At 68.8% G+C, this 55,247-nt stretch carries 55 protein-coding genes and 1 tRNA gene (2 of these 56 cut by a window edge); 30 read left to right on the top strand and 26 right to left on the bottom strand.

Annotated features, from left to right (window positions below):
- Together RIC31_RS10140 and RIC31_RS10135 are read left to right on the top strand one after the other, a co-directional pair.
- Positions 1-571: the 3' end of a S49 family peptidase gene (locus RIC31_RS10140; RefSeq protein ID WP_350106088.1), read on the top strand. Its footprint begins 1,184 nt before the window's first position; the window shows 571 of its 1,755 coding nt (coding positions 1,185-1,755); the start codon falls outside the window, past its left edge; its stop codon occupies positions 569-571.
- Positions 572-587: 16 nt separating this feature from the next.
- On the top strand, positions 588-1,076 hold the full coding sequence (locus RIC31_RS10135) for a hypothetical protein (RefSeq protein ID WP_350106085.1): 489 nt from the start codon (positions 588-590) through the stop codon (positions 1,074-1,076).
- Here the strand turns inward: RIC31_RS10135 and RIC31_RS10130 are convergent.
- From RIC31_RS10130 to RIC31_RS10115, 4 genes are all read right to left on the bottom strand, one after another.
- Positions 1,073-1,627: a cytochrome b gene (locus tag RIC31_RS10130; protein ID WP_350106082.1), complete on the bottom strand. Its 555-nt coding sequence runs from the start codon at positions 1,625-1,627 to the stop codon at positions 1,073-1,075. The two genes, RIC31_RS10135 and RIC31_RS10130, sit on opposite strands and share 4 nt — an antisense overlap.
- Positions 1,624-2,376, bottom strand: coding sequence for an RNA polymerase sigma factor (locus tag RIC31_RS10125; protein ID WP_350106078.1), 753 nt, complete (start codon positions 2,374-2,376; stop codon positions 1,624-1,626). Before RIC31_RS10125 ends, RIC31_RS10130 begins: the two co-directional genes overlap by 4 nt.
- Positions 2,377-2,434: 58 nt before the next feature.
- The gene (gene folE, locus RIC31_RS10120; protein ID WP_350106487.1) at positions 2,435-3,049 is read right to left on the bottom strand and encodes a GTP cyclohydrolase I FolE; all 615 of its coding nucleotides are present in this window, start codon (positions 3,047-3,049) and stop codon (positions 2,435-2,437) included.
- A 363-nt stretch (positions 3,050-3,412) separates the two neighbouring features.
- Positions 3,413-4,018 (bottom strand): TetR/AcrR family transcriptional regulator, encoded by a 606-nt coding sequence (locus RIC31_RS10115; RefSeq protein WP_350106075.1) that lies wholly within the window; start codon positions 4,016-4,018, stop codon positions 3,413-3,415.
- Positions 4,019-4,068: 50 nt separating this feature from the next.
- Here RIC31_RS10115 and RIC31_RS10110 point away from each other — a divergent pair, with 50 nt between their 5' ends.
- A complete protein-coding gene (locus RIC31_RS10110; RefSeq protein WP_350106072.1) occupies positions 4,069-4,533 on the top strand; it encodes a DUF1330 domain-containing protein in 465 nt (154 codons plus the stop codon).
- A 43-nt stretch (positions 4,534-4,576) separates the two neighbouring features.
- Here RIC31_RS10110 and RIC31_RS10105 read toward each other — a convergent pair whose 3' ends face one another.
- Positions 4,577-5,533, bottom strand: a complete 957-nt coding sequence (locus RIC31_RS10105; RefSeq protein WP_350106069.1) for a DUF2806 domain-containing protein — start codon at positions 5,531-5,533, stop codon at positions 4,577-4,579.
- A gap of 30 nt (positions 5,534-5,563) precedes the next feature.
- A complete protein-coding gene (locus RIC31_RS10100; protein WP_350106066.1) occupies positions 5,564-6,301 on the bottom strand; it encodes a TlyA family RNA methyltransferase in 738 nt (245 codons plus the stop codon).
- A 71-nt stretch (positions 6,302-6,372) separates the two neighbouring features.
- Between RIC31_RS10100 and RIC31_RS10095 the strand changes: the two genes are divergently transcribed.
- Both RIC31_RS10095 and RIC31_RS10090 read left to right on the top strand, forming a co-directional pair.
- A complete protein-coding gene (locus tag RIC31_RS10095; protein ID WP_350106063.1) occupies positions 6,373-7,137 on the top strand; it encodes an extensin-like domain-containing protein in 765 nt (254 codons plus the stop codon).
- 81 nt (positions 7,138-7,218) lie between these two features.
- The gene (locus RIC31_RS10090; protein ID WP_350106060.1) at positions 7,219-8,493 is read left to right on the top strand and encodes a tetratricopeptide repeat protein; all 1,275 of its coding nucleotides are present in this window, start codon (positions 7,219-7,221) and stop codon (positions 8,491-8,493) included.
- 635 nt (positions 8,494-9,128) lie between these two features.
- Here RIC31_RS10090 and RIC31_RS10085 read toward each other — a convergent pair.
- A complete protein-coding gene (locus RIC31_RS10085) occupies positions 9,129-10,175 on the bottom strand; it encodes a hypothetical protein (RefSeq protein WP_350106057.1) in 1,047 nt (348 codons plus the stop codon).
- Positions 10,112-10,345: a DUF6471 domain-containing protein gene (locus tag RIC31_RS10080; protein ID WP_350106054.1), complete on the bottom strand. Its 234-nt coding sequence runs from the start codon at positions 10,343-10,345 to the stop codon at positions 10,112-10,114. The genes RIC31_RS10085 and RIC31_RS10080 overlap by 64 nt, the downstream gene beginning before the upstream one ends.
- A gap of 109 nt (positions 10,346-10,454) precedes the next feature.
- Between RIC31_RS10080 and RIC31_RS10075 the strand changes: the two genes are divergently transcribed.
- Genes RIC31_RS10075 through RIC31_RS10065 form a run of 3 tightly spaced genes read left to right on the top strand, consistent with a single transcriptional unit; the run spans position 10,455 to position 12,305 of the window.
- Positions 10,455-11,411, top strand: a complete 957-nt coding sequence (locus tag RIC31_RS10075; protein ID WP_350106052.1) for an IS1595 family transposase — start codon at positions 10,455-10,457, stop codon at positions 11,409-11,411.
- 22 nt (positions 11,412-11,433) lie between these two features.
- Entirely contained in the window at positions 11,434-11,802 is a 369-nt protein-coding gene (locus RIC31_RS10070; protein WP_350106482.1) for a DUF4258 domain-containing protein, read from the top strand.
- The gene (locus tag RIC31_RS10065; protein WP_350106049.1) at positions 11,799-12,305 is read left to right on the top strand and encodes a helix-turn-helix domain-containing protein; all 507 of its coding nucleotides are present in this window, start codon (positions 11,799-11,801) and stop codon (positions 12,303-12,305) included. The genes RIC31_RS10070 and RIC31_RS10065 overlap by 4 nt, the downstream gene beginning before the upstream one ends.
- A gap of 8 nt (positions 12,306-12,313) precedes the next feature.
- Here RIC31_RS10065 and RIC31_RS10060 read toward each other — a convergent pair whose 3' ends face one another.
- Both RIC31_RS10060 and RIC31_RS10055 read right to left on the bottom strand, forming a co-directional pair.
- On the bottom strand, positions 12,314-12,724 hold the full coding sequence (locus RIC31_RS10060; protein WP_350106046.1) for a hypothetical protein: 411 nt from the start codon (positions 12,722-12,724) through the stop codon (positions 12,314-12,316).
- A 105-nt stretch (positions 12,725-12,829) separates the two neighbouring features.
- Complete coding sequence (locus RIC31_RS10055; RefSeq protein WP_350106044.1) at positions 12,830-13,762, bottom strand: N-carbamoyl-D-amino-acid hydrolase; 933 nt, start codon at positions 13,760-13,762, stop codon at positions 12,830-12,832.
- A gap of 106 nt (positions 13,763-13,868) precedes the next feature.
- Between RIC31_RS10055 and RIC31_RS10050 the strand changes: the two genes are divergently transcribed.
- Positions 13,869-14,891 (top strand): FkbM family methyltransferase, encoded by a 1,023-nt coding sequence (locus RIC31_RS10050; RefSeq protein ID WP_350106041.1) that lies wholly within the window; start codon positions 13,869-13,871, stop codon positions 14,889-14,891.
- Here RIC31_RS10050 and RIC31_RS10045 read toward each other — a convergent pair.
- Positions 14,888-16,405: a TIGR04372 family glycosyltransferase gene (locus RIC31_RS10045; protein WP_350106038.1), complete on the bottom strand. Its 1,518-nt coding sequence runs from the start codon at positions 16,403-16,405 to the stop codon at positions 14,888-14,890. The two genes, RIC31_RS10050 and RIC31_RS10045, sit on opposite strands and share 4 nt — an antisense overlap.
- Positions 16,406-16,701: 296 nt before the next feature.
- On the opposite strand from RIC31_RS10045, the gene RIC31_RS10040 reads away from it, so the two are divergent.
- Complete coding sequence (locus RIC31_RS10040; protein ID WP_350106035.1) at positions 16,702-17,733, top strand: FkbM family methyltransferase; 1,032 nt, start codon at positions 16,702-16,704, stop codon at positions 17,731-17,733.
- 113 nt (positions 17,734-17,846) lie between these two features.
- Entirely contained in the window at positions 17,847-19,022 is a 1,176-nt protein-coding gene (locus RIC31_RS10035) for a class I SAM-dependent methyltransferase (protein ID WP_350106033.1), read from the top strand.
- 59 nt (positions 19,023-19,081) lie between these two features.
- On the opposite strand, the gene RIC31_RS10030 is transcribed toward RIC31_RS10035, so the two are convergent.
- Entirely contained in the window at positions 19,082-20,581 is a 1,500-nt protein-coding gene (locus RIC31_RS10030) for a TIGR04372 family glycosyltransferase (protein WP_350106030.1), read from the bottom strand.
- A gap of 40 nt (positions 20,582-20,621) precedes the next feature.
- On the bottom strand, positions 20,622-22,082 hold the full coding sequence (gene hydA, locus RIC31_RS10025; protein ID WP_350106027.1) for a dihydropyrimidinase: 1,461 nt from the start codon (positions 22,080-22,082) through the stop codon (positions 20,622-20,624).
- Between the two features lie 135 nt (positions 22,083-22,217).
- Here hydA and RIC31_RS10020 point away from each other — a divergent pair, with 135 nt between their 5' ends.
- Positions 22,218-23,261 (top strand): FkbM family methyltransferase, encoded by a 1,044-nt coding sequence (locus RIC31_RS10020; protein ID WP_350106024.1) that lies wholly within the window; start codon positions 22,218-22,220, stop codon positions 23,259-23,261.
- A 6-nt stretch (positions 23,262-23,267) separates the two neighbouring features.
- Here the strand turns inward: RIC31_RS10020 and RIC31_RS10015 are convergent, their stop codons facing one another.
- Positions 23,268-24,722, bottom strand: a complete 1,455-nt coding sequence (locus RIC31_RS10015; RefSeq protein WP_350106021.1) for an amidohydrolase family protein — start codon at positions 24,720-24,722, stop codon at positions 23,268-23,270.
- Positions 24,723-24,985: 263 nt separating this feature from the next.
- On the opposite strand from RIC31_RS10015, the gene RIC31_RS10010 reads away from it, so the two are divergent.
- The gene (locus tag RIC31_RS10010) at positions 24,986-26,053 is read left to right on the top strand and encodes a TRAP transporter substrate-binding protein (RefSeq protein ID WP_350106018.1); all 1,068 of its coding nucleotides are present in this window, start codon (positions 24,986-24,988) and stop codon (positions 26,051-26,053) included.
- A 300-nt stretch (positions 26,054-26,353) separates the two neighbouring features.
- Positions 26,354-27,406, top strand: coding sequence for a TRAP transporter substrate-binding protein (locus RIC31_RS10005; RefSeq protein WP_350106015.1), 1,053 nt, complete (start codon positions 26,354-26,356; stop codon positions 27,404-27,406).
- Positions 27,407-27,652: 246 nt separating this feature from the next.
- Here the strand turns inward: RIC31_RS10005 and RIC31_RS10000 are convergent, their stop codons facing one another.
- The gene (locus RIC31_RS10000) at positions 27,653-29,278 is read right to left on the bottom strand and encodes an amidohydrolase (protein WP_350106012.1); all 1,626 of its coding nucleotides are present in this window, start codon (positions 29,276-29,278) and stop codon (positions 27,653-27,655) included.
- Positions 29,279-29,324: 46 nt separating this feature from the next.
- Positions 29,325-30,107, bottom strand: a complete 783-nt coding sequence (locus RIC31_RS09995) for a class II aldolase/adducin family protein (RefSeq protein ID WP_350106010.1) — start codon at positions 30,105-30,107, stop codon at positions 29,325-29,327.
- A 199-nt stretch (positions 30,108-30,306) separates the two neighbouring features.
- Here RIC31_RS09995 and RIC31_RS09990 point away from each other — a divergent pair, with 199 nt between their 5' ends.
- On the top strand, positions 30,307-31,464 hold the full coding sequence (locus RIC31_RS09990) for an SPOR domain-containing protein (RefSeq protein WP_350106007.1): 1,158 nt from the start codon (positions 30,307-30,309) through the stop codon (positions 31,462-31,464).
- A 7-nt stretch (positions 31,465-31,471) separates the two neighbouring features.
- Here the strand turns inward: RIC31_RS09990 and RIC31_RS09985 are convergent, their stop codons facing one another.
- Positions 31,472-32,641: an MFS transporter gene (locus RIC31_RS09985; protein ID WP_350106004.1), complete on the bottom strand. Its 1,170-nt coding sequence runs from the start codon at positions 32,639-32,641 to the stop codon at positions 31,472-31,474.
- Between the two features lie 7 nt (positions 32,642-32,648).
- Positions 32,649-33,368, bottom strand: coding sequence for a hypothetical protein (locus RIC31_RS09980; RefSeq protein ID WP_350106000.1), 720 nt, complete (start codon positions 33,366-33,368; stop codon positions 32,649-32,651).
- Positions 33,369-33,494: 126 nt separating this feature from the next.
- Between RIC31_RS09980 and RIC31_RS09975 the strand changes: the two genes are divergently transcribed.
- Positions 33,495-34,460 carry a DMT family transporter gene (locus RIC31_RS09975; protein ID WP_350105997.1) on the top strand — a complete coding sequence of 322 codons (966 nt, stop codon included), beginning with the start codon at positions 33,495-33,497 and terminating at the stop codon, positions 34,458-34,460.
- A gap of 3 nt (positions 34,461-34,463) precedes the next feature.
- Here RIC31_RS09975 and RIC31_RS09970 read toward each other — a convergent pair whose 3' ends face one another.
- Complete coding sequence (locus tag RIC31_RS09970) at positions 34,464-35,714, bottom strand: MFS transporter (RefSeq protein ID WP_350105995.1); 1,251 nt, start codon at positions 35,712-35,714, stop codon at positions 34,464-34,466.
- A 111-nt stretch (positions 35,715-35,825) separates the two neighbouring features.
- Positions 35,826-36,959, bottom strand: coding sequence for a 4-hydroxybutyrate dehydrogenase (gene gbd, locus RIC31_RS09965; RefSeq protein ID WP_350105992.1), 1,134 nt, complete (start codon positions 36,957-36,959; stop codon positions 35,826-35,828).
- Between the two features lie 123 nt (positions 36,960-37,082).
- On the opposite strand from gbd, the gene RIC31_RS09960 reads away from it, so the two are divergent.
- From RIC31_RS09960 to RIC31_RS09910, 11 genes are all read left to right on the top strand, one after another.
- Positions 37,083-37,409, top strand: a complete 327-nt coding sequence (locus tag RIC31_RS09960; protein ID WP_350105989.1) for a hypothetical protein — start codon at positions 37,083-37,085, stop codon at positions 37,407-37,409.
- On the top strand, positions 37,406-38,008 hold the full coding sequence (locus RIC31_RS09955) for an HD domain-containing protein (RefSeq protein WP_350105986.1): 603 nt from the start codon (positions 37,406-37,408) through the stop codon (positions 38,006-38,008). Before RIC31_RS09960 ends, RIC31_RS09955 begins: the two co-directional genes overlap by 4 nt.
- 87 nt (positions 38,009-38,095) lie before the next feature.
- Complete coding sequence (locus tag RIC31_RS09950; protein ID WP_350105983.1) at positions 38,096-39,238, top strand: hypothetical protein; 1,143 nt, start codon at positions 38,096-38,098, stop codon at positions 39,236-39,238.
- 10 nt (positions 39,239-39,248) lie between these two features.
- Positions 39,249-40,622 (top strand): hypothetical protein, encoded by a 1,374-nt coding sequence (locus tag RIC31_RS09945; protein WP_350105980.1) that lies wholly within the window; start codon positions 39,249-39,251, stop codon positions 40,620-40,622.
- 124 nt (positions 40,623-40,746) lie between these two features.
- Positions 40,747-42,243 (top strand): sensor histidine kinase, encoded by a 1,497-nt coding sequence (locus tag RIC31_RS09940; RefSeq protein WP_350105978.1) that lies wholly within the window; start codon positions 40,747-40,749, stop codon positions 42,241-42,243.
- Positions 42,244-42,257: 14 nt separating this feature from the next.
- Positions 42,258-43,199, top strand: coding sequence for a branched-chain amino acid transaminase (locus tag RIC31_RS09935; RefSeq protein ID WP_350105975.1), 942 nt, complete (start codon positions 42,258-42,260; stop codon positions 43,197-43,199).
- Positions 43,199-43,996 carry an alpha/beta hydrolase gene (locus tag RIC31_RS09930; protein WP_350105973.1) on the top strand — a complete coding sequence of 266 codons (798 nt, stop codon included), beginning with the start codon at positions 43,199-43,201 and terminating at the stop codon, positions 43,994-43,996. Before RIC31_RS09935 ends, RIC31_RS09930 begins: the two co-directional genes overlap by 1 nt.
- Positions 43,997-44,001: 5 nt before the next feature.
- Positions 44,002-45,009, top strand: a complete 1,008-nt coding sequence (locus RIC31_RS09925; RefSeq protein ID WP_350105971.1) for a pyridoxal-phosphate dependent enzyme — start codon at positions 44,002-44,004, stop codon at positions 45,007-45,009.
- A gap of 3 nt (positions 45,010-45,012) precedes the next feature.
- Positions 45,013-45,168 carry a hypothetical protein gene (locus RIC31_RS09920; protein WP_350105968.1) on the top strand — a complete coding sequence of 52 codons (156 nt, stop codon included), beginning with the start codon at positions 45,013-45,015 and terminating at the stop codon, positions 45,166-45,168.
- 32 nt (positions 45,169-45,200) lie between these two features.
- Positions 45,201-46,352: an amidohydrolase gene (locus RIC31_RS09915; RefSeq protein ID WP_350105965.1), complete on the top strand. Its 1,152-nt coding sequence runs from the start codon at positions 45,201-45,203 to the stop codon at positions 46,350-46,352.
- Positions 46,353-46,567: 215 nt separating this feature from the next.
- Positions 46,568-47,779 carry a TauD/TfdA family dioxygenase gene (locus RIC31_RS09910; RefSeq protein WP_350105962.1) on the top strand — a complete coding sequence of 404 codons (1,212 nt, stop codon included), beginning with the start codon at positions 46,568-46,570 and terminating at the stop codon, positions 47,777-47,779.
- 21 nt (positions 47,780-47,800) lie between these two features.
- Here the strand turns inward: RIC31_RS09910 and RIC31_RS09905 are convergent, their stop codons facing one another.
- The gene (locus RIC31_RS09905; RefSeq protein WP_350105958.1) at positions 47,801-48,586 is read right to left on the bottom strand and encodes an FRG domain-containing protein; all 786 of its coding nucleotides are present in this window, start codon (positions 48,584-48,586) and stop codon (positions 47,801-47,803) included.
- Between the two features lie 208 nt (positions 48,587-48,794).
- On the opposite strand from RIC31_RS09905, the gene RIC31_RS09900 reads away from it, so the two are divergent.
- Positions 48,795-48,879: transfer RNA gene (locus tag RIC31_RS09900), tRNA-Leu, on the top strand.
- Between the two features lie 3 nt (positions 48,880-48,882).
- Here RIC31_RS09900 and RIC31_RS09895 read toward each other — a convergent pair.
- Positions 48,883-49,533, bottom strand: coding sequence for a TetR/AcrR family transcriptional regulator (locus RIC31_RS09895; RefSeq protein WP_350105955.1), 651 nt, complete (start codon positions 49,531-49,533; stop codon positions 48,883-48,885).
- Positions 49,534-49,657: 124 nt separating this feature from the next.
- Here RIC31_RS09895 and RIC31_RS09890 point away from each other — a divergent pair, with 124 nt between their 5' ends.
- Positions 49,658-50,314 (top strand): DUF2306 domain-containing protein, encoded by a 657-nt coding sequence (locus tag RIC31_RS09890; protein ID WP_350105952.1) that lies wholly within the window; start codon positions 49,658-49,660, stop codon positions 50,312-50,314.
- Between the two features lie 42 nt (positions 50,315-50,356).
- Here the strand turns inward: RIC31_RS09890 and amt are convergent, their stop codons facing one another.
- From amt to RIC31_RS09870, 4 genes are all read right to left on the bottom strand, one after another.
- Positions 50,357-52,459 (bottom strand): ammonium transporter, encoded by a 2,103-nt coding sequence (gene amt, locus RIC31_RS09885; RefSeq protein ID WP_350105949.1) that lies wholly within the window; start codon positions 52,457-52,459, stop codon positions 50,357-50,359.
- A 75-nt stretch (positions 52,460-52,534) separates the two neighbouring features.
- Positions 52,535-52,933 carry a hypothetical protein gene (locus RIC31_RS09880; RefSeq protein WP_350105946.1) on the bottom strand — a complete coding sequence of 133 codons (399 nt, stop codon included), beginning with the start codon at positions 52,931-52,933 and terminating at the stop codon, positions 52,535-52,537.
- On the bottom strand, positions 52,930-53,682 hold the full coding sequence (locus tag RIC31_RS09875) for an enoyl-CoA hydratase-related protein (protein WP_350105943.1): 753 nt from the start codon (positions 53,680-53,682) through the stop codon (positions 52,930-52,932). Before RIC31_RS09875 ends, RIC31_RS09880 begins: the two co-directional genes overlap by 4 nt.
- Positions 53,679-54,473, bottom strand: coding sequence for a competence/damage-inducible protein A (locus RIC31_RS09870; RefSeq protein ID WP_350105940.1), 795 nt, complete (start codon positions 54,471-54,473; stop codon positions 53,679-53,681). Before RIC31_RS09870 ends, RIC31_RS09875 begins: the two co-directional genes overlap by 4 nt.
- Before the next feature lie 257 nt (positions 54,474-54,730).
- On the opposite strand from RIC31_RS09870, the gene RIC31_RS09865 reads away from it, so the two are divergent.
- Positions 54,731-55,247, top strand: partial view of a methyl-accepting chemotaxis protein gene (locus RIC31_RS09865; RefSeq protein WP_350105937.1) — the beginning only. Its footprint extends 1,622 nt past the window's final position; the window shows 517 of its 2,139 coding nt (coding positions 1-517); it begins with the start codon at positions 54,731-54,733; its stop codon lies off the right edge, out of view.

Genomic DNA, 55,247 nt, shown 5'->3' with positions numbered 1-55,247 from the left:
TCCGGCGACCCTGACCGGGTCGATCGGGGCGGTCGGCGGCAAGGTCAGCGGCGCCGGGCTGCTGCAGGACATCGCGGTCAACGTCGACCGGATCGAGATCGGCCAGAACGCCGGAATGTTCAGCGTCACCCGGCCGTTCACCCCGGCCCAGCGCCAGCATCTGCGCCGCATCATGGATGCGATCTACGCCGATTTCGCCGGCAAGGTCGGCGAGGCCCGCGGGCTGTCGACCAGCGAGATCGACGCGGTCGCGCGCGGCCGGGTCTGGACCGGCGAGGACGCCCAGCGGGTCGGGCTGGTCGACGGCCTCGGCGGCTATGCCGAGGCGATGCAGCTGACCCGGCAGACCATCGGCCTGGCGCCGGACGCCGCGGTCGAGCGGGTCCGGTTCCCGCGCGGGCTGGGTTCGCTGGAGACGCTGCTGGACGCCTTCGCCGCCGGCGATATTCGCGGCACCTTAACGAAAATGCAGGGCATCGCTATATATGCTGAGGCGTTGATGCGCCTGGTGCCGGGACGCGGCAGTGGCCTCGTCCGGGCCGAGGGACCGGTCGTCGGACCGGTTCGATGACGGGGAGAGACCTGCGATGTCCAAGCGACCGAACACGGTCCGTACCGCCCTGCTGGCGGCGATCCTGATTCTGGCCGCGGATGCGGCGCTCGCGCCGGCCGCGCTCGCCCAGTCGGAGGCGAGCTCGACCACCGAGCGCAAGCAGGCCGAGAAGCAGCAGAAGAAGAAGGACAAGGAGTTCAACCGGGAGATCCTGTACCGGCATTCGGTCGGCCCGAAGGTGCTGGCGCTCGGCCCGTACTCGATCTCGCTGTTCGTCCGCGGCCAACCGCTTGAGGCCCGCCTGCGGGTCGCCGTCCAGATGACCTCGGAGCAGGCGCGGATCGCGCTCGAGGACCAGAAGATGGTGGTCAACGGGATCGTCTACCCGCTGGCGGTCCGCCTGTTCGAGCAGGGCCGTCCGAGCACCGAGCAGATCCGGGCCTTCAAGGAGGACACCCGCAGCCAGCTGATCGCCCGCTACCCGGACATGATCGACGACGTGTTCATCGAATCGATGATCTAGGGCCGGTCCGGCCGGCCCGGCAGCATGCGCCGCAGGGTATCGTCGCGGCGGACCAGGTGGTGGTGCAGCGCCGCCGCCACGTGAACGGCGACCAGCCCGGCGAGCGCGAACGCCATCCCGAAATGCAGCAGGAAGATCTGCTTCGCCAGGGCGTTGTCCGCCGGGACCGGCAGGGTCGCCGGAACGGTCCACAGGAAGTTGACCGGCCGGCAGCACGCCGAGGTCGCGGCCCAGCCGGCGATCGGCACCAGGATCAGCAGGACGTAGAGCAGGCCGTGCGAAGCCGCCGCCGCCCGTCGCTGCCAGGCCGGCAGGCCCGGGTCGAGCGGTGGCGCCCCCAGCCGCCAGCGCAGCGCCAGCCGGACCAGGGCGAGCGCCAGCACCAGCATGCCCGTCGACTTGTGCACCTCGTACAGGGTGTTGGTCAGCGGTCCCGGGCCCATCCGGGGAAGCGACAGACCGACGACAATCATCACGATCACCAGGGCCGCCATCAGCCAGTGCAGCAGCTTCTGCACGCCGGCATAGCCGGTGGAACCGTCAGAGTTCATTGCTTCGCCTCCGTTGTTGCGCCGCCGTTCGGACGAGCGTCCGCATGCCAGCCGTATCTCGGCGCGAGCCGTTCCAGCACGGCGCCGGTGGTCCGCAGACAGCGGCTGCCGAGAAACGGAAACGCCCCTTGGAGCGCCGACGCCACCGTGCCGTCGAGGGCCGCGCGCAGTTGCCCCCGGGCCCGGTGCAACCGGGTCCTGACCGTCGCCGGTTGCAGGTCGAGAGCCGCCGCCGTCTCCTGGACGCTGCAGCCATGGACGTCGCGCAGGATGAAGACCAGCCGGAACGCCTCCGGCAGGGTATCGACGGCATGCTCGATCAGCCGGTGGATCTGTGCCCGGGCGAGATCGGCCTCGGGGTTGTCCATGGCCGCCCCCGACGGGAACGCCACGACCCGGCCGAACCTGCCTTCGGTCCGCTCGACCGCTTCCAGCGATTCCGTCTCCCGCCGGCGACGCAGCCGGCCGCGCGCCTCGTTCAGGGTGATCCGGGTCAGCCAGGTCTGTAGAGCCGCTTCGCCGCGATATCCGTCGAGACCGGTGAGCGCCTTCGCGTAGACCTCCTGCAGCACGTCCTCGGCGATGCCGTCGTCGCGCACGATGCCACGGGCGACGCGGAACAGCCGCTGGTTCGAGCGTTGGACGATCACCCGGAACGCCTCGCGGTCGCCCCGGCGGGCGCGCGCGACAAGTTCGGCCTCGTCGAGGTCGTCATAGGCGGCTTCAGCGGGGCGTCCGGCAGGCGACATGCTGTCCTCCATGCTACACGGTTTCACGGTGCGCTGTCCGCCGACACGGCGGCATCGCTCATGGCGACAGCGCCGCCAGAATCTCAACCCGCGACTGGCCGTCCCGGTAATCGCCGAGCAGCCGCCGGGTGACGAGGACCGCCCCGTGCGCCCGGACACCGCGCGACGCCATGCACTCGTGGGTCGCGCGGACCACGACCGCCACGCCGCGCGGCTGCAGGGCCCGATCCAGTGCATCGGCGATCTGCGCGGTCAGCCGCTCCTGGATCTGCAGGCGCCGCCCGTAGGCGTCCACCAGCCGTACCAGCTTGGAGATCCCGACGACGCGATCGCGCGGCAGGTAGGCGACATGCGCCACGCCGCGGACCGCCGCCATGTGGTGCTCGCACCAGGACTGCACGGGGATGTCGCGCAGCAGCACCGCCTCGTCGTAGCCGCCCGCCTCTCCGAAAGTGCGCTGCAGATACGCCTCCGGGTCGCTTCCGTAGCCGGCGAACCATTCCTCGTAGGCGCGCACCACCCGTGCCGGGGTCGCCGCAAGCCCCTCGCGCCGCGGGTCGTCGCCGATCCAGCGGATCAGGGTTCGTACCGCAGCCTCCGCCTCGGCGCGGCTCGGCCGGGCGGCGATCTCGCCCGGGCCGTCGTCCAGTTCCGCCCTGTCCGTCCGCAGCATCGGTATCCCCGTCATCGATTGGCTCCGGGGTATTGGATGCGGCGGCGGCGGAAAAGTTCCCGTCCGACGGGCCGCGCCGGCCGGCGCTCCCGCACGGCTACGAGTTCGGCGACCACGCCATCGGCCATGTCCGGGCGCCGCCGACGCAGCCGGGCACCGACGGCATACCGGTCTACGGCCCGATCCCAGACCACGGCGATGCTCCGGCCGGCCTGGTTCGCCGCCTCGAACCCGATCGCGGCCCCTGCACCGCGCCCTGAAGCCCGGCGATTCTTTCGAGCTCGCCCTCGACTTCAGGCCCTCGGCCGCACCGTCCTGGCTGTGGCGGTCCGCCCCCCCGGACACCGACCGGCGCACCCGGAATCATCCGGACCCGGGACGCCGCTGCAGGAGGGTCGCGGAGAGGGTCCGGCGCAGGATGTGCGCGGTACCGGCCGCCGGCCAGTTCCGCTCACCGGCGAGCAACGCCCACATCTGGACCGACGAGGCAGCCCACAGATAGTCGGTGGCCTGCTCGACCGTCCAGTCCGGGCGAAGCGCATCCTCCTTCGCGATGCCGGCCACCAGTTCGCGAAGCCAGCCGCGCAGGTCGGTCATCCGGTCCTCCCAGGCCGACGCCGCGTCCGGATCGGTCGGACGCAGCCGGATCAGGTCGCGTGCAACCGGCAGGATCGCGGGAACGAATTCGAACCAGGCGGCCAGCCAGCGGTCGAGGCGTTCCTCGGGCGTCGCGGCGCGCATCGCCTCGCCGAAGCTCTCGTGGATCCGAAGACGCTCGTCGGCACGCCGCACCAGCGCCATCAGCAGCCCGGCCCGAGACCCGAAATGGATGTAGACGGCCTGCCGGCTAATGCCGGCGGCCCGGGCGATCTCGACCATCGAGACGTCGGCCCCGCGCTCTGCGATCAGGTCCCAGGCTGCGTCCAGGATCTCCCGATGAGTCCGGCGCGAGCGAACATTTGTTGACACGCGTAAACTTTCTGTTTTCTTTACATGCGTCAAATTACGGAGACCGCATGATGACCGTCAATCCCGAGACCGAGACCCAGGTCGAGCAACTCCGCGGCTGGTACGGCGACGGCCGCGACGGCACCTGTCCGACCTCCGACCAGTGGCGCGGCGTCCTGGAGCGCTCGCCGGCCTCGCCGATCACGCTGATCAACTTCTTCAAGCTTCGCCCGGTGGCCGACTATCCGGACAACAGCGCCGAGGCCTCGAACGGTCTCAGCGGACAGGCGGCGTTCGACCGCTATGCCGAGGTGAGCGTCCCGGCCATGCAACGGGCGGGGGGGCGCTTCCTGCTCGTCGGGCCCTTCGAGGGCAGCTTCCTCGGCACGCCGGAGGACTGGGACCTGGTCGCAGTCGGCTCCTACCCGAACACCCGGGCGTTCCTTGCGCTGTACACCGATCCGGATTACCGCGCCGCGTTCCGGCACCGCACTGCCGCCTGCGCCCGGCAGAAGGTCATGGTCTGCTCGGGCTAGACCGCAGCCCCTCAACGCCGCAGCCCCTCAGCGCCGCAGCCCCTCAGCGCCGCAGCACCGCGATGTCGCAGAACGGCGAATGCTTCGACACGATCTGCTCGTCCGAGCGCTCCAGGATGTCGGCCTGGGCGGTCTGGAAGCCCTGGCGCTGCACGGTGCGGACGATCTCGACGATGTAGTCGGTGTCGGCGCGGATCTCGCCCTCGTCGAACAGCGCCCGCGCCAGGGTGGTGCCGGCCTCGGTCAGCCGGTAGCACGCGAGATTGAGCTGCTTGTTCGGATCCTCATGGGTGATCCGCAGCGCCTTGTCGGCATACAGCAGGTTGGTCGAGAACCGGTCGCTGCGCTGGCTCTGGAACACCCGGTTCAGGTCGCGGTTGGTCCGCACCAGCCCGTATTCCTCGAGCAGCAGGATCTGGTCGCCGGTCAGGTCCTTGCGATCGAAGAACTCCTGCCCGAGCCGGATCACGAAGTTGTTGATCGCGAAGGCCGCGAACCGGGCGAACAGCCGCAGCGCCTCCTTCGACAGGCCGGGCAGTCGCTGCAGGGTGTTCGGCGGTACGGCACCCGGGCGCCGCACCTCCATCACCAGCAGCCGCGCCCACAGCCGCGAGAACTCGGCGTCGGCGGTGTCGGACACGGCGTCGAAGAACCGCGCGGCCCAGTCCTGGTCCGGGGTGCCCTCCTCGATCGTGTCCGGCAGTATCCGCAGCGCCCGCTGCAGCACCGCCTCGACGTTGATCTGGCGGCGCAGCTCGATGTGGTCGGTGCGCTCGGCGGCGCGATCGACAAGGTCGCCGCTGCCGTCGCCGGTCGGCCGGGCATGGTACAGGCCACGCAGCCAGTCGCGCTGCACCAGGCCCAGGGTCGTCACCACCATCTCGTTCAGGCGGGCGAGCGAAGGCGAGGCGAGCGCCGTGGCCGACGGCTTCGGCAGGCCGAGCGCCGGGATCTCGGGGGTCTCAGTGTCGGCGGCAGAGCTGTCCGGAATATCGGTCATCGCCCCTCTCCTGCACCGTTCGCAGCGAGCCTAGCATAGACGGGTTGCGGCGATCAGGAATTCCACGTTGCCCTCGGGCCCGGTGATCGGCGAGCGCGTCAGCCCGTCGACCCGCCACTGCCCGGTGCCGTCCAGCCAGTCCCTGATCCCGGCGCACACCGCCTCGTGCACCGCCGGGTCGCGCACCACCCCGCCCTTGCCGACCTGCTCGCGTCCGGCCTCGAACTGCGGCTTGATCAGCGCCACCAGCCGGGCGCCGGGCCTTGCCAGCGCCATGGCCGCCGGCAGCACGGTCCTGAGCGAGATGAAGCTGGCGTCGCACACCACCAGGTCGACCGGCTCGGGGATCTGTTCGGCCGTCAGGTGGCGGGCGTTGGTCTTCTCCATCACCAGCACGCGCGGGTCGGACCGCAGCTTCCAGGCCAGCTGGCCGTGGCCGACGTCGACCGCGTAGACCCTGGCCGCACCATGGGTCAGCAGGACGTCGGTGAAGCCGCCGGTCGAGGCCCCGACGTCGACTGCCACCGCCCCCGTCGGATCGATCGCGAACTCCGCCAGCGCATGCGCCAGCTTCAGCCCACCGCGGGACACCCAGGGATGGTCCTGGCCGCGCACCTCCAGGGCGATGTCCTCGGCGACCTGCTGGCCGGCCTTGTCGAGCCGGCGCTCGCCGGAGAACACCAGCCCGGCCATCACCAGGGCCTGGGCGCGGGTGCGCGACTCCACGAGGCCGCGGTCGACGAGGAGCTGGTCGAGGCGTCGCTTCATCGGAATCCGTCCACAAGTCGGCACGATCCGGCCACCGCATGGCCGCGTTCCGACCATAGCATCCGGTCCCCATGGATCGGGAGAACGGCAACGACGCACCCGGCGCCGCACCGGATCGACGCAGGCCAGGCCATTTTCTGGCGATCTGCGTCCTGCCGCTGCTCGGCCTTGCGGTGCTGGTGGCGGTCGGCCTCACCCTGCTGCGGCTCCATCCGATCCCGCCGGAGCACCTGCCCTTCGGGCGCCTGGACCTGACCCGGCCGATCGGCCTCGCCACCGGCTTCCAGCTCGCCCGCCTGCGGGCCGACCCGTCGATGTGCCGGGGCGTGCTCGACATGTCGGCGCTCGAGATCCGCCCGATCCCGAGCCGCCGGAGCGGCCCGTTCTGCGGCCTGCTGAACGCCGTCGAGCTGCAGCGCTCGACCGTGCCCTACTCCGCCCCGGTGCGTGTCACCTGCCCGATGGCCGCCGCGCTGTACTTGTGGGAGCGCGAGGTCGTCGGGCCGGCCGCCGAGCGGCACCTGGGCAGCAAGCTCGCCGGCATCGACCATCTCGGCACCTATTCCTGCCGGCGCATCGGCGGCGGCCCCGCCGGGCGGCCGAGCGAGCACGCCACCGCCAACGCCATCGACGTCGCCGGCTTCCGGCTCGAGGACGGGCGCCGGATCACGCTGGCCGGCGACTGGAGCGACGGCGCCGAACCCGAGCGGGCGTTCCTGCGCGAGATCCGCGCCGGCGCCTGCGACCTGTTTCGCGTCGTGCTCGGCCCCGACTACAACGCCGCCCACCGCGACCACTTCCATCTCGACATGGGGGCGTTCCGGGCGTGCAGGTGAGTTGCGGCCGGGCACATGGCGTTTGAGTTTCGCCCGCCTGCCGCCGACAATGCGCAACCGCAACCAGGACGGCCGCCCCCCATGCCCCAGGACCGCTACGGCAACAGCCTCTCCACGTCGTCGGACGCGGCGCGCGACGCCTATGTCGCCGGCGTCGACCGCCTGCTCGCCGCCCAGCCCGGGGTGGAGCAGGCGTTCGAGGCCGCCATCGCCGCCGATCCGGACTTCGCGCTGGCCCACATGGCGCTGGCCCGCACCCGCCAGGCCATGGGCCGGGGCGACGACACCCGCACGCCGATGGTCGCCGCCCAGGCCCTGGCGGACCGGCTGCCGGCGCGCGAGGCCGCCCATGTGGACGCGCTGTCGCTGCTGGTCTCCGGCCAGGGGCCGGCGGCCTACAAGGCGATCCGCGCGCACCTCGCCGAGCATCCGCGCGACGCCCTGGTGGCGCAGACCTGCACCGGGGTGTTCGGCATGATCGGATTCAGCGGCCAGCCCGGCCGCGAGGCCGAGCAGCTGGCCTTCACCAGCGGGCTCGCGCCGCATTACGGCGACGACTGGTGGTTCCTGGCGCAGCACGCCTTCTCGCAGGTCGAGGCCGGGCAGACCGGGCCGGCGACCGCCACCATCGAGCGCTCGCTGGCGATCAACCCGCGCAACGCCCACGGCGCCCACATCCGCGCCCATGTCTACTACGAGGCCGGCGAGACCGCCGCCGGGCGTGCCTATATCGACGGCTGGCGGGCCGACTACGAGAAGGCCGGCCAGCTGCACTGCCACATCTCCTGGCACGTCGCGCTGTGGGCGCTCGAGCAGGGCGACGTCGAGACCATGTGGCGGGTCTACGAGGCCGACGTCGCGCCGGGTGCGGCCTGGGGGCCGGCGCTGAACGTGATCACCGACTCCGCCTCGCTGCTGTTCCGGGCCGAGCTGGCCGGGGTGGCGGTACCGGCCGAGCGCTGGCGCCATGTCAGCGCCTGGGCCGCCCGGCTGTTCCCGGCCCCCGGCATTGCCTTCGCCGACGTGCATGCCGCCCTGGCCCACGCCATGGCCGGCGACGGCGACGCGCTGGCCCGGATCGTCGCCGACGCCAAGGGCCCGGCCGGCGACGTGGTGCGCGAGCTGGCCGAGGCGTTCGGCGCCATGGCCGCCGCCGGCTGGCCGGACGCGGTGCGCCACCTGACCGCGGTCATGACCCAGCACGAGCGGATCGGCGGCAGCCGCGCCCAGCGCGACCTGGTGGAATACGCCCTGCTGAACGCCCTGCTGCGCCAGGGCAGGGCCGAGGAGGCCCGGCTGCTGCTGTCGATACGCCGCCCGCTGAAGGTCGGCAGCCACGCGGTGAAGGGGCTGTAAGCCCGCTTCGCGTGAAGCCACCGACCGGCGGGTGGGTTCCGGCTCTGCGCGACTGCGTCGCTTCGGCCGGAATGACGACAGAGAGGGACGGTGGCGCCCCCTCTACGACGTCATTCCGGAGCGGTCCGCCAAAGGCGGGACGCATCCGGCTTCAGGCCCGCTTCGCGTGAAGCGACCGAGCGGCGGGTGGGTTCCGGCTCTGCGCGATGGCGTCGCTTCGGCCGGAATGACGACAGAGGGGGACGGTGGCGCCCCCTCTACGACGTCTTTCCGGAGCGGTCCGCCAAAGGCGGGACGCATCCGGCTTCAGGCCCGCTTCGCGTGAAGTTGCCGAGAGGCGGGTGGGTTCCGGCTCTGCGCAACGGCGTCGCTTCGGCCGGAATGACGACAGAGGGGGGACGGTGGCGCCCCCTCTACGACGTCTTTCCGGAGCGGTCCGCCAAAGGCGGGACGCATCCGGCTTCAGGCCCGCTTCGCGTGAGGCGACGGAGCGGCGGGTGGGTTCCGGCTCTGCGCGACGGCGTCGCTTCGGCCGGAATGACGACAGAGGGGGACGGTGGCGCCCCCCTCTACGACGTCATTCCGGAGCGGTCCGCCAAAGGCGGGACGCATCCGGCATTAGGTAGCAAACGCACCTAGGCGCGCGTGAGCCATGAGCGCGCTGCGATGAACGGTCGGCGCCACCATCGCCGGGCGCGGATGTTGGGGTGATCTGAGTCGATAAAATTGTTGTTTTCGGTAAACTCAAAGGCCGGAAGATAGCCGGATTCTTCTCTGAAGCTTTCTACATTTCCAGTCGCATAGATGTATTGCCACGAAGCGCGTGTCATGCGCTCTGCGCCAAAGACGTCAAGGTATGCGGCTTCAGCAAAGACATATAGTTTTGGATCTTTGTTGCGACCATTTAAGCTTTTAATAAATTCAATATCTTTTAGCTTTAAACCGCTATCTTGTTCGCCGATTCCGTCAATTTTGACATATTCAATAAACGAGTGATTTGGAGCAATAATAGAGTTTCCCTTGAAACTTTTCTCAATTGGAAATGAATTGGTCCTCATAACAGCGTCGGTGACATAGACGGCTTGGATTCGCAGGCGAACTTGCCGTGCTGGGGTTTGTCCGGAGTTTCCCGTAGTAACAACGGCATAAAAGAAATTTCTTAGTCTCAGTGAGCCGGGCGTAAAATATACGTACGCGCAAAGTTCTTTTCGAGCAACGAGAGCGGTAACAAGTATCGCGACAACGGCTACTAGCGCAGCGAATGCGCTTAATCCAAGAGACCATGAAACATAGGTTACTTCTTCTTTCGAAAGTGCAATCTGCTTGACGGTCATTTTGGCTTGAAGTTCGGCGGCCTTTGCCATCCTCCATTGCTGGCATACATCGAGGACAAGACCATGATTCTCGGCTTCCTGACACGCGCTCTCGTATGTGCCGGTTTCGCTCTCGCGCTCGTCGGGTTCAGTTGCGGGTTCGTCGGCGAGCGGTGGGGCCGTCCCGCCGGAGCCCTTGGCCTCGGCCTTATGGCCATCGGATACGGCTTGCTTGAATTGGGGTTCGGGGACGTCGTTTGAACCAGCGGTCGGATAACAGCCGATTAGCAGTAGCGCCGCAGCGATCAGGCATCCTCTAACCGCAACTGCTTGCAGCCAATGGCGTCCAGTGATGCGAGTAGGAACCATGCCGGAAACGCCCCCCGGTTGATCTTGACTGTGATCGACCCTTCGGTTTCCGACAACCCTTTCTCATTAAGGCGCCTGGCTAGTTCGGCGTAGCCGACACCGGCCCGCTTCAACTCGGCTTTCAGGTACCGCTTGGTGCGGCCTGCCCACTCTTCGCTCGAACTGTTCATGGTGCCCTCGGAGGTTGGCGTCATGAACCTAACATATTCGTTATTTTCCATCTTGCAAGCGTGAGGATCAAACCTTACATATCCGTTAGACAAACGACGGATATGTACGATGGCTCAGCACTTCCTCCTCTCCGCCAAGGCTCGCACGCTCAGCGTGGTGTCGGTGGCGCGCATGTCGGAAGACGAGGCGCGGGACGTGTTTCGCTCGCTGCGCTGGGCCGATGGCGAGCCGGTGTGCCCGCGCTGCGGCTGCGTCGCGGTCTACGAGTACAAGACCCGCCGGATCTTCAAGTGCCAGGGCTGCGGTCATCAGTTTTCGATCACGTCCGGGACGATCTTCGCGAGCCGCAAGCTGGCGGTTCGGGACATCCTGCTGGCCATCGCGATCTGCGTGAACGCCGCCAAGGGCATCAGCGCGTTGGAGCTCGGCCGCGAGCTCGACGTGCAGTACAAGACGGCGTTCGTCATGGCCCACAAGCTGCGCGAGGCGATGGCTGCCGAGCACGCCGACATGATGCTGGCCGGCGATGTCGAGGTTGATGGGGCCTACTTCGGCGGCTACGTCCGTCCCGAGAACCGCAAGGAAGATCGCCGCGACCGTCGCCTGAAAGAGAACCAGACCGGCAAGCGCCGCGTCGTCGTCGTCATGCGCGAGCGCGGCGGCCGTACCCTGCCGTTCGTCGTTCGCAGCGAGGATCAGGCGGTGCCGACGATCCGCGAGCGGGTCGCGACCGGCTCGACCGTCTATGCCGACGAAGCCGCGTCGTGGGACGATCTGCACGCCGCTTACGAGACCCGTCGCATCAACCACAGCATCGCGTTCCAGGATGAAGACGCCTGCACCAATCAGGCGGAAAGCTACTTCTCTCGGCTGCGTCGCGCCGAGTGGGGCCAGCACCACCACATCAGCGGCCGGTATCTGGTCGCCTATGCCGGTGAGATGGCGTGGCGTGAGGATCACCGCCGGGTCACGAACGGCGAGCAGTTCCAGCGCGTGATCGCCGCCAGCATGGCCCATCCGGTGTCGCGGGTGTGGAAGGGCTACTGGCAGCGGGCGGTCGCCTGACGCCTTGACTGGCTGTATCAAAATGATACATATGTGGCTCATGGGAAACGTGACGCCGTTCCGACGCCCAATCAATTGGGCGAACCTGCGCACCGATGAAGCCGAAGCCGTCATCCGAGGAAGAGTGAAGCCGGAGACAACCGGGAACGTCATCTTTGTGCCTCACGCGTGGGAACGGGTATCTGAACGGGAGATAACTCGTGAGGATGTGTTCGAAATCCTCAGGACAGGTCGTTGTCACGACCAGCCGGCCCGGAACGAGAGAGGGCATTGGCAGGTTATTGTGGCAAAGCGACTTGCGGGCCAACGGTTGGCCGGCGCTGTGACAGTAGTTTACGAGAATGAGGACAAACTGGTAATCCGAACCGTAGAGTGGATAGATCCCCGATGACATATCACTATACGATGTGCGGACTGGACTATGTCCACTTGATCAATGGGTATAGTGCCCATGAGACCGAGTATGGCGAGGGCGTATCAATTGAGCGGGCTGACGAGCTAGATAGAATTATCGCCTATCTTGTTCTCACGTCACATGCTCGCCTTAGAGGCCAGGAAGTCCGCTTCCTGCGTTCCCTCTTGCACAAGTCGCAGGCGGAGATTGCAGCGCAGCTCGGCGTGAAGCGCCTTACCGTGGCTCGCTGGGAAGGCAGTCCCAATACACCGATTCCTGGACCGGCCGACCGGACGCTTCGCATCATTACGGTGCGCGACATCTTCGGGCGCAAGGCAGTGGAAGTTGTCCTGGATCTGTTGGCTGAAATCACAGATGTCCGCACACAGCCGCTCTATATGCGATATCGCCAACGTGATGACGACAACGAGCCGGCCCTGTTCCCGGACGCCGCTAACAAAGAGCCTGACGGCTGGAAACCACAGCAGATAGCGGCTTGAACATCCCATTAGGCCACCCGCCACGCATCCCCATCCCTGACCACCGTCCCGCGCTTCTCCTGACGATTGAGCGCGGTCATAACCTTCTTGTGGACAGCGGTTCGGATGTGCAGGTCGCCTCGGTCGGCGCCTTTCTTGGCAATGAGCGCGTCCCGTATCTGCGGGATGGTCTGCCGCCCGGCGGATCGCAGGTGTTCGAACAGGAGCCGGGTAAGCTCGCCCTGGTAAAACATCCCCACGGGCTGCTTGTGCCTGGGGAACGTCGTGCTGGTGCCGGTGTGGCCCAGCAAGCCGAGCGTGGCGTCTATATGCAGGATGTCCGCGTACACGGCGTCGAGTTGGTCGCAGACCTTCTCGGCATCGGCCAGTAGTTCGGCTTTCCGTTGCAGGAGCGCGTTGATGACGACAGGGTTTGTCATGCCCGCGATTGTACGAGCACGGGACTCCGAAGGCACCGCAGCCCAAGGTGCGTTTGCTACCTAATGCCGGACGCATCCGGAACCCACGAAGCGACGGGCACGCCCTTACTCCGCCGGCTCGACCACGCCGGTCTGCCCGGTGATGATACCGTAGTGCTCGATCCGGCGGTGCTTGGCGAAGTTGAACACCGTCTCCTTGCCCATCTTGGCGAGGTCCAGGTCGCAGGCCGCGGTGATCAGCTCGTCCTTCACGGTGGTCGCCAGCGCGATCATCTCGCCCGACGGCTGGACGATGCAGGATCCGCCGATCAGCATGCAGCCGTCCTCGATGCCGGCCTTGGCGGTCGCCACCACGAAGCAGGAGTTCTGGTAGGCGCTGGCCTGCATGACCAGGTGGTTGTGGAACATCCGCAGATGGTTCGGCTCCGGCGCCGAGGTGTTCACGTCCGGGGTGTTGTAGCCGAGCATGACGATCTCGACGCCCTTCAGCGACATCACCCGGTAGGTCTCGGGCCAGCGCCGGTCGTTGCAGATGCACATGCCCATGATGCCGCCCATCGCGCGCCATACGGGGAAGCCGAGGTCGCCCGGCTCGAAATAGCGCTTCTCCAGGTGCTGCCACGGCCGGTTGCCGTCGTACTCGGAGTGGCCCGGCAGGTGCACCTTGCGGTACTTGCCGACGATCTTGCCGGTGTCGTCGACCAGGATCGAGGTGTTGAACCGGTGGCCGTCCTCGGTGAGCTCGGCATAGCCGAGGTAGAACCCGATGCCGTATTCCTTGGCCTTCTCGAACAGCGGACGGGTCTCCGGCGTCGGCATGTCGCCGCGCTCGAAGTGGTGGTCCATCTTCGAGATGTCCTGCTCGTAGTAGCGCGGGAAGAAGGTGGTCAGCGCCAGTTCCGGGAAGACCACGAGTTTCACGCCGCGGTCCTTGGCCTGCTTCAGCAGGTCGATCATGCGGTTGACGGCGCTGACGCGGCTCTCGTCGGGGGCGATCGGGCCGAGCTGTGCGGCGCCGACGTTGATGATACGACTCATGGAGTCCGATCCCTCGTGTGCTGGTACGATCTGGTTGGGTACTCTAGGGCGGTGCCGGCCGGCGGTGAAGGGCCGGCCGACTGCCGCCGGGACGGAGCGCGACCGAATGAGTACCCCACCGAACCACAGCCAGATCCTGTCGGCCGTCGCGTCGCAGCCGGCCCACCCGATGGCGCTGGCGGCGCTGCTGCAGTTCGCCGCCTCGCGCACGGACATCGCCCGGTCGCTCACCGTGCTGCGCTGGCTGGAGGTGCTGGGGCTGCCCGCCGAGTCGATCGGGCGGCAGCGCAGCATGCTGTCGCGGATCGACAAGACCTTCCGGCACCGCGACACGGTCGTCGAGCGGACCGGGCCGTTCGAGACCCGCGATATTCCGGGGGTAGGGCCGCTGAAGTTCAGCACCGCGACCGGCGCGGCCCGGGCGTTCCTGGCCCTGCTGGACCGCGAAGGCGCAGGCTACGAGCCAGGCGTGCTGCGCTACCTGGTCGAGGCCGGCCGCAGAGGCTGCCTGGTCGCCGACGTCGGCGCCCATGTCGGCTACTACACCACCATCCTCGGTGCCGCCGGCGCCCGGGTGATCGCCTTCGAGATGCACCCGGATCTGCTGCTGGAGGTGAAGCGCAACCTGTGGGCCAACCGGCTGGACCGGTCGCATGTGATCAACGCCGCGGTCGGGAACTACGACGGTCTGATCTTCAACGTGCGCTTCGACCCGACCCCGGGCCTGCGGGTCGAGGACACCATCGCCACCCCGCCGCCGAACGCCATCGACAAGGCGTTGTACGACCCGGTGCTGAGCGTCCGCCTCGACACCGTCTTCGCCCGCGAGGGCGTGATCCCGGACCTGATCAAGATCGACATCGAGGGCTACGAGTTCGAGGCCCTGAAGGGCGCGCGGAACCTGATCGCCGGCGGCCGCACCCGGTTCCTGCTGGAGTTCCACCCGCACCTGGTCGGCGCCTTCGGCCACAGGCCGGAGGAGATCCTGGCGGTGTTTCCGGGCGACTGGAGCCGCGAAGTGCTGGAGGACGACGGCACGCGGCGGCCGATCGATCCCTCCGGGAGCGACTTCGCCTACGCTCCCGACGTCGAGAACATCAAGCTGCTGTTCTGCCCGCCGGGGCGTTAGCCGCCGTAGACCCGTTGAAAGAAACCCGGCGGAATGCGCGGCATGTTTGCCACCGGCGCGGTGGCGCTGACCCGCCAGACCGGTTCGAACGGTTCGTCGGGTAGCACCAGTGTCGACCCGTCGGCGGGGAGGTGCTCGGCCATCAGTTGGACCGCTTCCAGGATCTCGTCCGGCGAATTGTCCCGGAACGACAGCCCGAACAGCTCCGCCTCCGAGGCCTCCAGGATCTCGCGGTGGTCGCCGCAGTAGTCGACGAAGGGCACGACGCCTCCGTCCTGGTCGAGCAACACCTTCGGCAGGTTGATCACGCCCGGCGCGCAGATCATGTGAGCGGCCGTCGGCCAGTTGGTGAACACCACCGGCCTGCCATACAGCAGCGGAACGAAGGACATGCCGGAGGACGTGCCGATGTGGAAGGCGCAACGTGCGGCCAGGTAGATGTCCATCCAATGCGCCTTGGCGTCACTGAACGGATAGTCGGTGAACTTCGCCCAGTCCGGCGCCGGGACCATCGAGGCATCACCGAGCCGCACCACATGAAAGCCTGCCTTGCCCAGCCACTCGACGGCGGCACCATAAGTTGCGATCTCGGCGTCGCGGAGGCGCATCTGGCCGTGCATGCGCCGGTCGTTGTAACCGGCCTCACGTACGTGGAGCGTCACGATCGGCGCGCCGGCCGGCACCCCCAGTTCCGCCAGCACGGCGTCGCCGCGCGCCTTCAGTTCGGCGTCCAGGGTGAAGAACGGCCGGCCGGCCGCCCCCCAGACTCTCGCCGCCTCCGACACCGCGTTGATCATCACGATCCTGCGGCCGTCGGTGGTGGGGTAGCGCTTGCGGGTGCTGATCCACTCGGCATAGACCGCATCCGCCGGCATGTCGTCGATCATGTACGGCTCGAACAGCGAATGCAGATACGGGTTGCGGGTGTGGCCGCGCAGGATGGAAACCTCGCCGCCGTCGATCCTGCCGTCGCGGACCAGCTGGATAATGGTGGCCGCGTAGACCATGTGACCGATGTTGCTGGCGAAGGTTGACGACAGGATCCAGCGCGGCGACGCGCGCCGCCAGACATCCTCGACCTGTCCGCGGATTTCCCCGACCCGGGCCGCAGGTCCAAAGGCGCGCAAGAACGTCAGGTGCCCCTCCAGTCCCTCCAGCACGCGAGTGACAAAGGCCATTCCCTGAACGTCGTTGACTGGGGGCATCGTCGGTCGGCGCTCGACGAACGTCGTGTGTAGCCACTTGGCAATCGCGGGGAACAGCGCGCGCACCAGCGAGCCGTTCCCGACGGCGTGCGTCGGCGGCAGCCTGCCGCCGGTGGCGATCAACCAGACGGCCAGATACTCATAGAACGTCACGAAGTAAGCGACGGTAAACAGCGGCCGCAGGAACGGGGTCAGCTCGTCCGCGCTGGCCTCCTTCCGCCACAGCGCCAAGAGGACCCGCCGCGCCAGCAGCCGTTCGTTGCCGGCATGCCGGACCATGAAGCGTTTGAGGATGTTCAAGGCAGCCATGGTCGCACCGCGTTGGAAGAACTCGCCGGTTCCCACCTGATCATAGTGCGATTCGGCTGCCGGCCGAGGCGCCGAGACCGGAAGCCAAGCTCGCACCGTGTCGCGCCTCGCATGCCCGACGACGCGCGCGGCCCGGTCTTGCGAGCCCGAACCTGCCGTCGCCGTCGGGCGCCGGGGTCGGCAGTCTCTGCCCCCCGGTCCCGCAAGTTGCCTCTCACTTCGGCTCCGTTCCTCGCACCGGGCATTGGCTTGTGCTACCTGTTTGAGCATCGGTCAAAGCCTACTGATGGCACGCTATGGGCAATTTCACATCAAGAGCGGAAGCGCGACGCGTCGCGGTCGAGGATCCGGGCGACGTATCGGCGTTGGCAGGCGGGTCCTGGCCTCCGTACAACCGCGCCGAAATGATGAAGATCCCGGTGGCCCTGCGGCGGATTGCAGCCCTCGGCGTGAGCGCGGGAACCATGCCGGAGCAGATTCTGTCGCCGCGGTTCCTGCTGTGGCGCCTGCGGGAACTGGTGAAGCTCTTCAACGAACGAGCGGCGCGCCACAAGTCGGAGACTTCCTGGTCCCTGACCCTCCCGAACAACAAGACCGTGCGGTTTCCGCTCGACGACCCCTCCGCCGTCGTCTTCAAGCAGATGGCCGGCGAGTTCAGCCCCTACTACGAGAAGGGGCTGGCGGATTACCTGATCGCCCATCTCGAGCCGGGTGACGTGTTCGTCGATGTGGGCGCCAACGTCGGCTACGTGAGCGCCATCGCCGCCAGCACCGGCGCGGTGGTGTTCGCCGTTGAGATCCAGCGTGAGCTGATCTCACAGATCGAAGCCATGGCGACCATGAACGAGTTCGATCTGGTACGGCCCTTGCATATGGGAATGTCGTCAGGCAGCGGCCTGTCTTCGATGTGGCGAACCGGGATCAACTTCGGCGCTGGGCTGGAGGGCGAGACCGTTCGCGCGCTGCAGGATGAGCCGCGATCGATTGCCGACGACTTCGTGCCGATGATGGCGCTCGATGACGTGTTTGTGGGTGAGGCAATGCGACCGAAGATCGTCAAGATCGATGTGGAAGGACACGAGATCGACGTTCTCGCCGGTGCGCGGCGCCTGATCGAAGAGCGCAAGACAACCTTCATCGTCGAGTATCACGCCCATCTGATCCCGCTGTTCGATCGAAGCGCGGACGACCTCACCGCATCCTTCGGCACCGACGGGTGGATCTGGTCGCAGTTGATGGATGACGGGCTGGTTCGGATCAGCGGCATGGACGATGTGCAACCGGACGAGCGGGATCCCAACCCCAAGCTCGTCTTCGAACCCGTCTGAGGCGAAATGCCAGGATCCGCTACCGCGATTGCACGGACACGGCAGGCAGTCACACGAGTCCCGGTCATCAGGACACGGCGGTCGCCGTCATCAAGCCGTCGGAGGAGTGCGCGATGACGCCCGGGAGCCTCGACGGAGCCATGATCAATCGCCCGTTCCTCAACTTCTACATGAGCCAACGGATCTCGCCGGTTCGCCAGGATATCTCGAACCTGACGGCACACTACCGGCGTCGCGGCGCCCTATACCACAGCCTCGGCCTGCCGCCGATTACCCTGCGCGGCCGCCGGGTTCTGGAACTCGGGCCGGGCACGGGGGAGAACGCGCTGGCGACGCTGTCCTACGAGCCAGCTGAACTCACCCTTGTGGATGGCAATCCGAGCAGTCTGGGCGCTTGCCGACGCAACCTGTCGCCACACCTCGGCGGCGGCACGAAGATCCGGTTCATCCGGTCGCTGATCGAGGATTTCCAGATCGACGCCAGGTACGATGTCGTTCTTTGCGAAGGCGTGATTCCGTTTCAGGTCGACCCCGTGACCTTTGCACGGTCGTTGTCGCGCTATGTCGCACCCGGCGGCGTTCTCGTCGTCACCTGCATTGACGGCGTTCAGTTCATCGGGGAAGTCGCCCGGCGACTGATCGCGGACAGCCTGATCCCGTTCGACACGCCTGCACGCCGGCGCCACGACGCCCTCCAGCCGGTCTTTGCGCCACACCTGGACAGTCTGAGCGGGATGACCCGGTCGCATACCGACTGGATCTACGACAATCTCCTGATCCCCTACACGGGGAGACTGTTCGGAATCCAGGACGCCATCGAGGCGCTTGGCGAAGAGTTCGACGTCTTCGGCGCCTCACCGAACTTCGGTGTGGACTGGCGTTGGTACAAGACGTTGACGGGAGAGGATCCTGGTTTCAATTCCGTGTTCTTGGATCAGTACCGCAAGAACATCATGAACTTCCTCGACTATCGGGTCGTCATGCCACCGCAGGATGAAGACGTCGGCGCGCGTGTCCTCGCTCTCGCAGACGATCTGTTCGACACCACCGTCGACATGGAGACGCGGGGAACCAACGATCGCCTTCCTCACGTCCTGCAGATCCTGGATGAAATCACCCGTTTCGCGACTGAAGACAACGCGGTTACGCGCAAGAGCCTCGAGGAACTAAGCGCCTTCCTGAGCAATCCGTCATTGAGCTCCGCGATTGGCGGGTTGCCGACATTCACCGGATTCTTCGGTCGAGGCCAACAGTACCTGAGCTTCGTGCGGCGAACCGAGCACCCCTGACCCTGACCACGTCGGGCGCCGTCAGCGCCCGGACAACGCGGCCTAACCGACCGGGACGCCTAACCGGCTGGGGCGATCGTCGGGGCGATCTTCAGGATCGAGTTCGCGAAGATGGACCTGGCTTCCGCAACCTCGGACTCCGGAACGGCGAGCTTTCCGGTCTCCGGGTCGGTGTACGCGTCGACGAACCGTACCGCGTCGCGCAATTCCTCGGCAGTGTTGTCCACGAAGCGCGCCTTGAGCAAGTCGGCGTCGCACTGCTCGAAGATCCAGCCGTAGCGGTTGCAGTACTCGGCCAAGGGGACCCTCTCCCCGTCCGGCCCCAACAGCGTCTTGGGGAGCGTCACCACGTTCGGCGCACATACCACATGCGCCATGGCCGACCAGTTGGTGAACAGCACGGGTCGCGCGAACAGCAGCGGGATGAACGACATTCCGGACGACGTCCCGACGTGGAAGCGACAGCGCGCCGCGAGGTAGACGTCCATCCAGTCAGCCTTCTTCCCCGAGAACGGGTAGTCGATCACCCCCTGCCAGTCCGGCAATGGTGTCATCGTTTCATCGCCGAGACGGACCACGGCGTACCCCCTGCCCGTCAGATAGCGGACCGCCTCGTGATAGCTCGTGACGTCCGCATCGCGCGGCGCCATTCGCGAGGCATGATCGCGGAGGTATCCCGGCTCCCGGACGTGAAGCGTGACGATCGGAGTATCCGCCGCAACCCCAAGCTCCGCCAGGGCCGCGTCCCCCTGCTCGACGGTCGCGGAATCGAGCGCCGCGAACGGGCGATCATTCGCCCAGTAGGTCGCGGCCACGCTCACCAGTTCGCTCATCCTCATGCTTGTTCCGTCAGACAGCCGGTGACGTTTGAAGCCGCTGATCTCCTCGACGAACTGCGTCCCGGTCGGGATGTCTTCGATCAGGCTCTCCGCGAAGGTCCGGTACATGAACTGGTTCGTCGTCGGTCCGGTTCGAACCTTGATCGGCTGACCGGTCAGATGCCCGCGGCGGTTCATCTCGATGATGCTCGCCAGGTAGGCGAAGTGCCCGATGTTGTGAATGAAGCTCGACGAGAACACCCAGTCGGCCGACTTCATCTGGAAGGACCGGTCGATCGCGGCGTGAAGTCGAGAAACGGCCTCCGCCGCGCCGAACTCACACAGGCTGTATAGGTGGCGGACCACCCCCTCCAGGATACGCGAGACCAGCATCGCGCCCTGCAGCCCCTCGAACGGCGGAAGCGATGGCTTGTCGCGGACCAGACAATCGAACAGCCATCCGGACAGGGCCGGATACAGCCGATCGAGCAGATCCAGGCGCCCGAACCCGGACGGATCCGGAGCCTGGCCTTTGGTCACAATGGCGTAGACGCAGGAATACTGGAAAGCGTCGAGATAACTGGACAGCTTGAAGACAAACCGGAGGTATCGCTTCCGCGCGGGTCCGTTCAGGTCGCCGTCGCGCAGCGCCAGAAGAACGCGACGCGCCACGGCCTGCCGGTCGTCGAGGTGGCGGATGATGTAGCGGTCCAGTTCCTCGTTCCGGTCAGATGCCGACATTGCTAGAGTTTCCCTCCGTCGGCACGGTCCAGATCCGCGTTCACTCCTCGATCTGCCCGGTGATCGGGTTGAACGGCGTCGGGAACCTGCCGGTCGGCTTGATGTAGTCGTAGGGCCCGCGCGCCAGGAACCTGCCCCAGCCGGCCTGGCAGTCGACCTCGCCCTCGTTCCACACCACCCGGCCGCGCGATAGGGTGACCGCCGGCCAGCCGATCACGTCCATGCCCTCGTAGGGCGTGTAGTCGGTGTCGTGGTGCAGGATGTCCTGGGTGATCCGGACCTTCTTCTCGGCGTCCCAGACCACGATGTCGGCGTCGGCGCCGATCGCGATCGTGCCCTTCTGCGGGTAGATGCCGAACAGCCGGGCCGAGTTGGTCGAGGTCAGCGCCACGAACTGCTGCAGGTCGATGCGGCCCTTCACCACGCCCTCGTGGAAACAGATCGGCATGCGGGTCTCGAGGCCCGGCACGCCGTTGGCGATCTGGCTGAACGGCGCGTTGTCGCCGGCCCAGAACTTGCCGTCAGGGGCGTCGATGTTGTAGGGCGCGTGGTCCGAGGTGACGTTGCCGATGGTGCCGGTGCGGACATGCTTCCACAGCGCCCGCTGGTCCTCGACCGAGCGCGGTGCGGGCGAGCAGATCAGCCGGGCGCCGTCGCGCTGGTCGGCGTCCAGGTCGTCGGCGGTCAGCACGAAATACTGCGGGCAGGTCTCGGCGAACACCTTCAGGCCGCGGGCCTGGGCGCGGCGGATCTCCTCGGCCGCCTCCTCGCAGGTGACGTGGAAGATCTGGATCGGCTGGTCCATCAGCTCGGCCAGCATGATCACCCGGGTGGTGGCCTCGCGCTCGACCAGCGCCGGCTTGCACCACGCGTGGTACTTGGTCTGCCCGAGCCCGGCCGCCAGCAGCTTCTCGGTCATGTACATGATGGCGTCGTGGCTCTCGGCGTGCACGCAGACCAGCGCGCCGTGCCGCCGGGCGACCTCGAAGATCCTCAGGATCTCGCGGTCGTCGACCCGGTTCTTCGGGTAGGTCATGAACAGCTTGATCGAGCGCAGCCCGGATTCGATCAGCCCCGGCAGCTCGTCGGCGACCACCGCGTCGGTCGGGTCCGAGACGATGATGTGGAAGCTGTAGTCGATGCAGGCCCTCCTGGCCTTCTCGTGATAGGCCTTCACCTGGCTCAGCACGCCCTCGCCCTTCTCCTGGCTGGAGAAGGCGATCACCGTCGTGGTGCCGCCGCAGGCCGCCGAGCGGGTGCCGCTCTCCCAGGTCTCGGCGTTCCTGCCGCCGGTCGAGGACGGCTGCTCGATATGGCAGTGGCTGTCGATCCCGCCCGGCATCACGTAGCGGCCGGTGGCGTCGACGACCCTTGCGGCGGACCCTGCGAGGTTCTCCGCAAGGGCGGTGATCCGGCCGTCCTTGATGCCCACGTCGGCGCGCATGGTCTCGGACGCGGTTACCACCGTACCGCCCTTCACGATCACGTCGAACTCGCTCACTCCTGCCTCCAGCGCACGCTTCCGGGTTTCTGTGCCGTCAGTCTCGCACTTCCGGCACGTCAGGCGGAAGAGCCGTGGTGGCGCCGCCGACGGCCGGCTGTGGCGCGCCCCCGGTACGGATGGCATAGTCGCGCGATGCCGGACCCCCGCAAGCATGTCGCCTCGCTGATCGGGTTCGAATCGCGCGACGCCGCCCGGCGCCGGGCGGTCGAGCGGCCGGACGATCTGCAGGCCGTCCTGGCCGGCGGCTGGCCGCCCTGCTCGCGCGACGAGCTGGCGACCCTGTCGCGGACGCTGCGGCGCGGCCGGCTGGTCGAGGGCAACCCGGTGGCCGCCTACTTCATGAACCGCGCGGCGCGCGCCCTGAAGGCGCTGCAGCAGCGCATGGCGCGCTACGGCAAGACCACGAGCTGGACCAGCACCGGGCCGAACGGCATCGAAGTCCGGTTTCCGCTCAACGACCAGTCGTCGCTCGAGTTCAAGCAGATGGTCGACGGCCACGACGGGCGCTACGGAGCGGCCCTGATCGGCTTCGTGACCGGGCGGCTCGGCCCGGGCGACGTGTTCATCGATGTCGGCGCCAATGTCGGCTACATCAGCGGCTTCGCCTCGACCACCGGGGCCGCCGTGTTCGCGCTGGAGATCCAGCGCGACCTGCTGCCGCTGATCGAGCAGATGGCGACGATCAACGGCTTCGACCTGCTGCGGGTGCTGCATGTCGGCGGATCGGCCCGTTCGGGGCTCTCGATGATGCCGCGCTTCGAGGGCAACCCGGCGACCCAGCTCGACGGCCAGACCACCCGCTTCACCCGCAACGAGCCGCATTCGGTGGTCGACGACTTCGTGCCGATGCTGGCGCTCGACGACGCCTTCCTCGACCCCCAGCTGCTGCCGAAGCTGGTCAAGATCGCCGTCGAAGGCCACGAGATCGGCGTCCTGGAAGGCGCGCGCGGCATCATCGAGGCCGGGCGGACGACCTTCGTGGTCGAGTTCCACCCGGACCTGGTCGCGCTGTACCGGCGCACCGCCGAGGACCTGCTCGCGCTGTTCGATCCGGCCGGCTGGTCGATCTCGCAGCTGGGCGACGACGGGCTGCGCCCGATCGCCGGGGTCGGCGACATCAGGCCCGACCCGCGCGACCCGAACCCCAAGCTGGTGTTCGAACCGCGAACCGGGTGACGGCCGTCAGTCGCCGCCCGGGAACACCATCGGCGTCATCTCGTCGATGCTGCGGCCGGCCCAGTCGCGCTGCCGCACGCCCGAGATGGTGATCTGCTGGAACTCGTTCAGCCGGGCCGCGGTCGCCGCGATGTCGACGGTCTGCACCGTGCCGCGGTCGACCACCTTCTCGCCATGCACGTAGACGTCGGTCACGGCCCGGTCGCCGGCCGAGTAGATCAGGCTGCGGATCGGGTCGCGTAGCGGCTGCATGTAGGGGTGACCGGCATCCACCAGCACGATGTCGGCCTTGCAACCGACCTCCAGCTTGCCGATGTCGTCGCGGCCGATGGCGCGGGCACCGCCGACGGTCGCCGCGTAGAAGATCTGCGACGTCGAGGCGTTGGTGAAGTCGCCGGACATCAGCCGGCCGGCCACCATGGCGATCTCCATCTCGTGCAGGAAGTTGTGCGGGAAGGTGTCGGTGCCGAGGCCGAGCGGGATGCCTGCGCTCATGTAGCGGCCGACATGGTTCAGCGCGATGCCGCGCCGCCAGAACACGTTCGGGCAGTGCGCGACCGCGGCACCCGAGCGGACCAGCCGGCCGAAGTCGTCGGCCTGCGGCCAGTGCAGCCAGGGGTGGTCGTTCAGGAAGATGCCGTGGCTGACGATCGTGCCCTCGGCCAGCACCCCGATGTCGTCCAGCCACTCGACCGGGGTCATGCCGTGGCGGCCGGTCATCTCGTTGAACTCGACGACGCTCTGGGCGGCGTGGATCTGCATGGTGATGCCGCGCTCGCGCGCCACCCGGTAGCTTTCCCGGATGAGTTCAGGCGTGCAGGTGTCGATCTGCGACGGCCCCATCATGCCGGACATCCGCCCAGACGGATGGCGGTCGGCCTCGTCGATGATCTGGACGGCCCGCTCCAGTCCGCGTTCGCCGGCGGCCTCGTCCCAGTCGTAGACCACCGAGTGGCCATCCTTCGTCGTCCAGGTCGCCGACCGGTACATCGGGCACAGCACGCCCCGGATGCCGGTCTCGGCGACCTCCTCGACCCAGCCGTCGCGGGCGCCCGAGAGGTCGCAGTAAGTCGTCACGCCGCTGCGCAGCATCTCCCAGATCGCGAAGCGGGTGGCGTGGGCCGCCCCCTCCGGCAGCATGCGGAACACCGGCATGTACTCGTACAGCGACGACTGGCCGAGGCGGGGCGAGCCCAGTTCCTCGTTCAGCCCCTTGTTGCCGGGCTCCGAGCTGGGGTGCGAATGGATGTCGACGAAGCCCGGGATCACCAGGCGCCCCGAACCGTCGACCGTCTCGTCGACCGGGCCATCGAAGCCCGGGCCGACATGGACGATCTCATGGTCGCGGAACGCCACGTCGATACCCCGCCGGTACGCGTGACCGCCGGCTCCGTCCGGCCCGCCGGCCGGATCCCAGGCCACCACCCAGTCGGCGTTACGGATCACCGTGGTCCGGCTCATGACTCTACCTCGACAGAATTTGAAGCGGCGGCCCGAAGCGGCCGGGACCGGCAGTTTGCGTCGGGCGCCGGACGCCGTCAAACCTCGGTGGCGCCCCGGGTGAAAGCCGGTTTCAAGGCATGATTAATGCGAATGTCGCATCATATGGTTTCCAAGAATCAACTTTAGAATCTATTTCCAATCAATAGCATGACTATCGTCTGTATGACTACTTTATGCATGACAACTAACTTCCGCGGCGAATGCGGGAAGGTGAGGAATCCATGGCATACCATCGCTGGCGCTCCGGGCTCGGACGATTTGTGCTGGGCGGCGCGGCCGCGGCGATCGGCCTGACGACGATGGTCGTCGACGCCCAGGCCGAGCGGGTCCGCTGGAAGCTGCACGCCGCCTATGCGAGCAACATCCCGATCATCGGCGACACCCCGACCATGGTCGTCGACACCGTCGAGAAGATCAGTGGCGGGGAGTTCCGGATCAAGCATTTCGAGCCCGGCGCCCTGATCCCCGGCAACGCCTACTACGACCCGGTCTCCAGCGGCGCGATCGATGCCGCCTACGGCACCCCCGGCTTCAACGTGAACAAGAACTTCGCCTACGCGTTCTTCGCGTCGGTGCCGTTCGGGCCGCGCGCCGGCGAGTACCTGGCGTGGATGCGCTACGGCGGCGGCGAGACCATGGCGCGCGAGATGTACGGGCGCGACAACATCCGGTTCTACATCTGCGGGATCGCCCCGCCCGAGACCTCCGGCTGGTTCCGCAACGAGATCAAGAGCCTCGATGACCTCAAGGGCATGAAGATGCGGTTCTTCGGGCTCGGCGCCAAGGTCATGGAGAAGTTCGGCGTCTCCACCCAGCTGCTGGCCGGCGGCGACATCTACCCGGCCCTCGAGCTCGGCTCGATCGACGCCACCGAGTTCTCGATGCCGGTGACCGACAAGGGTTACGGCTTCTACCAGATCGCCAAGCACAACTACTTCCCGGGCTGGCACCAGCAGTCGACCATCAACGAGCTGCTGGTCAACCAGACCGCCTACGAGAAGCTCAGCGCCCCGCACCAGGAACTGCTGGCGGCCGCCTGCGACCGGGCCACCCTCTACATGTTCGTGAAGGGCGAGGCCTCGCAGTTCGAGGCCATCAAGTTCCACCAGGAAAAGGGCGTGACCATCCACCGCTGGACCGACGATCAGCTGGCGCAGTTCGAGAAGGCCTGGAAGGAGGTCATCGCCGAGGAGATCGCCGGCAACGAGGACGCCAAGCGGATCTGGGCCTCCTACTCCACCTTCCGCGACGACTACGCGGTCTGGAAGGAGAACGGCTACCTGAAATAGCGCCTACAGCCGGCACCGGGCGATCCGGCGCCGGCCCCTCCTCCCCCCACGAGGCGATATTAGACGCGATTCAGCATCAGTTCGTTCGTCGATCATCAATTCCGTTGTTGCGAGTCATCTTTAGCATGGCCACAATGGTTCTGATGATCGTATGTAAAGCAACTTTGTGCCGGCTAACGAGCCGCGCACCGGTTTCCTTGGCTGAAACCTCCCAGTCTCGCCAAGGCTTTGGCCGGAGATCGACCGCGATCTCCGGCCATTTTTCATGAAAAACGGGGAAAGAACGGAGGAGGATGTTCGATGAAGGGTAAGATGTGGCTCACACTGGCCGCCGGCGTGATGGCGGCGGTGACGTTCGCGGGGACGGCGACCGACGCCGACGCCAAGCGGGTTCGCTGGAAGATGCACTCGGCATTCGGCGGCAAGCTGATCGTGCTCGGCGAGGGCGCCAACAACGCCGCCGACAGCATCACCAAGATGTCCGGCGGCGAACTGACGCTGAAGTTCTTCGAGCCGGGTGCCCTGGTTCCCGGCACCGCGTATTACGATCCGGTCTCCAGCGGCGCGCTCGACGCGGCGTTCGGCACGCCGGGCTACAGCGTCAACAAGAACAACGCCTACGCCTTCTTCTCGGCGGTGCCGTTCGGCCCGAATGCCGGTGAGTACCTGGCGTGGATGCGGTACGGCGGCGGCGAGGAAATGGCCACCGAGATGTATGGCCGCGACAACATCCGCTACAACCTCTGCGGCATCATCGCACCGGAGTCCTCGGGCTGGTACCGCAAGGAGATCAAGAGCACCGACGATCTCCGGGGCCTGAAGATGCGGTTCTTCGGTCTCGGCGCCAAGGTCATGGAGAAGTTCGGCGTCTCCACCCAGCTGCTGGCCGGCGGCGACATCTACCCGGCCCTCGAGCTCGGCTCGATCGACGCCACCGAGTTCTCGATGCCGGCGATCGACAAGGAGCTCGGCTTCTTCCAGGTCGCCAAGCACAACTACTTCCCGGGCTGGCACCAGCAGTCGACCCTGAACGAGCTGCTGATCCACAAGCCGGCCTATGACGCGCTGGACGACACCCAGAAGTCCGTGATCAAGGGAGCGTGCGACGCCAACGTGGTGTTCATGTTCGTGCGCGGCGAAGGCGCCCAGTTCGCGGCGATGAGGTTCCACCAGGAGAAGGGCGTGACCATCCACCGCTGGTCGGATGACATGCTCGCCAAGTTCGAGGCTGCCTGGAACGAGGTGATCGCCGACGAGATCAAGGACAACGAGGACTCCAAGAAGATCTGGGCCTCGCTGACCGCGTTCCGCAAGGACTACGCGATCTGGAAGGACAACGGCTACCTGAAGTGAGCCGTCGACCCTCGTGAATACTGCGGCGGCCGGCCCCTAGGGGCCGGCCGTTCGCGTTCAAGGGTGGTGGCGGGCCGTCGCTCCGTGGATCCCGGGGCCGTCCGCTGGCGCGGACTCTCCCGGATGACGTTGGAGGGGGCGGCGGAGGGGGCGGCGCGCACCCCCATTTTCGTCATTCCGGAGGGCGCGCGTGAGCGCGGCTCCGGAACCTACCCGCCGCCGCAGCGTCGAAAGCGGCGGCGCGTCCTACATCTGCCCGAGCCGGTCGTACTCGACCCTGCCGCCGACGATCGTCAGGTCGGCCTGCGCCTGCAGCCAGGCCGTCGGCTCGGTGGCGAACAGGTCGGTGTCGAGCACCGCCACGTCGGCCAGCATGCCGGGCGCCAGGGTGCCCTTGATGCCCTCCTCGAACGAGCCGTAGGCCGAGTTCACCGTGTAGGCGGCGATCGCCTCCTCCAGGTTCAGCCTCTCGTCCGCCCCCAGCACCGTGCCCTTGTTGGTCCTGCGGGTGACCATCGTGTAAAGGCCGCGGAACGGATTGGTCGACGACACCGGCCCGTCGGAGCTGGCGGAGGGTCGCAGGCCGGCGTCGAGCCAGCGCCGCATCGGATAGCTCGCCTCGGGCCGGCCGTGGCCGAGCGCGTCGACATAAAGGTCGCCGAACTCGTACAGGAAGATCGGCTGCGGCGCCGGCAGCACCCCGACCCGGGCCATCCGGTCGATCTGGCCCTGGGACAGGAATCCGCAATGCTCGATGCGGTGGCGCCGCTGGGTGTCGACCGAATTGCCCATGGCTTTCTCGTAGCCGCTCAGCACCTGCTCGATCGCCGCGTCGCCGATGGCGTGGGTGGCGACCTGGAAGCCGCGGGCATGGTAGTCCGCGATCATCCCGTGGATCTCCTCGTCGCCGCAGATGAAGATGCCGCGGTTCTCGGAATCGTCGGCATAGGGCTGCGACATCGCCGCGGTCTTGCCGCCGGCCGAGCCGTCGGCGAACAGCTTCATGCAGCCGACCCGCATCCACTCGTCGCCGTCGCCGGTCATCAGGTCCATGTCGACGACGCGGTCGGGCCAGCCGGTCGCACCGGCCAGCATCATCAGGTACATCCGCACCGGCAGCCGACCCTGGCGGCGTGCCGCCACATAAGCCTGCCAGTCCTTGTAGCCCTCGCGCAGGCCGACCCCCGGGTCGGTGCAACTGGTGATGCCGTAGGACAGGTTGAGCCGGGCGCCGGCCTCGATGCCGGTCACGAAGTCCTCGAAGGTGGCCGCCGGGAACGCCCTGTAGACCAGCTGCTGGGCGGTCTCCTGCAGCAGGCCGGTCAGCTTGCCGTTCTGGGCCTCGACATGGCCGCCGGCCGGCTGCGCGACGCCCTCGCGGATGCCCGCGAGCTCGAGGGCCTTCGAGTTGGCGACCCCCATGTGGCCGCAGGTGCGCTTGATGTAGACCGGGTTGTCCGGCGCCACCTGGTCGAGTTCCTCGCGCAGCGGGTGCCGCTTCACGTCCAGCTCGAAATGGTCGTAGCCGCGGCCGAACACCCAGTTGCCGGGGCCGACCTCGTCGACCTTCGCCCTGATCGCCGCCAGCACGTGGTCGACGGTGCGGATGTCGTCGCGCTTCAGGTTCACCTCGAAGGTGCCCATGCCGACGCTCATCATGTGCTGGTGCGCGTCGTTGAGCCCCGGCAGGGCGAGCCGCCCGGCCAGGTCGACCCGGGCCGTTCCCGGGCCGGCGAGGGCGGCGATCTCGGCCGTCGAACCGGTGGCCAGCACCCGGCCGGCGAAGGTCGCGACGGCCTCCGCGAAGCCGAGGCCCGGGCCGAGATACACCTTGCCGCCCGTCAGAACCGTGTCCGCCTGGACGCGTGCCATGCGCAGGATCTCCCAGAGATGGTCAGCCAGAAATTGTCGGATTCGGTCAGGCGTCGTAGCCGGGGTTGTTCCGGTCCAGCAGGCGCAGCATCGCCGGCCAGGCCCGCTCGCCGAACGGCTTGTTGGCGTGATAGTTCCAGAACTGGTCGGCGGTGTGCGCGCAGACGTTGCCCGACGGATGGGTCAGCTTCACCCCGCCGGCCAGCGCCGACAGCTGCGCCTCGCAGGCCCGCTCCAGGTTCTGCATGATCTCGAAGGCCTCCGGAATCGTGCGCCCGCAGGTCAGCAGGCCGTGGTTGCGCAGGATCATGGCGTAGCGGTTCCCGAGGTCGGCCTGCAGGCGGGAGCGCTCGTCCAGGTCGAGGGCGATCCCTTCGTACTCGTGGTAGGCCATGTGGTCGCCGTAGAACATCATCGAGTTCTGGGTCAGCGGCAGCAGCCCGTCGGCCTGCGCCGACACCGCCATGCCCGACACCGTGTGGGTGTGGATCACGCAGTCCACGTCGTGGCGCGCCATGTGCACGGCGGAATGAATGGTGAAGCCGGCCTCGTTCACCTCGAACGGCGTGTCCATCAGGATCTTGCCCTCGAAGTCGACCTTCACCAGCGACGAGGCCGTCACCTCCTCGAACATGAAGCCGTAGGGGTTCAGCAGGAACGCCCCCTCCTCGCCGGGCACCCGGGCCGAGATGTGGGTGTAGATCGAGTCGATCCAGCCGAAATGCGCCACCAGCCTGTAGCAGGCGGCGAGATCGACGCGGGTTTGCCATTCCTCGTCGCTGACCCGATCGCGAACGGACGGAATCTTGGGCGCGAGCGCCAGGGCCATGACAACCTCCTCGTCAGGGATGGATCGACGCCAGAACGACGCCGGGGCAAACTGTGAACCCCACGACCGACAACGGTCAATCGGTACGGCGATGCCGGCGGTCGGCGCCCACAATGTTGCGGTCACCTTGACAGTTATTCGCAAAATATTGATGCTTATGGCTGATTCGCCCTCACGCAGCCTGGAGTGCCGTTCCGCAATGACGCAGCGTCGGTCGCTTACTGCCGTCGTGATCGGCATGCTTGCGCTGGCCGGCTGCTCGTCCGGCTCGTCTTCCGGCGGCGGGACGCCCCCGGCGGCCCAGGGGCTGGCGCCGGCACCGGCGCCGATCTACTCGCCCGGCGATACCTTCGTGTATGACGACGGCGGCACCGTGACCACCGAGCGGGTGGTCTCGACCTCGCCGGACCGCGTGGTCTGGACCAACGACAGCGGACTGATCTGGACCAAGGATGCGGCCGTGGTGACGCCGCCCCTGATGTGGTCCGACGACCCCGAGCTCGGGCGCGGCCGGCAGACCATCATCGGCTCGCCGCACCAGCTGTTCCCCCTGCAGGAAGGCAACGTCATCGCCTACAGCGTGCGCGGCTCTTCGGAGAACGCGCCGGCCGGCTGGCAGGACGAGCACCGCTGCGTGGTCGCCGGGCAGCAGTCGGTCGAGGTCAAGGCCGGGCGCTACGACACCTTCCGCATCGACTGCCAGCGCAAGGACTATCGCGACTCCTACTACTACTCCCCGACGGTCCAGAACTACGTGCTGCGCGAACGCGAGTTCGCCAACCGCAAGAACCGCAAGGAGCTGGTGTCGGCCGACCTGGTGACCAACCGGGCCGGAAGCCAGCCGGCGGCCGCTCCGACGCCGCCGGTCGAGGCCGCGCCGATGACCGCCCCGCACGCGCCGATGCCGGCGATCGGCGAGGACGGCATGATGAAGCCCGAGCCGGGTATGATGCAGCCGGGCGAGGCCATCGTGACCGGGACCCTGGTGTCCCGGCTGGAAAACGTCGTCACCCGCCTGGAGAAGCTGGCCGGGATGGAGCAGGGCGGCGACGGCAAGCCGATGGCCAAGGCCAACGCCGTCCCGGCGGCGACCGGCGCCGGCGGCAACTGGGCGGTGCACCTGGCGTCCTACCGGTCGCAGAAGGCCGCGGCCGACGGCTGGAAGACGCTGCAGCGGCAGTTCCCGCAGCTCAAGGACAAGACCATGCGGACCAGCGAGTTCGACAGCGGTCGCGGCCGCGGCACCTACACCCGCCTGCTGGCCGCCGGGTTCGCCAGCGAGGCCGCCGCCAAGGACTTCTGCCGGCCGCTGGTCGGCAAGGGCCAGTTCTGCCAGGCCAAGGGCCCGCTGCCGTGAGCGCCGGCTAACGGCGCAGCGCGCCGCGGACCACAGCGACCGCCACGAAGCCCAGCGCCACCGCCGTCATCCAGACCATGAGCCCGTGCGGCACCCAGGCCTCCATCGCCCAGCCGGCGGCCGGCGGCCCTGCCAGGTTCGCGAGTTCGAAGGCGATGACGAAGGCGGCATTGGCAGCCGCCAGCTCGCCCCCCCGGTAGCGCTCGCCGAGCAGGGTCATCGCCACCGTATAGATCCCGAACGCGGCACCGCCCCAAAGCACCAGCACCGGATACGCCACCACCGAGCCGGCGGTCAGCGCCCAGGCGGCCGCCGCCGGCCCGACGCAGCATCCCAGACCGAGCGCCACCAGCAGCGCCCGCCGGTTGACCCGGTCGGCCAGCCAGCCCAACGGCACCTGCAGGATGACGTTCCCGGCGAACACCGCGGTCAGCAGCGTGATCGCGGTCTCGTGCGACAGCCCGATCCGCAGCCCGTACAGCGGCATGAAGGTGAAGAACGCCGAGTCGACGAGGCCGACGGCGATCGCCGCCATCGCGACGGTCGGGGCCTCGCGCAGCAGCCGCGCCACGCTGCCGCGCTGGCCGAGCGCCAGGACCGGCGCCCAGCGCCGGATCGGCAGCATCGGCAGCGCCGTCGCCGCGATCGTCCCGGCGAGCGCCGCGAACGGCAGCACCCCTTCGGTGCCTGTGAAGGTCAGCAGCACCGGCCCGATCGCGAAGCCGATGGCGATCGAGGTGACGTAGACCGACATCACCAGGCCGCGCCGCCGCTCGGTCACGATCGCCTGCATCCAGGTCTCGCTGACCACCCACTGGGTCGCCACGCCGAAACCGGTGAGGAACCGCAGCACCAGCCAGAGTCCCAGGTCCTCGGTGAAGGCGAGGCCGACGACCGACGCGGCGGTCAGCAGCAGGCCCAGGACCATTCCCTCGGCGGCCCCGAACCGGCGGATCATCGACGGCACCAGCGGCGCCCCCGCGATCACGCCGAGCGAGCCGATCGCCGAGTTCACGCCGATCAGTACCGGGTCGATTCCGCGATGCTCGAGGGTCAGGGCGATCAGCGGCACCATCCCGCCGATCGCGATCCCGATCGACAGCGAGCTGGCGAAATGCGCCGCCAGGGTCCATCCGACCCGGGCCGACGCCCGGGCCGCCGCCGGAGCGCAGGTCATCGCCGCGTCACGGGTAGGCGCATCTCTCGGCGGCGATCTGGATGAAGCCGGTGGCACCGGCCCGCATCTGGAAGCGGTGCTCGGTGCCGCCCTGAACGATCGAGCCGTTCAGCGGCAGCACCCCGGCGACCTCGCGGACCTCGCCGTCGATCCGCTTTATCTCGACGGTGACCGGCAGCTGCGGGTCGAACCAGGCCTGCGGCAGCCCATCGGCGGTCTTGGCCGATTCGCCGCTGCCGCTGACCACGATGGCGTCGTCGGCGAACGACACCACGGTGTTCTTGCCGTCGTAGAGCGGCGTCCGGACCAGGAACCGCTTGCTCTCCACCGGCTCGCAGTCGCGCGGGTCGTCGGCCGACTTGATCAGGAAGGCGAGGCGGTCCGGCGACACGCCGGCCTGCAGCCGCTCGGTCGCCAGTTCCAGCATCCGCCTGCGCTCGCCGGCCGGAACGTCGGCGGCGTAGCGGCGCTCCCACTCCTCGACGGTCAGCTTGGCCCGCTCGGCCGCCACCCGCAGGTTGGCGGTCTCCTGCTCGAGCTGGCCGTGGCGGTTCTCCAGGTCGAAAATCTCCTGCTGGTAGCCGCGGACCTGGCTCTCCAGGTCCTCGATCCCGAACTGATACGAGACGATCGCCGTCGCCCCGATCAGGGCGACGAACAGGATGAGGCGCAGCATCCCGCCCCAGAAGCGCCGTCGATAGCGCCGGTCGCTGTCGTACAGGCTCATCGGTCCCCGTTCCCGGATCCGGTTTGTCGAGTCGTTCCTGGCCCCACCAGACCGCCGTTCTAGCCCGCGTGCCGCCGTGGGTGAAGATGCATTCCCTTTGCGGCACCGGTATGTCAGCGTCCGGCCATGCCGGCCATCGATCCGCCCGACTCCCCATCGACCGGCACCGACCAGGGCGGACCGCCGGGGACCGGGGCGTCGCCGCCGACGCGCGCCGCGGAAATCTCGATCGACGCGTCGCTCGGAATCGGCCTGCTGGTGCTGGCCGAGCTGGTGTTCGCGACCATGGACACGGTCGCCAAGTACCTGTCCCAGGAAATGCCGGTGGGCATGGTGGTGTGGGGCCGCTACGCCTTCAACTTCGCCTTCCTGCTGCCGTTCCTGCTGCGCCGGCGGCCGTCCGAGGTGCTGCGGGTGCACCGCCTGGGCCTGGTGCTGTTCCGCGGCGTGCAGCTGCTGACCGCCACCACCTGCTTCTTCACCGCGATCCGCTACATCCCGCTGGCCGACGCGGTGGCGATCGGCTTCGTCGCCCCGCTGTTCGTGGTGGCGCTGTCTGTCCCGCTGCTGGGCGAGCGGGTCGGGCCGCGGCGCTGGGCCGCCGTGCTGGTCGGGCTCGCCGGTACCCTGGTGATCGTCCGGCCGGGCTTCAGCGAGGTGCACTGGGCCTATGGCCTGGTGATCCTGCTGGCCTTCATCTTCGCGACCTTCGTGATCAACACCCGGATCCTGACCCGGACCGAGCGCCCGATGGCGATGCTGTTCTACACCACCCTGGTCGGAGCGAGCGGCGCCACCCTGATCCTGCCCTTCGTCTGGCAGACGCCGACCCTCGCCCAATGGGGGCTGATGGCGGTCATGGGGGCGCTGGGCGGCGGCTCGCACCTGATGCTGATCCACGCCTACCGGGTGGCCACCGCCTCGCTGCTGGCGCCGTTCCAGTATGCCCAGATCGTCTTCGCAGGGTTCTTCGGCTGGCTGGTCTTCGGTGACCTGCCGGACGGCTGGACGCTCGCCGGCACCGCCATCCTGGTCGGCAGCGGCCTGTACGTCCTGCACCGCGAGGCGCAGGTCGCGCGGCCCGGCGGCTGAGGCTCAGGCGGTGGCGTCGGCCTCCCGGCGCTTGCCGACGGCGGTGAACACCGTGACCAGCGAGACGACCATGAACGCCGCCACCACGTAGAACACGACCGCCGGGCGGCCCTGGTCCAGCAGGAAGCCGAACAGCAGCGGCGACACGATGCCGCCGATGCTGAAGCCGGTGGAGACGAAGCCGAACACCTTGCCCATCGCACCCGGCGGCGTGACCGAGCGGACCAGCATGTCGCGGCTCGGCATGATGATGCCCTGGGCGATGCCCTGGGCGACCATCAGCCCGATCAGCAGCCACAGCGGCAGGGCGACCAGGCCGATTACCAGGACGGCGGCGGCGGTGAACAGGAAGCATGTCGCGGCGACCCGGTTGTGGTGCCGGGTGCGGTCGGCGATCTGGCCGCCGATCAGGATGCCGCCGGCGGTGCCGAACAGGTAGCTGGTCAGGGCCGCCGTCGCCTCCGCAACCGGGGTGTCGTACAGCGCGTTCAGGGTCGCGATCAGGAACTGGTTGATGCCGCCCTGGCTGAGCGCCAGCAGGGTGAAGAACACCAGGCACATCAGGATCGGCGGGCTCAGCAGCACCGAGGTCGGGGTCGGCCCGGCATCCGCCTTGGCCCCCGGCTTGCGGCGCTTGTCGGCGCCCGGCGCGTGCTTCAGCGAGCGGCCGAACACCAGCAGGCCGGCGGCCGCCAGGATCCCTGCCGCGCCGCAGATCGCCACGCCGGTCTCCCAGCCGAACAGCGCCGCCAGCGCGATGATGGTCGGCGGCACCACGGCACCGCCGAAGAACCCGGTGAAGGTGTGCAGCGAGAACGCCCTGCCCATCCGCTTCTCGGACACCGAGGCAGACAGGATGGCGTAGTCGGCCGGGTGGTAGACGCCGTTGGCGATGCCGGCGACCACCATCAGGCCCAGCACCGCCCAGTAGCTGCCGGTCAGCCCGATCAGCAGGAACGCCAGCCCCTCCAGCGCCAGTCCGGCGATCAGGATGCCCTTGGCGCCGATCCGGTCGACCAGGTAGCCGCAGACGATCTGGCTGACCCCGGTGGCGGCCGAGAACGCCATCACGAACAGCCCGAGCTCGACATAGCTGACCCCGAACGCGTCCTTCAGGATCGGGAACAGCGGCGGCAGCACCAGGATGTAGAAGTGGCTGAAGAAATGCGCGACGCCGATCAGGCTGATCACCTTCACGTCGTCGCGGAAGCTACCGGGCTCGGCCTCGTCGGCGGCCGGGGAGATGGCGGTCATGGCGCTCTGGAATCTGCCGGAATTTCAGGCAGGTTGTTCCCGGGGCGCCGGTCGGTCAAGCCGGGGCGACGCATGGCACTCATGCCAAAGGATGAGGAGCGCGGCGGTCCCTCAGCGCATCGCCTCCTCGAACAGCGCCTCGAAGCCGCTGCGGTCGACCGGCCGCGGGTTGGTCGGCGTGCAGTGGTCGTATTCCGCCTGCTCGGCGGCGACCGGGATCATCGCCTCGGTCACCCCCATCTCGCGCAGGTTCCGCGGCAGCTTCAGCCGGGCGTTCATATCGGCGATCACCTGCGGCATGTCGGCGTTCGACGGCAGCTCCATGACCCGGCGCAGGGTGTCGTACTTGTCGCCGACATGGTCGTGGTTGAACCGCAGGATGGTCGGCATGATCACCGCGTTCAGGGTACCGTGGTGCAGCCGCGGCTCCGGCAGGGCGCCGAGCGGGTGCGACATCGAATGCACCGCGCCCAGGCCCTTCTGGAACGCCATGGCGCCCTCCATCGAGGCCATCATCATGTTCCAGCGCGCCTCGCGGTCGTGGCCGTCCTTCACGGCCCGCTCCAGATGCCTGACCGCCCGCGACACCCCGTCCAGCGCGATCGCCTCGGCCGGCGGGTTCACCTTCGGCGACAGGTAGGTCTCGATGCAGTGGGTCAGCGCGTCCATGCCGGTCGCCGCCGTCAGGCCGGCCGGCAGGTCGAGCGTCAGGTCGGGATCGCAGATCGCCCGCTTGGGGATCAGGTAGGGCGAGACCAGGGCGGTCTTCACCCCGCTGTCCATGACGATGACGGCGCCGCGGCCGACCTCGCTGCCGGTGCCGGCGGTGGTCGGGATGGCGATCAGCGGCGGCATGTTGGCGGTGATCTTCGGGACCCCGCCCTTGATCATGGCGTAGTCGTCGAGCGCGCCGGGATGCTCGACCATCAGCATGACCGCCTTGGCCAGGTCCATGGACGACCCGCCGCCGACCGCGACGATGCCGTCGCAACCGGCCTCGCGGTACATCGCCAGCGCCTGCTTGGCGGCCGCTTCGGTCGGGTTGGCCGGCGTGCCGTCGAAGATCGTGACCGCCTTGTCGTTCGGAATCACGCCGCGCACGGTGTCGATCAGCCCGGCCGCGACCAGGCCCTTGTCGGTGACGATCAGCGGGCGCTTCATGCCGAGCGCGTCCATCTCGGCGCCGAGGGTCTTCACCGCGCCGTGGTCGAAGGTGATGTTGGTCAGATAGCTGATCAGGGTCACGCAGGGCTCCTCGGAGAATCGGGCCGAAACAATCGGGCTGTCGGACCGGAGGATGCGGGCGCTTGACCCGGCGATGCAAGCGGCCGATTGCCGCCGGGGGCCCGCACCGCTATGTCGGGGCGCATGCGACGCCCGGTGATCCTGATCTGTGCCCTGGTCGCGGCGGCGGTCTGGGCCGCGGCCGGCGGCCTGTTCGCCGTCCGGCACTGGCCGGCGACCGCGGCCGCGATCGAACGCGACCGCGACCTCGGCATGCGCGGCTGCGCCGGTCGCTATCCTGAACCCGCGGCCCGCGGCCGCTGCGAAATCCTGTTCGAGACCCAGTATGTGATGGAACGCAATATCGCCCTGTTCACCCGCCTGCTGATCGTCGCCGGCCCGCTCGCCGGGATCGGCCTGTGGGCCGCCCTCGGCAGTCGCCGCCCACGCCGGCCGGGACGCCGCCGGTGAGCCGCGCGGCCGACGCCCCGCGGGCCTGGCAGCGGATGCTAAGCGGTCGCCGGCTGGACCTGCTCGATCCGTCGCCGTTCGACGTCGAGATCGAGGACATCGCCCACGGCCTGTCGCGGGTCGCGCGCTGGAACGGCCAGACCGCCGGGGAATGGGCGTATTCGGTGGCCCAGCACTCGGTCCTGGTCGAGCGGATCGCCGGCTTGCTCGTTCGCGACCTGCCGCAGCGCTGGCGGCTCGCCAGCCTGCTGCACGACGCCCCGGAATACGTGGTCGGCGACATGATCACGCCGTTCAAGGCGGTGATCGGACCCGACTACAAGACCGTCGAGGCCGGGCTGATGCGGGCCGTCCACCTGCGGGTCGGGCTGCCGGCCGAGCTGCCGGCCGGCATCGCCAAGCTGATCAAGCGGGCCGACCGGATCGCCGCCTACCTGGAGGCCACCCAGCTCGCCGGCTTCGACCCGGCCGAAGCCCGGCGGTTCTTCGGCAGCCCGCGGACCGGCCGGGATATCCGGATCGAGCCGGTGCCGCCGGACGAGGCCAAGCGCCGCTATATCGACCGGTTCCGGGTGCTCGGCGGGACCGCCAACTGCTGAGCGCGGGGCCCCGCCGCCGCGATTCCATGGTGCGTTGCATCGGGATTTCGGCGAAGGTCTAAGCAAGGGACGATTGACGGATATTCGATGACCGAGGCGGCAAACGACAGCAGCGGTTCCGAGAGCGGGCATCTGAGCACGCGGTACTGGCCCGCGACGTTCGAAGAGCGCGGCGTCGTCGCCCCTTTCACGACCCCGACGCTGGCGTTCTCGCGGGTCCGGTCCGACCGCGACGAGGCGCTGGAGATCCTGGTTCCCGGCATGTCGGGGAGCACGGGCATCTATGTGATCGCCTGGCCCTCGGTGCGCGAGATGTTCCGGATGTCGGTGCACGACCGGGTGCTGCACGAAGCGATCGCCGACGCCAAGGCGACCACGCCGCGCGCCATGCGGCGTTGCGCCAACCAGACCGCGATGACCGGGCTTGCCGGGCCCGACGCCATCGAGTGCTCGAAGGCGGCGCTCGAGCAGGAGGAGAACGAGCGGCTGCTGACCAATTTCTACCTGATCAACTCGGTGGTCGACCGGCTGTCGTCGGCGCCAGCCAAGCTGACCGTCGCGGAGTTGTCGTCGCCCGACGGCAAGCGCAAGGTCCGGCAGATCCTCGACGACATCGGCCGCAGGATCGGCGCCTCCTCGGAGCAGATCTACGCCAGCCTCGAGAAATGGTCCGACATGATCGCCCCGCTCGGACTGCCGGTCATGCCGCACGAATGCCGACTGCGCAGGCTGATGAAGCGGCTGGAGGCGTTCCGGATGAACGTCGACGAATGGGGCCGGCGCTCCAACGCAGACCCGGACGGCATGTCTTTCCTGACCGCCGACGTGGCGAAGCTGACCCTCGACATCGGATATCCGGTGATCGAGGAGGTCGACGCCTATGCGACCGACCTCTCCGGCAGCCTGGCGAGCTGGCGCAGGACCGAGAGCGCGATCGGCGAGCGGGTCAACCGGCTGTCCTGGCTGCTGGACGGCTGGGACCATGTCCTGACGATCTGGGACAGCGTCCTGGAATCGCCCATCTGGGAACAGGTCGACGCCATGGAGGAGATCGTGCGGATGCTGCCCCTGGTGCCGAAGAAGGAGTTGGAGCGGCAGGCCGGCGACGCCTGGGGCGACATCGAGAACGCCCTGCGCAAGTTCGTGAAGCCGATGCAGAGCTGGCAGTCCGGCGAGGTCGACATCGACCTGCTGCTGCGGGTCGAGCAGCGCCGGGCGCGCGCGCTCTAAGGGGGCCAGCATGTCGACCTCCCCTCCCGACCGTTCCCTCGACCTGCTGGCCGGCCGCGTCTTCGACATCCCGGAGCCGCAGTTCGTCGACCTGGTGCGGGCGCTCGAGGCGCGTCGGCTGAAGCTCGACCAGCGGGCGACCGCGGACGCCGTGCTGAGCCGCCTGCGCCCGCGCATGTCGATGGCCCGGCCGCCGCGCCGGCCGACACCGCAGCGGCTGTTCTGCCTGCCGTTCGAGGACCTGCTGTACGACCCCGGAACCGACCGCAAGGCGGTCGGGCGGATCCCGCGATCCGCCATCGGTCCGATCTGGGCGCTGTTCGCCGAGCACGCGTCGCCGGGCGTGATCGAGGGCACGTCCGCCGCCCTGAAGACCGCCGAGCCGGACGACACCGCGGCCATCCTGGCCGCCGGCGGGCCGTTGTGGACGGAGGGCGCCCGGGTGCTGTCGGCGCGCGACGCCGCCGCCCGCAAGTCCGCCGACGGCCGGACGAAGCTGCGCGACGCACTCGGCGGTGAGCCGGTTCTGGCTTCGCTCGAGGACGTCACCATCCTGCTGCGGATCGCCCCCCCCATCCTCGAGCTTCGCGCCGCCCTGCCGCCGGCCCCGATCGAAGGGATCGGAAGACAGGGAATAGCCGCGCTGGTGCAGGCCCTGAAGACCGTCGCCGCCCTCGACCGGACGGCGGTGCCCTATGTGATATTCGTGCTGATGGCGCGGCTGCGCGACCTCGGCATCCTCGGCGACCTGTTCGAGAAGCTGACCGAGGCAGGCGCCGGCGAGCTGCTGCGGGCCGCCGGCGAGCAGGCCGGCGAGGCGGTGGTCAGCCAGAGCGAGGACCGGCTGGTCGACGTGCGCAACGAACTGGCGGACGAGGACCTGCCGAAGGCCGACATCGCCCGGGCGCTCGGCCGGGAGGTCGAGGCCCTTGACCGCTCGGCACGGGCCGTCGGCGGCGGACGGGCGTTCGCGCGCCGGATCGACCGGGTCAAGGGCGAACTCGGCCGGGTGGCGCGCGAGCATGTGGTGACCGGCTCGGTCGAGGCAACGCTGGAGGCGATCGCGGGGCTGGACGACCCGATGGCAACGGCCGACCAGGAGATGCAGAACCTGCGTGCGGCCGAAGACCGGATCGTCGCGCTGCGGCTGTGCGGCCGGTTCTCGGGCGATCCCGAGACGGCGAAGGAGATCTCGGCGGCCATGAAGAAGATCGGGAGCGGCCTGGATGCCCGTGGCCAGCAACTGATCGCCCGGCTCGAGAAGAACGATGCCGAGGTCTCGGTCGTCGATCTGTACAACACCGTCCGCCTGGTCGAACTGGTCGACGGGCCCGACAAGGCCGACAAGCTGCGGCTCGCCGGCATGAATGCGATGAAGGGCTAGCCGGAGCGCCACCCCCGGTTTTCAGAAAATCTTAAACGAATATGTGATTCCTTGCCGATGCCTTCGGGCCGAGCGGACATCCCGTGGGCGACCGTGCGGCAATCTACAACGAGGAATCGCATAAATGCTGTCGCGGCAGTTCGCACTGATCGGGTTTCCGATCGCGGTTCTTGCCGCAGCCCTGCTGATCGGCTCTTACCACTTCGTGGTGCTGGCCAATCTGAAAAGCAGCGTGGAGGCGGTCGCGGCTTCCATGGCGCAGATCTTCGCCAACACGCTTTGGCACGACTACGGCTCGCTGGTCGCGGTCGCCGACGGCATGGACGCCGCCGCGATCCGGACGGATCCGCGGACCGAGCGGCTGGACGCGGAGGTGCGGAAGATCGCCGCCGGAACCCGGGTGCTGAAGGTGAAGGTGTACTCGCTGCGCGGGATCACGCTCTATTCGACCGACCCGGCGCAGATCGGCAGCAACTACTGGGACGAGTCGAACTATCAGGCCGCCCTTGCCGGGGACGTCGCGAGCCGGTTGACCCGGAAGGCGACGTTTCAGGCGATCGCCGGCCCGCGGACCGACCTGGTGGTGCTGGAATCGTACATCCCGGCGCGCGTGCCCGCCGACACCGGACGGATCATCGCCGTGCTGGAGATCTACTCCGACGTTACCGACCTCGAGGCCGGCATCCTGCAGCGCCCCGAGGCCGTCGGCGCGATGCTGCTGGTGGTCGCGGTCCTGCTGGCGGCATTCGGAACCCAGCTCTGGGTCCTGCGGCGCGCCGAGCACCGATGGCTCGACGAGCAGGCGCAGCGACTGAAGCTCAGCGCCGAATACGCGATCGAGTTCGAAGCCAGCCGGGCGAAGTCGGCCTTCCTGGCCGGCATGAGTCACGAACTCCGAACGCCGCTCAACGCCATCATCGGGTTCTCGGAACTGCTCCGGATCCAGGCGTTCGGCCCGCTCGGCCAGCCCCGCTATGTCGAATACGCCGAGGACATCCACGGCGCCGGACGGCACCTTCTCGGGGTGATCGGCAACGTCCTCGACCTCAGCAGGATCGAGGCCGGCAAGACCGAGGTCTCCTGGGAAGCGGTCGACCCGGTCGAGGTCGTCCGATCGGCGCTGGACATGCTCAACCACGATGCCGAAGACAGGAACATCGTCCTGCGCCGGACGATAGAGCCCGGTATCCCTTCGATCACCAGCGACGCCGGCAAGCTCCGGCAGGTCGTCCTCAACATCGTTTCGAACTCCATCAAGTACTCCCGGCCGGGCGGCGCCGTCGAAGTCGGCGTGTCGTTCGACGCGGCGCGCCGCGGCGTGCGGCTGGTCGTCTCGGACAACGGCATCGGCATGACCGAGCATGGCCTGGACATCGCCCTGACCCCGTTCGGCCGGGTCCCCGGCCAGTGGAGCCAGCCGCAGCCGGGGACCGGGCTCGGGCTGCCGCTCGCCAAGCGGACGGTCGAGATCCTCGGCGGGGAGTTCCAGATCGCCAGTGCCCCCGGCATCGGGACCACGGTGACGATATGGCTGCCCGCAGACGCCAAGGCGCACCGCACCACCGATTCTCTTGCACGCGGTTTCCCGGCGGATCTAGGCTCGCGCGATCACCTCGTTTGAAAGGACACAGGGCCATGGCCCAGCCGCGCTTCGCCTTCCTCGACGACCAGATCGTTCCCTGGGACGACGCCACCGTGCATGTCTCGACCGGTGCCTTCAAATACGGCGCATCGGTGTTCGAGGGCCTGCGCGGCTACTGGAACGAGCAGGCCAAGGAAATGTTCGTCTTCCGCATGGACGAGCACATGGACCGCTTCACCTTCTCGCAGCGCTTCATGCGCTTTGACGAGGTGTTCTCGCCGGACTACGTGACCGAGAAGACCCTGGAGCTGATGCGCGCCAACGGCTTCAAGGGCGAGAACGTCCACATCATGACCACCGCCTACCTGAAGGGCGGCGCCGCCCCGGGCGTGACCGGACCGGTGGGCTTGGCGATCACGGCGCTGGAGCGGCCGCGCATCGCCAAGATCACCTCCGGCGTCTCGGCCCAGGTCAGCTCCTGGGTACGGGTGGCCGACAACGCCATGCCGATGCGCGTGAAGTGCAACGCCAACTACAACAACGGCCGGCTCGCCTCCATGCAGGCCCAGGCCGACGGCTACGACACCGCGATCTTCCTGAACAGCCGCGGCAAGGTCTCGGAAGGCCCGGGCATGTGCTTCTTCATCGTGCGCGACGGCAAGGCGATCACGCCGAGCACCAGCAACGACATCCTGGAGAGCATCACCCGCACCACCGTGCTGCAGCTGCTGGACGAGCTCGGGATTCCGACGGTCGAGCGCGACGTCGACCGCTCCGAGATCGTGGCGGCCGACGAGGCGTTCTTCTGCGGCACCGCCTGGGAGGTCACGCCGGTCACGATGATCGACCGCCTGAGCGTCGGCGACGGCAGCATCGGGGCGATCACCAAGCGCCTGCAGGAGACCTACTTCGACGTCTGCCACGGCTTCTCCGGCGCCCATGCCGAGTGGCGGATGCCGGTCTACGGCTCGGCGGCGGTGAAGGCGGCGGAGTAGTGTCGCTCGGCACCGGGACGGCGCTCGGTCCGGCCCGGCTCTGGCACCGGCCCCCGGCGGCTGCGGATCCGCGGCCGCCGGTGCTGCTGGTGCATGGCGGCTACCACGGCGCCTGGTGCTGGGAATACTGGGTCGAGCGGCTGGCCGCCGACGGCCGCGAGGTGGCCGCCCTCGACTGGCGCGGCCATGGCGGCCTGCCGCAGCCGCCGGACTACCTGCAGACCGGCGCCCTGGGCTTCACCGAGGACGTGGTCGCGGCGATCGACGCCCTGGACCGGCCGCCGGTGGTGGTCGGCCACAGCCTGGGCGGCCTGCTGGCGCCGTTGGCGGCGACCCGGCGCCCGACCGCCGGCCTGGTCCTGGTCTGCCCGTCGCCGCCCGGCAACATGCCCGGCGCCGCCAAGGTTCCGCTGGTCCCCACGACCGAGGCCGCCCCGCCGCTGTCGGCGGCGGTCGCCGGACCGCGCTACTGCCCGCATCTGACCGAGGCCGAGCTGGCCGGCAGGCTGTGTGCCGAGAGTCCGGCCGTGCTGAACGACCGCTACGGCCTGAGGGTGCCGGTCGACCCGGCCGCCGTGCGGGTGCCGGTGCTGGTCGTCGAGGGCGGCCGCGACGACCCGGAGCGCCATCCGCCCGGCCAGGACCTGGCAATCGCGGAGTTCTACGGCGGCGCCCACATCCGGCTCGACGACGCCCCGCACAACCTGATGCTGGGCACCGGCAGCGACCGCTGGTTCGACGCCATCTGGGCGCGCCTGGACGCCCTGCTGGCCGACGCGCCGGTCGCCGGCCCCTGATCGCGATGCTCGAGCATCTCGCCCGTGTCGACCTGCTGGACGGCCCGACCCCGTTCCAGCGCCTGAAACGGCTCGAGGCGGTGACCGGCCACCGCTCGCTGTGGGCCAAGCGCGACGACGTCGCGGCCCTCGGCCTCGGCGGCAACAAGTTGCGCAGCCTGGAGTACTGGATCGGCGAGGCCGGCCGCCGGGGCGCCGACATCCTGGTGGTCGCCGGTGCGCCGGAGTCCAACCAGTGCCGGCTGACCGCCGCGACCGCCGCGAAGCTCGGCCTCGACTGCCTGATCCTGCACGGCGGCGACCCGCCGGCCGGCGAGGTCGGGAACCTCATGCTGAACCGGCTGCTGGGCGCCGGGATCCGGTTTCTCGGCCCGGTCGACGAGGCCACGCGCGGCCGGATGGCGCGCGAAGCCGCCGAGGAACTGGCCGCTGCCGGCCGCCGGCCCTACCTGATCGGCGACCCGGCGGTCGGCGCCCTCGGCTATGCCCGCGCCGCCGAGGAACTGGTCCGCCAGGCCCGCAGTGCCGGCGTCGACCTGCGCCACGTCGTGCTGCCGGGCTCCATGGGGCCGACCGAGGCCGGGTTCCTGTATGGCTGCGCCCTGCTCGACCTCGACCTGACGGTGCATCTGGTCAGCGTCGAATACGGGGCGGACGAACTGGCGACACGGATCGCCGTCATCGTCGGGGCGGTGGAGACGCTCGCCGGCGTGCCGGCCGGCGACTGGCGCCGCCGGATGCGCATCCACATGGACCAGCTCGGCCCCGGCTACGGCCGCCCGACCCCGGAGTCGGTGGCGGCGGTCCGCACCTGTGCCGGCCTGGAAGGCTTCTTCCTCGAGCATACCTACACCGCCAAGACCTTCGCCGGGCTGCTGCGGATGCGCGGCGACGGCACCATTCCGGCGGACCAGCCGGCCTGCTTCCTCCATACCGGCGGCGTGCCGGCCCTGTTCGGGCAGGTCGCAGCAGACCCGTCGCTGGTAGACCCGTCGCTGGTCGCGCCGCCGTAGGGCATGGCCCGACGACGATCCGCGCTGCGCCTGTGGATCGGCCGGGTCGCGGTGCTGGTCGCCGTGGTCGCCGGCCTGCTGCTGGTGCTGTGGAGCGCCCGGCTGGCCTGCGAGCTGAACCCCGGCTGCCCCTGGCCGGTGCTGTGGCGTTCGCGCTAGACAGGGAGGCGCGAGACGAACGGGAGCCCGCGATGTTTCTCACCAACCAGGACGTGGTCGAGCTGACCGAGTGGCGGCGGAAGCTGCACCGGATGCCGGAGCTGTCCGGCGCCGAGGTCGAGACCGCCCGCGAGGTCGCCGGGTTCCTGGCCGCCACCGGTGCCGACCGGATCGTCACCGGCATCGGCGGCCACGGCGTCGCGGCGGTCTACGAGGGGTCGGAGTCCGGGCCGACGCTGATGTTCCGGGCCGAGCTCGACGGCCTGCCAATCGCCGAGGTCTCGGACATCCCGCACCGTTCGGCGGCCGACGGCCGCGGCCACATGTGCGGGCATGACGGCCACATGGCGACCCTGGCGGCGTTCGCGCGCGGCCTCGGACGCCAGCGCCCGAAACGCGGCCGGGCGGTGGTGCTGTTCCAGCCGGCCGAGGAGAACGGCGCCGGCGCCGCGGCGGTGGTCGCCGACCCGAAGTTCCGGGAGATCCGCCCCGACTTCGCCTACGCCTACCACAACATGCCGGGCATGCCGCTCGGCCAGGCCGGGCTGTCCGAGGGGCCGGCCAACTGCGCCTCGCGCGGCATCCGGATCGTGCTGACCGGCAAGACCGCGCACGCCTCGATGCCGGAACAGGGGGTGTCGCCGATGGCCGCGGTGGCGCGGCTGATGCCGGCGCTGACCGGCCTCGGCAGCGGCGGTGGCCTCGACGAGGACTTCGCGATGGTGACGATCACCCATGCCAGCATGGGCGAGCCGGCCTTCGGCATCGCGCCCGGCCGGGCCGAGATCTGGGGCACGCTCAGGACCCTGGTCGACGCCCGGATGGACAGCCTCGTGGAACGGGCGGAGCGTCTGGTCGCCGAGGCCGCCGCCGCGCAGGGCCTCGGCTTCGAGATCGACTATCACGACGTGTTCCGGCACTGCGAGAACGCCCCGGAGGCGGTGGCCCATCTGCGCGCGGCACTGGCCGCCGAAGGCGTCGCCATCTGCGACACCGCCCCGTTGCCGATGCGCGCGTCCGAGGACTTCGGGCGTTTCGGCGACCACGCGGTCTCGGCCATGTTCCTGCTGGGATCCGGCGAGCGCCACGCGAGCCTGCACAACCCCGACTACGACTTTCCCGACGACCTGATCCCGATCGGCGCCCGGGTGTTCATGCGCACCCTGCGCGACCAGCTCGGCTGACGGCGTGGAGGGGCCCTATCGGCAGCCCTTCCCGATACCGTCGTCATTCCGGACCGGACCGCCCGGACCGGACCGCCGCAGGCGGGACGGAGCCGGAACCCACCCACCCCCGCGATGACGGCCCTGCCACACAACACTGGCGCATCCGCGACAGCGGGGTTGATCGACCGGGGCCACACTGTTCTGGTGGCATGGCTCCGGCACGGAGATCCCGCATGACCGACGCACCGCTGCTGACCCCGGACTTCGACGCCTGGCCGATCGGCCGGCTGCCGACGGCAGCCGCCGTCGTCGGCAGCGACGTGGTGGTGACCTGGGCCGACGGCACCGCCAGCCGCTTCGACACCTGGTGGCTGATCGACAACTCGCCGATGCCCGAGCACGTCAACCGCGCGACCCGCGAGCCGACCCTAGACCTGTCGACCCTGCCCGACGACTTCCACGCCACCGCCGCCACGGTCGAGCCGGGCGGCGGCGTGCTGGTGAGCTGGAGCCATGGGGTCGCCGCCAGCCGCTACCACCCGGGCTGGCTGGCCGCCCACGCCTATGACGGCGGCGGCTTCGACGCCGACGACCGGCCGGCCCCGGTCACCTGGGACGCCGCGACCATGGCGGCGCCGCCGAGCTTCGACGGCAGCCGCATCCTGGAGGACGACGCCACCCTGGAGGCCTGGCTGACCGCGGTCGCGACCTACGGGTTCGGCCGGCTGCGCGGGGTGTCGACCGAGCCGGGCACCGTCGACGCGATCGCCCGCCACATCGGCACCGTGCGCGAGACCAATTTCGGCCGGGTGTTCGACGTGCGCTCCAAGGTCGACCCGGACTCCAACGCCTACACCGCGCTCGAGCTGACCCCGCATGTCGACCTGCCGACCCGCGAGTACCAGCCCGGCCTGCAGATCCTGCACTGCCTGGAGAACTCGGCGTCCGGCGGCGAGGCGGTGATGGTCGACGGCTTCCGGATCGCCGAATACCTGGCCGGGCACGAGCCGGAGACCTACCGGATCCTGACAGGCGAGCGATTCACCTTCCAGAATCGCTCGAAGACTTCGGATTACCGCTGGCTGTCGCCGGTGATCGTGCTCGATTCCGCCACCGGGGCCCCGGTCGAGGTCCGGATCGCCGGCTTCCTGCGCGGCCCGATGGCGCTGCCGGCGGCCCGCATGGGCCCGGCCTACCGGGCGCTGCGGCGGATCTTCGCGCTGTCCCGCGACCCGCGGTTCCGCCTCGCCTACGGCTACGCGCCCGGCGACCTGGTGCTGTTCGACAACCGCCGCATGCTGCACGGCCGCGCCGCCTTCGACCCGGCCGCCGGCGCGCGCTGGCTGCAGGGCATCTACCTGGAGCGCGACGAACTGCACTCGCGCCTGCGGATCCTCCGCCGCAAGGCCCGCGAGCGGGCGACGGCGGCGCAGGCGGCGGAGTAGCCGGGCGGGGCCTGATCCGGACTAACGTGAGCCCAGGGATTCTTGGTCCGAAATACCGAGCATTACCCGGTCGCTCAACCGGTCGATCCGCCGGTCGACCTCCCAGACGACATGGCTGGCGACCGAGTCGGCGTCCGGAAACAACGACACCCGATGGACGCCCAGGCGCGCCAGACCGATCTGAATGCGATCGCAGTCGGACGCCCGAATACGGATGGCCTGGAGGTCGGCGGCATAGGCTTCAGCGCCGACCTTGTCCACCGGCGAGCCCGGATGCACCGAAAACAGGCTGCTCTGCGAGAATATCCGCGAATGCGTGACGTCCGGCTGCAGGAACATCACCTGCCCGTCCGCATGCATCCAGGGAAAACAACGACTGAACTTCCCGAAGGTGAAGACCTCCGGCAGGGGCCGACAGAACACCACGCTATCCTGCGCGGCAGCGTCCGGCCCGGCCGGGTTTGCGGCCGCGTGCTTCCCCGCGACCGCGAAGTACAAGGCGGTCAGCGCGTTGCGGGTCCAGTCCAGCAGCCGCGTCGGCAGTCCGTGATGCTGGGCGATGGCGGCGCACCGCCACCAGTCTGGCTTTTCCGTCCGCTCGAGCACCGGGATGTAGGCGGCGGCGTTCAGCCTGAAACGCTGAAGTAGATTCTTTTCGAGCTCCGGATTTCGCTGCCTCGCGTCCGCCAGCGTCGGTCGCAATATGCCCGGCAGCACCGCCCAGTCCCGGGTCTGCCCGCGGAAGATCTGCGGGCCGGTGTTCTCGACCAAGCTAACGAACTGTTCGACCGACTCAACATACGGCATGGCGAGATCCGCTGGTTTCGACGGGCCGGCCCGCATATCAGCCACCCGGAGCGCAAATGACGGGCGGCGATACGTGCGGCTTCCGACATGCTGCCGGTACAACCGCCGATCGGTCCAGTAAATGACGCCCGCCGGACCTTGCCGACGGCAAGAGCCAGCGAAGGGCCTCTTCCCTCCCCGCAACCCGGCAGTGTATCAGGGACCTGGCGGCCCCGTGGCGGAACTGGCAGACGCACGCGACTTAAAATCGCGAGCCTTCGGGCGTGCGGGTTCGATTCCCGCCGGGGCCACCACCATCACGGATCGCCCGGATCCGCCGCGAAGCCGCGCGCCAGGCCGTCGACCAGGGTGTCCACCAGCACGCCACGGTCCGCCCACGGGAACCCCGGGCGGGCGATCTGCAGGGCCGCCAGGCCATGCAGGGCCGCCCAGATCGCCTGCGCCACCGTGCCCGGGTCGCCCGGCCGCAGGTGGCCCTCGGCGATCAGGGCCGCGACCTGGCCCCGGAACCGCTCGAAGGCGTGCAGTCCGACGGCGGGCAGCCGGACCGGCGCCTGGCGGTGCGACATGAACATCAGGTCGTATTCGACGGGCACCGACAGGGCGAAGTCCAGGTAGGCCCGCAGCACCGCCCGGAACACCCCGGCACGCGACGGCGCCGCCGACTCGGCGGCCAGCAGCCGGTCGTCGAGGTCCCGGAACGCCCGCTCGCAGACCGCCTCCAGGATCGAGTCGCGGTCCGGGAAATGCGTGTACAGCGCGGTCTGCGACACCCCGACCCGCGCGGCGATCCGCCGGGTCGTCGCCGCGGCGTGCCCGCCCTCGCCGTACAGCGCCTTGGCGGCATCCAGGATCTCCTCGACGCGCTCGTGCCCCTGGCCGCGCGGCTTGCGGGTCCGGGTGGGCGGGCGTGGGGCGGGCGGGCGTCGCGCCGGGGATGTCGTCATCGGTCGGAATCCAACGGGGGGAGACGGTTGACGCGACGACCATAGCGCATTACTTGTCGTCGAACAGTGTTCATTGAACAGTTAACGATGAACACCCACCGCTCGCCGCTGACGGAGGAACGTGATGCCCCGAACCGCCACCCTGCGTGTCCACCCGGTTCTCGCCGCCGCCGGCTTCTGGCTGGCCGTCCTGCTCTCGCTCGTCGTCGGCCTCGCCTCGCTGCGCTACCTCGCGGGCGACCCGCGGATGGCCGGGGACGGCATCCGCGCCTCGATGGTGGCGAACGGCTGGATATTCGTGACCCACGCCGCGGCCGCCGCCCTGGCGCTGATCCTCGGCGGCTTCCAGTTCGTCGGCGGCCTGCGGCGGCGGGCGGCGGGGCTGCACCGCTGGAGCGGCCGGATGTACGTGGCGGCCTGCGTCGCCGGCGCAGCGGCGGCGCTGTGGATCGCGCCGGACGCCGAGGGCGGCCGCCTCGCGGGCTTCGGATTCTCGGTGCTGGCGGCGGTCTGGCTGTACACCACGCTGACCGGCTGGCGCCTGGCGATGCAGCGCGACTTCACCGCGCACCGGCGCTGGATGATCCGGTCCTTCGCGCTGACCTTCGGGGCGGTGACGCTGCGCCTGCAGCTGGTCCTGTTCCAGGCGCTCGGCTTCGGCGGATACGTCGAGCTGTCGCCGCTGCTGGCCTACAGCTCCTGGATCCCGAACCTGCTGGCGGTCGAGCTGGCCTTCATGCTGGCCGCGGCGTCGGCGGCCGCGTCCCGGCAACCCGCCTGACGGCATCATGCGCGCCGCGAGACGGGCCGGCGGTATCGGAGCCTAGTCCGCCGCCGCCTCGGTCGCCGGGCGGATGGTGCGCTCGTCGGGAAACCGCACGCTGACCGTGGTGCCGTGGCCCTTGATCGAGTCGATGGTCAGGGTGCCGCCGTGCAGCCGCACCATCGACTTCACCAGCGGCAGGCCGAGCCCGGTGCCGCCATAGGACTTGTCGTAGCGGTCGTTGAGCTGGACGAACGGTTCCATGGCCCGCGCGATGTCGGTGCGGTCCATGCCGATGCCGGTGTCGGCGACCACCAGGGCGATCCGCTCGTCCGGCTCCACCCGTCCGACCACCTCGACCCGGCCGCCGCTCTCGGTGAACTTGACCGCGTTCGACACCAGGTTCAGCAGGATCTGCCGGACCAGCCGCTCGTCGGCGCGCAGCCGCGGCAGGTTGTCGTCGACATGAAGTTCCAGGGTCAGGCCGCGGCTGCGGGCCAGGTCCTCCATCATCCTCCCGACCCGGCGGATGACGGCCCGGACGTCGACGTCGACCTCGTGGAGCTCGACCTTGCCGGCCTCGATGCGGGAGTGGTCGAGCAGATCGTTGACCAGGGTGAGCAGATGCTCGCCGGCCATCCGGATGTCCTCGGCATAGGTCTTGTACCGGGTGTCGCCGAGCTTGCCGAACGGCTCGTTGCCCAGCAGGTCGGAGAACCCGATGACGGCGTTCAGCGGGGTCCGCAGCTCGTGGCTCATATTGGCCAGGAACGCGCTCTTGGCCCGGTTGGCGGCCTCCGCCTCCGACTTGGCCGAGGCCAGCGCCTCGACCGACTGCTCCATGCGCCGGGTATCGGCCCGCACCCGCGCCACCACCCGGTTGTACTGCCGGGCGATCGGCTCGACCTCGGAGCCGATCTCGACCGGAATCGGGTCGTCCATGCGGCCCGACCGGAAATGGTCCTCCATCGAGACGATCAGGTCCTGCATCGCCGACGAGGCCTCGTGCTCGGCGGCGTTCAGGCCGATGCGCTCGCCGTCGGCCGAGATCCTGAGCGGCGACACCAGGTTGATCGCCCGCAGGACGACGTAGGTGGCCCCGAAGGCGAAGCCGCCGATGCTCGCCACGCCGAGGGCCTGAATGCCGAGCTGTTCCAGCCAGCCGCGGCCGAGAATCTCGGGGTCGCCGAACAGGGCGACTGCCAGCGTGCCCCACACCCCGGCGAACAGGTGGACCGGGATGGCCCCGACCGCGTCGTCGATCCGCAGGCGCTCCAGCAGCAGCATGCCCGGCGGGACCAGGGCGCCGCCGATCGCGCCGATCACCACCGCCTCCCCGGCGTCGACCGCATGGCAGCTGGCGGTGATCGCCACCAGTCCGCCGAGGATGCCGTTCAGCAGGGCGTCGACCCGGGCCCTGCGGGACAGCACGGCGGCGACTCCCTGCCCTGCCAGGCCGCCGAAGCAGCCGGCCAGCATGGTGTTGACGATGATCGGTGCGACCCGGCCGTCGAACGCCAGGGTCGAGCCGCCGTTGAAGCCGATCCAGCCGAACCACAGCAGCATCGCGCCGATGGCGGCGAGCGGCAGGCTGTGCGGCTGCGGCGTCATGCCGCCGTCCTGGAAGCGGCCGATCCGCGGCCCGATGATCAGCACCGCCGCCAGCGCCACCCAGCCGCCGATGGAATGCACCACCGTCGACCCGGCGAAATCGACGAAGCCCAAGGCCTCCAGCCAGCCGGCGGGGCCGCCGTCGGCCCCGGCCCAGGCCCAGCCGCCGGCGATCGGATAGATCACGCCGGCGACGAACGCCGAGACGATGACATAGCCGACATAGCGGATACGCTCGGCGACCGCGCCCGAGACGATGGTGGTCGCGGTACCGCAGAACATCAGCTGGAACAGGAAGAACGCGGCCGGCCAGCCGATGCTCTCGGCCGATTCCGGCGGCCGCTCTGAGCCGAACATCAGGGCAAAGCCGAAGGCCCAGAACACCGCCCCGGCGACGCAGAAGTCGATGAGGTTCTTGGCGGCCACGTTGATCGTGTTGCGGGCCCGCACGAAACCGGCCTCGAGCGCGCAGAAGCCGACCTGCATCACGAAGACCATGCCGGCCGCGACGATCATCCAGGCAACGTCAAGGGGAACGGCGTGCGGCACCATGAGCATTCCTATGCCGAATCGCCGTTTGCGATCAATCCGGAACCCTTGCCCGGGCCGAAGTCTCGCGCCGCCGCCTCAGTCATCGAGGGGCCTGAGCGGACGGTCCGGGCAGCGCCGGTAGGTCAGGCGCGGCGCCGGCTCGACGCGCACCAGCACCTGGCCGACCGGGTCCCAGTCGAACACCTGCCGCGGCTCCGGGCGCGACAGCGACAGCGACGGCGCGACCACCAGCCGGACACCGTCGAACGAATAGGCCGCAGTGCCGATGACAACGTCCCGCAGCCCCTTGGTGGTGCCGAGGTCGAGCTGTGCCTTGGTGTAGCGTCCGTCGCGCAGGACCACGACGTTAGTGCCCGAGCAATTCACCGCGTCACCCTGCGCCACCCCCCAGATACCGTCGAGGGACGCGGCGGCCGCCGGCCCGCCGGCAACGAGCAGCAGCAGTAGCGGGATCGGCGCCGCAGCCCGTCTCACCCCCGCCGCTCCAGCGCCGCGGCCATCCTGCGGCGCGGCACGTCGGTGGTGAAGCTGGCGGCGAACACCGCCACGCTGGCCTCGACCGCGTCGGCCAGCGCGAGCGTGTCCCACTGCCGGCACAGCAGCTTCTGCGCCCGCACCGCCGCCGGGTCGGCCTCGGCGATGCTCTGCACCAGTGCCGCCGCGCGCGCCGCCAGCTCGCCGGTCGCCACGACCTCCTCGACCAGTCCCCAGCGCTCGGCGAGCGCGGCGCCCACCACCTCTCCGGTCAGCACCAGGCGGGCCGACCGGCCGCGCCCGATCAGTCGCGGCAGCAGTGCCGCCTCGATGACCGACGGCACGCCGACCAGCACCTCGGGCATGGCGAAGCGGGCGTCGTCGGCCGCAATCCGCAGGTCGGCGCCGGCCACCAGCTCGAGGCCTGCACCGACACAGGTGCCCTGGATCGCCGCCACCACCGGCACCGGGCAGTCCATGACCGCCGCGATCGCATGGTGCAGGCCGCGGATGAACGCCTCGGCCGAGACCGGGTCGAGGCCGGCCATCTCGCGAACGTCGGCTCCGGCGCAGAAGCTCGGCCCGGCGCCGTTCAGCAGCACCACCCGGAGCGCGTCGTCCCGCGACAGCTCCCGGAACGCCGCGGCCACGGCCCGCGCCGCGTCGCTCGACAGGGCGTTGCGCTTCTCCGGGCGCGACAGGGTAACGGTCGCGACCCCGCTGTCCTGTGTAATCTCGACCAGGCTCATGCCACGGCCCCCCCGGCGACGGTCGTCTCGGCGGCCGGATCCGCCTCGATCGGTTCGGCGCCGAGCGACCGGACCAGCGCGCGAACCTCCTCGGAGGCGGCCGCCAGCCGGTCGGCATCGGCCGAGCGCAGCACCAGCGACGTGCCGAAATGACCGGCCCGGAAATACGGATAGCTGCCGATCTCGACGTCCGGATAGCGCCCCTGGATCTCGCCGAGCCCGGCCGCCACCGTCCCCTCGCCGATCGTGCAGGCGACCGTGTGCGACAGCACCGGCGCCCCACCGGTCAGGCGCCCGGTCAGGCCCTCGAACATCGCCTGCATGATGCGCGGCACGCCCGGCAGGACGTGGACGTTGCCGATGATGAAGCCGGGGGCGGCGGACACCGGGTTGTCGATCAGTTCGGCCCCGACCGGGATGTCGGCCATCTTGCGGCGCGCCTCGTTGAAGTCGATTCCGGTGTTGGCGTAGTGCGCGGTCAGGCGCCGCATGGCCTCCGGGTTGCGCTCGACGGCGGCCCCGAAAGCCTTGGCGATGCAGGCGGTGGTGATGTCGTCGTGGGTCGGGCCGATGCCGCCGGAGGTGAACACATAGGTGTAGCGCTCGGAAAGGGCGCGGACCGCCTCGACGATCGCCCCTTCGTCGTCCCGCACCACCCGGACCTCGGCCAGCCGGATGCCGAGCGCGTTCAGCCGTTCGCCGATATAGCCCAGGTTCTTGTCCTGCGTGCGGCCCGACAGGATTTCGTTGCCGATGATGCAGAGGGCGGCGGTCACGGTCTGGTCGGACATGGAAGACGGCTCCGGATGCGGCGTTCGGAAGACCGCGCGATGGGAGCCGCCGGCCGGCCGCAAGTCAAGCCGGCAAAGATTTGGTAACGCCTTGTTAACCCCAGCGTGTAGACAATCGCTGCACAGTCTGCACGGAACAGAATTCAACCTTTGATTTGTCTAAAACGCTCGACATTCTGGGGCGTCGCCCCAGAACCGACAGCAGAATATGAACCGCCACCGCCCCGCCAGCGGATCGCGGAAAGGGAGACCCTCGAATGACCTTGCGAGTCAAAGTGCCGCTAATCGCGGTTCTGCTCAGCCTGATCTCGTGCGCCCTGATCGGCGTGCTGGGCTACGTCCAGAGCCGCGATGCGCTCTACGACAGCGCCGTCGACCGGCTGGGCTTCATTGCCGAGACCAAGCGCGACCAGCTGGCTCGCTCGCTCGAGGCCACCGCCAACGACCTCGACGGCATGTCCCGCAGCGAGGCGGTCTTCCAGGGCATCGAGAGCCTGATCGTGGCGATCGACGCCGACGAGGTCGACACGGTCCGGGCGTTCTACATGAACCCGGAGCTCAACCGTGAGCAGCGCGCCGAGATCACTGGCGAGGGCGTGAAGGGCATGTATTCCTGGCGGCATGCCGGGCTGCACGCCTCGTTCCTGTCGCTATGGCGCAGCTCCGACATCTCGGACGCCTATCTGGTGCTGCCGGACGGACGCATCATCTACTCGATCACCAAGACCGACGGCTTCCTGAAGTCCCTGGACGAGATCGGCGCCGGCCCTTTGA

It is taken from the genome of Thalassobaculum sp., assembly GCF_040219615.1.
Classification (GTDB): Bacteria; Pseudomonadota; Alphaproteobacteria; order Thalassobaculales; family Thalassobaculaceae; genus Thalassobaculum_A.
Note: the sequence above shows the minus strand (reverse complement) of the source record. Positions and strands in the feature narration are given on the sequence as shown.

Coding starts and splice junctions, on each gene's coding strand:
- RIC31_RS10135 (WP_350106085.1), top strand. CDS start 588: ATGTCCAAGCGACCGAACACGGTCCGTACCGCCCTGCTGGCGGCGATC.
- RIC31_RS10130 (WP_350106082.1), bottom strand. CDS start 1,627: ATGAACTCTGACGGTTCCACCGGCTATGCCGGCGTGCAGAAGCTGCTG.
- RIC31_RS10125 (WP_350106078.1), bottom strand. CDS start 2,376: ATGTCGCCTGCCGGACGCCCCGCTGAAGCCGCCTATGACGACCTCGAC.
- folE (WP_350106487.1), bottom strand. CDS start 3,049: ATGCTGCGGACGGACAGGGCGGAACTGGACGACGGCCCGGGCGAGATC.
- RIC31_RS10110 (WP_350106072.1), top strand. CDS start 4,069: ATGACCGTCAATCCCGAGACCGAGACCCAGGTCGAGCAACTCCGCGGC.
- RIC31_RS10105 (WP_350106069.1), bottom strand. CDS start 5,533: ATGACCGATATTCCGGACAGCTCTGCCGCCGACACTGAGACCCCCGAG.
- RIC31_RS10100 (WP_350106066.1), bottom strand. CDS start 6,301: ATGAAGCGACGCCTCGACCAGCTCCTCGTCGACCGCGGCCTCGTGGAG.
- RIC31_RS10095 (WP_350106063.1), top strand. CDS start 6,373: ATGGATCGGGAGAACGGCAACGACGCACCCGGCGCCGCACCGGATCGA.
- RIC31_RS10090 (WP_350106060.1), top strand. CDS start 7,219: ATGCCCCAGGACCGCTACGGCAACAGCCTCTCCACGTCGTCGGACGCG.
- RIC31_RS10085 (WP_350106057.1), bottom strand. CDS start 10,175: ATGGTTCCTACTCGCATCACTGGACGCCATTGGCTGCAAGCAGTTGCG.
- RIC31_RS10080 (WP_350106054.1), bottom strand. CDS start 10,345: ATGAACAGTTCGAGCGAAGAGTGGGCAGGCCGCACCAAGCGGTACCTG.
- RIC31_RS10075 (WP_350106052.1), top strand. CDS start 10,455: ATGGCTCAGCACTTCCTCCTCTCCGCCAAGGCTCGCACGCTCAGCGTG.
- RIC31_RS10070 (WP_350106482.1), top strand. CDS start 11,434: ATGATACATATGTGGCTCATGGGAAACGTGACGCCGTTCCGACGCCCA.
- RIC31_RS10065 (WP_350106049.1), top strand. CDS start 11,799: ATGACATATCACTATACGATGTGCGGACTGGACTATGTCCACTTGATC.
- RIC31_RS10060 (WP_350106046.1), bottom strand. CDS start 12,724: ATGACAAACCCTGTCGTCATCAACGCGCTCCTGCAACGGAAAGCCGAA.
- RIC31_RS10055 (WP_350106044.1), bottom strand. CDS start 13,762: ATGAGTCGTATCATCAACGTCGGCGCCGCACAGCTCGGCCCGATCGCC.
- RIC31_RS10050 (WP_350106041.1), top strand. CDS start 13,869: ATGAGTACCCCACCGAACCACAGCCAGATCCTGTCGGCCGTCGCGTCG.
- RIC31_RS10045 (WP_350106038.1), bottom strand. CDS start 16,405: ATGGCTGCCTTGAACATCCTCAAACGCTTCATGGTCCGGCATGCCGGC.
- RIC31_RS10040 (WP_350106035.1), top strand. CDS start 16,702: ATGGGCAATTTCACATCAAGAGCGGAAGCGCGACGCGTCGCGGTCGAG.
- RIC31_RS10035 (WP_350106033.1), top strand. CDS start 17,847: ATGACGCCCGGGAGCCTCGACGGAGCCATGATCAATCGCCCGTTCCTC.
- RIC31_RS10030 (WP_350106030.1), bottom strand. CDS start 20,581: ATGTCGGCATCTGACCGGAACGAGGAACTGGACCGCTACATCATCCGC.
- RIC31_RS10020 (WP_350106024.1), top strand. CDS start 22,218: ATGCCGGACCCCCGCAAGCATGTCGCCTCGCTGATCGGGTTCGAATCG.
- RIC31_RS10015 (WP_350106021.1), bottom strand. CDS start 24,722: ATGAGCCGGACCACGGTGATCCGTAACGCCGACTGGGTGGTGGCCTGG.
- RIC31_RS10010 (WP_350106018.1), top strand. CDS start 24,986: ATGGCATACCATCGCTGGCGCTCCGGGCTCGGACGATTTGTGCTGGGC.
- RIC31_RS10005 (WP_350106015.1), top strand. CDS start 26,354: ATGAAGGGTAAGATGTGGCTCACACTGGCCGCCGGCGTGATGGCGGCG.
- RIC31_RS10000 (WP_350106012.1), bottom strand. CDS start 29,278: ATGGCACGCGTCCAGGCGGACACGGTTCTGACGGGCGGCAAGGTGTAT.
- RIC31_RS09995 (WP_350106010.1), bottom strand. CDS start 30,107: ATGGCCCTGGCGCTCGCGCCCAAGATTCCGTCCGTTCGCGATCGGGTC.
- RIC31_RS09990 (WP_350106007.1), top strand. CDS start 30,307: ATGACGCAGCGTCGGTCGCTTACTGCCGTCGTGATCGGCATGCTTGCG.
- RIC31_RS09985 (WP_350106004.1), bottom strand. CDS start 32,641: ATGACCTGCGCTCCGGCGGCGGCCCGGGCGTCGGCCCGGGTCGGATGG.
- RIC31_RS09980 (WP_350106000.1), bottom strand. CDS start 33,368: ATGAGCCTGTACGACAGCGACCGGCGCTATCGACGGCGCTTCTGGGGC.
- RIC31_RS09975 (WP_350105997.1), top strand. CDS start 33,495: ATGCCGGCCATCGATCCGCCCGACTCCCCATCGACCGGCACCGACCAG.
- RIC31_RS09970 (WP_350105995.1), bottom strand. CDS start 35,714: ATGACCGCCATCTCCCCGGCCGCCGACGAGGCCGAGCCCGGTAGCTTC.
- RIC31_RS09960 (WP_350105989.1), top strand. CDS start 37,083: ATGCGACGCCCGGTGATCCTGATCTGTGCCCTGGTCGCGGCGGCGGTC.
- RIC31_RS09950 (WP_350105983.1), top strand. CDS start 38,096: ATGACCGAGGCGGCAAACGACAGCAGCGGTTCCGAGAGCGGGCATCTG.
- RIC31_RS09945 (WP_350105980.1), top strand. CDS start 39,249: ATGTCGACCTCCCCTCCCGACCGTTCCCTCGACCTGCTGGCCGGCCGC.
- RIC31_RS09940 (WP_350105978.1), top strand. CDS start 40,747: ATGCTGTCGCGGCAGTTCGCACTGATCGGGTTTCCGATCGCGGTTCTT.
- RIC31_RS09935 (WP_350105975.1), top strand. CDS start 42,258: ATGGCCCAGCCGCGCTTCGCCTTCCTCGACGACCAGATCGTTCCCTGG.
- RIC31_RS09925 (WP_350105971.1), top strand. CDS start 44,002: ATGCTCGAGCATCTCGCCCGTGTCGACCTGCTGGACGGCCCGACCCCG.
- RIC31_RS09920 (WP_350105968.1), top strand. CDS start 45,013: ATGGCCCGACGACGATCCGCGCTGCGCCTGTGGATCGGCCGGGTCGCG.
- RIC31_RS09915 (WP_350105965.1), top strand. CDS start 45,201: ATGTTTCTCACCAACCAGGACGTGGTCGAGCTGACCGAGTGGCGGCGG.
- RIC31_RS09910 (WP_350105962.1), top strand. CDS start 46,568: ATGACCGACGCACCGCTGCTGACCCCGGACTTCGACGCCTGGCCGATC.
- RIC31_RS09905 (WP_350105958.1), bottom strand. CDS start 48,586: ATGCCGTATGTTGAGTCGGTCGAACAGTTCGTTAGCTTGGTCGAGAAC.
- RIC31_RS09895 (WP_350105955.1), bottom strand. CDS start 49,533: ATGACGACATCCCCGGCGCGACGCCCGCCCGCCCCACGCCCGCCCACC.
- RIC31_RS09890 (WP_350105952.1), top strand. CDS start 49,658: ATGCCCCGAACCGCCACCCTGCGTGTCCACCCGGTTCTCGCCGCCGCC.
- amt (WP_350105949.1), bottom strand. CDS start 52,459: ATGGTGCCGCACGCCGTTCCCCTTGACGTTGCCTGGATGATCGTCGCG.
- RIC31_RS09875 (WP_350105943.1), bottom strand. CDS start 53,682: ATGAGCCTGGTCGAGATTACACAGGACAGCGGGGTCGCGACCGTTACC.
- RIC31_RS09870 (WP_350105940.1), bottom strand. CDS start 54,473: ATGTCCGACCAGACCGTGACCGCCGCCCTCTGCATCATCGGCAACGAA.